The 57,214-nt window shown below is 71.1% G+C and carries 47 protein-coding genes and 2 tRNA genes (1 of these 49 only partly in view); 28 read left to right on the forward strand and 21 right to left on the reverse strand.

Going from position 1 to position 57,214, the window contains the following annotated elements; translation table 11 throughout:
- Window positions 1-129: 129 nt before the first annotated feature.
- From ACWIGU_RS18790 to ACWIGU_RS18830, 9 genes are all read left to right on the forward strand, one after another.
- Window positions 130-1,458 (forward strand): ubiquitin-like domain-containing protein, encoded by a 1,329-nt coding sequence (locus ACWIGU_RS18790; RefSeq protein ID WP_454402188.1) that lies wholly within the window; start codon window positions 130-132, stop codon window positions 1,456-1,458.
- 84 nt (window positions 1,459-1,542) lie between these two features.
- Window positions 1,543-2,406, forward strand: coding sequence for a 16S rRNA (adenine(1518)-N(6)/adenine(1519)-N(6))-dimethyltransferase RsmA (gene rsmA, locus ACWIGU_RS18795; protein ID WP_356275731.1), 864 nt, complete (start codon window positions 1,543-1,545; stop codon window positions 2,404-2,406).
- Complete coding sequence (locus ACWIGU_RS18800; RefSeq protein ID WP_454402190.1) at window positions 2,403-3,302, forward strand: 4-(cytidine 5'-diphospho)-2-C-methyl-D-erythritol kinase; 900 nt, start codon at window positions 2,403-2,405, stop codon at window positions 3,300-3,302. Before rsmA ends, ACWIGU_RS18800 begins: the two co-directional genes overlap by 4 nt.
- Before the next feature lie 21 nt (window positions 3,303-3,323).
- Window positions 3,324-3,632, forward strand: coding sequence for a hypothetical protein (locus tag ACWIGU_RS18805; protein ID WP_454402192.1), 309 nt, complete (start codon window positions 3,324-3,326; stop codon window positions 3,630-3,632).
- A 49-nt stretch (window positions 3,633-3,681) separates the two neighbouring features.
- Entirely contained in the window at window positions 3,682-5,502 is a 1,821-nt protein-coding gene (locus ACWIGU_RS18810) for an ABC-F family ATP-binding cassette domain-containing protein (protein ID WP_454402194.1), read from the forward strand.
- Window positions 5,503-5,683: 181 nt separating this feature from the next.
- Window positions 5,684-7,444, forward strand: coding sequence for an outer membrane protein assembly factor BamB family protein (locus ACWIGU_RS18815; protein ID WP_454402196.1), 1,761 nt, complete (start codon window positions 5,684-5,686; stop codon window positions 7,442-7,444).
- A gap of 73 nt (window positions 7,445-7,517) precedes the next feature.
- Complete coding sequence (locus ACWIGU_RS18820; RefSeq protein WP_454402198.1) at window positions 7,518-9,404, forward strand: outer membrane protein assembly factor BamB family protein; 1,887 nt, start codon at window positions 7,518-7,520, stop codon at window positions 9,402-9,404.
- 249 nt (window positions 9,405-9,653) lie between these two features.
- The gene (locus ACWIGU_RS18825; RefSeq protein WP_454402200.1) at window positions 9,654-10,355 is read left to right on the forward strand and encodes a helix-turn-helix transcriptional regulator; all 702 of its coding nucleotides are present in this window, start codon (window positions 9,654-9,656) and stop codon (window positions 10,353-10,355) included.
- Window positions 10,356-10,405: 50 nt separating this feature from the next.
- A tRNA-Gly gene (locus tag ACWIGU_RS18830) sits at window positions 10,406-10,478 on the forward strand.
- Between the two features lie 142 nt (window positions 10,479-10,620).
- Here ACWIGU_RS18830 and ACWIGU_RS18835 read toward each other — a convergent pair.
- Both ACWIGU_RS18835 and ACWIGU_RS18840 read right to left on the reverse strand, forming a co-directional pair.
- Entirely contained in the window at window positions 10,621-10,902 is a 282-nt protein-coding gene (locus ACWIGU_RS18835) for a hypothetical protein (RefSeq protein WP_454402201.1), read from the reverse strand.
- Window positions 10,903-10,920: 18 nt separating this feature from the next.
- Entirely contained in the window at window positions 10,921-12,603 is a 1,683-nt protein-coding gene (locus ACWIGU_RS18840) for a sodium:solute symporter family protein (RefSeq protein WP_454402203.1), read from the reverse strand.
- A 211-nt stretch (window positions 12,604-12,814) separates the two neighbouring features.
- Here ACWIGU_RS18840 and galT point away from each other — a divergent pair, with 211 nt between their 5' ends.
- Genes galT through galK form a run of 3 tightly spaced genes read left to right on the forward strand, consistent with a single transcriptional unit; the run spans window position 12,815 to window position 16,014 of the window.
- Window positions 12,815-13,876, forward strand: coding sequence for a galactose-1-phosphate uridylyltransferase (gene galT, locus ACWIGU_RS18845; RefSeq protein WP_454402205.1), 1,062 nt, complete (start codon window positions 12,815-12,817; stop codon window positions 13,874-13,876).
- Window positions 13,873-14,838 (forward strand): UDP-glucose 4-epimerase GalE, encoded by a 966-nt coding sequence (gene galE / locus ACWIGU_RS18850; RefSeq protein ID WP_454402207.1) that lies wholly within the window; start codon window positions 13,873-13,875, stop codon window positions 14,836-14,838. Before galT ends, galE begins: the two co-directional genes overlap by 4 nt.
- Before the next feature lie 3 nt (window positions 14,839-14,841).
- Entirely contained in the window at window positions 14,842-16,014 is a 1,173-nt protein-coding gene (gene galK, locus ACWIGU_RS18855) for a galactokinase (RefSeq protein ID WP_454402209.1), read from the forward strand.
- Here the strand turns inward: galK and ACWIGU_RS18860 are convergent.
- Window positions 15,995-16,438 (reverse strand): GNAT family N-acetyltransferase, encoded by a 444-nt coding sequence (locus tag ACWIGU_RS18860; protein WP_454402211.1) that lies wholly within the window; start codon window positions 16,436-16,438, stop codon window positions 15,995-15,997. The genes galK and ACWIGU_RS18860 overlap by 20 nt on opposite strands.
- Before the next feature lie 278 nt (window positions 16,439-16,716).
- Between ACWIGU_RS18860 and ACWIGU_RS18865 the strand changes: the two genes are divergently transcribed.
- The gene (locus tag ACWIGU_RS18865; protein WP_100596153.1) at window positions 16,717-17,466 is read left to right on the forward strand and encodes a LuxR C-terminal-related transcriptional regulator; all 750 of its coding nucleotides are present in this window, start codon (window positions 16,717-16,719) and stop codon (window positions 17,464-17,466) included.
- A gap of 23 nt (window positions 17,467-17,489) precedes the next feature.
- Here ACWIGU_RS18865 and ACWIGU_RS18870 read toward each other — a convergent pair whose 3' ends face one another.
- Window positions 17,490-17,987, reverse strand: coding sequence for a MarR family winged helix-turn-helix transcriptional regulator (locus ACWIGU_RS18870; protein ID WP_100596154.1), 498 nt, complete (start codon window positions 17,985-17,987; stop codon window positions 17,490-17,492).
- Window positions 17,988-18,076: 89 nt separating this feature from the next.
- Between ACWIGU_RS18870 and ACWIGU_RS18875 the strand changes: the two genes are divergently transcribed.
- Both ACWIGU_RS18875 and ACWIGU_RS18880 read left to right on the forward strand, forming a co-directional pair.
- Window positions 18,077-18,868, forward strand: a complete 792-nt coding sequence (locus ACWIGU_RS18875; protein ID WP_454402213.1) for a trans-aconitate 2-methyltransferase — start codon at window positions 18,077-18,079, stop codon at window positions 18,866-18,868.
- On the forward strand, window positions 18,868-19,242 hold the full coding sequence (locus ACWIGU_RS18880; RefSeq protein WP_454402215.1) for a VOC family protein: 375 nt from the start codon (window positions 18,868-18,870) through the stop codon (window positions 19,240-19,242). The genes ACWIGU_RS18875 and ACWIGU_RS18880 overlap by 1 nt, the downstream gene beginning before the upstream one ends.
- Here ACWIGU_RS18880 and ACWIGU_RS18885 read toward each other — a convergent pair.
- Window positions 19,239-19,922, reverse strand: coding sequence for a TetR family transcriptional regulator (locus ACWIGU_RS18885; protein ID WP_453773684.1), 684 nt, complete (start codon window positions 19,920-19,922; stop codon window positions 19,239-19,241). The two genes, ACWIGU_RS18880 and ACWIGU_RS18885, sit on opposite strands and share 4 nt — an antisense overlap.
- Window positions 19,919-20,914 (reverse strand): acyl-CoA desaturase, encoded by a 996-nt coding sequence (locus ACWIGU_RS18890; RefSeq protein WP_454402217.1) that lies wholly within the window; start codon window positions 20,912-20,914, stop codon window positions 19,919-19,921. Before ACWIGU_RS18890 ends, ACWIGU_RS18885 begins: the two co-directional genes overlap by 4 nt.
- Window positions 20,915-21,186: 272 nt before the next feature.
- On the opposite strand from ACWIGU_RS18890, the gene ppc reads away from it, so the two are divergent.
- Complete coding sequence (gene ppc, locus ACWIGU_RS18895) at window positions 21,187-23,925, forward strand: phosphoenolpyruvate carboxylase (RefSeq protein WP_454402219.1); 2,739 nt, start codon at window positions 21,187-21,189, stop codon at window positions 23,923-23,925.
- 75 nt (window positions 23,926-24,000) lie between these two features.
- Here the strand turns inward: ppc and ACWIGU_RS18900 are convergent, their stop codons facing one another.
- The 8 genes from ACWIGU_RS18900 to ACWIGU_RS18935 all read right to left on the reverse strand — a co-directional run bounded on the left by ACWIGU_RS18900 (window position 24,001) and on the right by ACWIGU_RS18935 (window position 30,517).
- Window positions 24,001-24,708 (reverse strand): hypothetical protein, encoded by a 708-nt coding sequence (locus tag ACWIGU_RS18900; protein ID WP_454402221.1) that lies wholly within the window; start codon window positions 24,706-24,708, stop codon window positions 24,001-24,003.
- A 174-nt stretch (window positions 24,709-24,882) separates the two neighbouring features.
- Window positions 24,883-25,338, reverse strand: a complete 456-nt coding sequence (locus ACWIGU_RS18905; protein WP_454402223.1) for a hypothetical protein — start codon at window positions 25,336-25,338, stop codon at window positions 24,883-24,885.
- A 94-nt stretch (window positions 25,339-25,432) separates the two neighbouring features.
- Window positions 25,433-26,029, reverse strand: a complete 597-nt coding sequence (pth, locus tag ACWIGU_RS18910; protein WP_454402225.1) for an aminoacyl-tRNA hydrolase — start codon at window positions 26,027-26,029, stop codon at window positions 25,433-25,435.
- A gap of 99 nt (window positions 26,030-26,128) precedes the next feature.
- Window positions 26,129-26,716: a 50S ribosomal protein L25/general stress protein Ctc gene (locus ACWIGU_RS18915; protein ID WP_454402227.1), complete on the reverse strand. Its 588-nt coding sequence runs from the start codon at window positions 26,714-26,716 to the stop codon at window positions 26,129-26,131.
- A gap of 191 nt (window positions 26,717-26,907) precedes the next feature.
- A complete protein-coding gene (locus ACWIGU_RS18920; RefSeq protein WP_100596162.1) occupies window positions 26,908-27,885 on the reverse strand; it encodes a ribose-phosphate diphosphokinase in 978 nt (325 codons plus the stop codon).
- Window positions 27,886-28,004: 119 nt separating this feature from the next.
- Complete coding sequence (glmU, locus tag ACWIGU_RS18925; RefSeq protein ID WP_454402229.1) at window positions 28,005-29,453, reverse strand: bifunctional UDP-N-acetylglucosamine diphosphorylase/glucosamine-1-phosphate N-acetyltransferase GlmU; 1,449 nt, start codon at window positions 29,451-29,453, stop codon at window positions 28,005-28,007.
- Between the two features lie 116 nt (window positions 29,454-29,569).
- A tRNA-Gln gene (locus ACWIGU_RS18930) sits at window positions 29,570-29,642 on the reverse strand.
- Window positions 29,643-29,650: 8 nt separating this feature from the next.
- Complete coding sequence (locus ACWIGU_RS18935) at window positions 29,651-30,517, reverse strand: hypothetical protein (protein WP_454402231.1); 867 nt, start codon at window positions 30,515-30,517, stop codon at window positions 29,651-29,653.
- Window positions 30,518-30,683: 166 nt separating this feature from the next.
- Here ACWIGU_RS18935 and ACWIGU_RS18940 point away from each other — a divergent pair, with 166 nt between their 5' ends.
- On the forward strand, window positions 30,684-31,988 hold the full coding sequence (locus ACWIGU_RS18940; protein WP_454402232.1) for a sensor histidine kinase: 1,305 nt from the start codon (window positions 30,684-30,686) through the stop codon (window positions 31,986-31,988).
- A 350-nt stretch (window positions 31,989-32,338) separates the two neighbouring features.
- On the opposite strand, the gene ACWIGU_RS18945 is transcribed toward ACWIGU_RS18940, so the two are convergent.
- Together ACWIGU_RS18945 and ACWIGU_RS18950 are read right to left on the reverse strand one after the other, a co-directional pair.
- Window positions 32,339-32,824 carry an SUKH-3 domain-containing protein gene (locus ACWIGU_RS18945; RefSeq protein WP_454402234.1) on the reverse strand — a complete coding sequence of 162 codons (486 nt, stop codon included), beginning with the start codon at window positions 32,822-32,824 and terminating at the stop codon, window positions 32,339-32,341.
- 64 nt (window positions 32,825-32,888) lie between these two features.
- Window positions 32,889-33,452 carry a YwqJ-related putative deaminase gene (locus tag ACWIGU_RS18950; RefSeq protein ID WP_356275810.1) on the reverse strand — a complete coding sequence of 188 codons (564 nt, stop codon included), beginning with the start codon at window positions 33,450-33,452 and terminating at the stop codon, window positions 32,889-32,891.
- A 221-nt stretch (window positions 33,453-33,673) separates the two neighbouring features.
- Between ACWIGU_RS18950 and ACWIGU_RS18955 the strand changes: the two genes are divergently transcribed.
- The 3 genes from ACWIGU_RS18955 to ACWIGU_RS18965 all read left to right on the forward strand — a co-directional run bounded on the left by ACWIGU_RS18955 (window position 33,674) and on the right by ACWIGU_RS18965 (window position 38,780).
- Window positions 33,674-34,699, forward strand: a complete 1,026-nt coding sequence (locus ACWIGU_RS18955; RefSeq protein ID WP_454402236.1) for an SMI1/KNR4 family protein — start codon at window positions 33,674-33,676, stop codon at window positions 34,697-34,699.
- A gap of 7 nt (window positions 34,700-34,706) precedes the next feature.
- A complete protein-coding gene (locus ACWIGU_RS18960; protein WP_454402238.1) occupies window positions 34,707-37,589 on the forward strand; it encodes an SUKH-4 family immunity protein in 2,883 nt (960 codons plus the stop codon).
- A 291-nt stretch (window positions 37,590-37,880) separates the two neighbouring features.
- The gene (locus ACWIGU_RS18965; protein ID WP_454402240.1) at window positions 37,881-38,780 is read left to right on the forward strand and encodes a cellulose-binding protein; all 900 of its coding nucleotides are present in this window, start codon (window positions 37,881-37,883) and stop codon (window positions 38,778-38,780) included.
- A 150-nt stretch (window positions 38,781-38,930) separates the two neighbouring features.
- Here the strand turns inward: ACWIGU_RS18965 and ACWIGU_RS18970 are convergent, their stop codons facing one another.
- From ACWIGU_RS18970 to ACWIGU_RS18980, 3 genes are all read right to left on the reverse strand, one after another.
- Window positions 38,931-40,556: a sodium/solute symporter gene (locus tag ACWIGU_RS18970; RefSeq protein ID WP_454402242.1), complete on the reverse strand. Its 1,626-nt coding sequence runs from the start codon at window positions 40,554-40,556 to the stop codon at window positions 38,931-38,933.
- Entirely contained in the window at window positions 40,553-41,107 is a 555-nt protein-coding gene (locus ACWIGU_RS18975; RefSeq protein ID WP_454402244.1) for a DUF485 domain-containing protein, read from the reverse strand. Before ACWIGU_RS18975 ends, ACWIGU_RS18970 begins: the two co-directional genes overlap by 4 nt.
- Window positions 41,108-41,222: 115 nt before the next feature.
- Window positions 41,223-42,824 (reverse strand): MDR family MFS transporter, encoded by a 1,602-nt coding sequence (locus tag ACWIGU_RS18980; RefSeq protein WP_454402413.1) that lies wholly within the window; start codon window positions 42,822-42,824, stop codon window positions 41,223-41,225.
- Window positions 42,825-43,194: 370 nt separating this feature from the next.
- On the opposite strand from ACWIGU_RS18980, the gene ACWIGU_RS18985 reads away from it, so the two are divergent.
- From ACWIGU_RS18985 to ACWIGU_RS19000, 4 genes are all read left to right on the forward strand, one after another.
- Complete coding sequence (locus ACWIGU_RS18985) at window positions 43,195-43,983, forward strand: ABC transporter ATP-binding protein (RefSeq protein ID WP_356275825.1); 789 nt, start codon at window positions 43,195-43,197, stop codon at window positions 43,981-43,983.
- On the forward strand, window positions 43,980-46,559 hold the full coding sequence (locus ACWIGU_RS18990) for an ABC transporter permease (protein WP_454402246.1): 2,580 nt from the start codon (window positions 43,980-43,982) through the stop codon (window positions 46,557-46,559). The genes ACWIGU_RS18985 and ACWIGU_RS18990 overlap by 4 nt, the downstream gene beginning before the upstream one ends.
- 224 nt (window positions 46,560-46,783) lie before the next feature.
- Window positions 46,784-50,314 carry a transcription-repair coupling factor gene (gene mfd / locus ACWIGU_RS18995; RefSeq protein ID WP_454402248.1) on the forward strand — a complete coding sequence of 1,177 codons (3,531 nt, stop codon included), beginning with the start codon at window positions 46,784-46,786 and terminating at the stop codon, window positions 50,312-50,314.
- A 133-nt stretch (window positions 50,315-50,447) separates the two neighbouring features.
- Complete coding sequence (locus tag ACWIGU_RS19000; protein WP_454402250.1) at window positions 50,448-51,161, forward strand: HNH endonuclease family protein; 714 nt, start codon at window positions 50,448-50,450, stop codon at window positions 51,159-51,161.
- Window positions 51,162-51,175: 14 nt separating this feature from the next.
- Here the strand turns inward: ACWIGU_RS19000 and ACWIGU_RS19005 are convergent, their stop codons facing one another.
- Both ACWIGU_RS19005 and ACWIGU_RS19010 read right to left on the reverse strand, forming a co-directional pair.
- Window positions 51,176-51,940, reverse strand: a complete 765-nt coding sequence (locus tag ACWIGU_RS19005; RefSeq protein WP_454402252.1) for a hypothetical protein — start codon at window positions 51,938-51,940, stop codon at window positions 51,176-51,178.
- 57 nt (window positions 51,941-51,997) lie between these two features.
- Window positions 51,998-52,486, reverse strand: a complete 489-nt coding sequence (locus tag ACWIGU_RS19010) for a hypothetical protein (protein WP_454402254.1) — start codon at window positions 52,484-52,486, stop codon at window positions 51,998-52,000.
- A 197-nt stretch (window positions 52,487-52,683) separates the two neighbouring features.
- On the opposite strand from ACWIGU_RS19010, the gene ACWIGU_RS19015 reads away from it, so the two are divergent.
- The 4 genes from ACWIGU_RS19015 to ACWIGU_RS19030 form a co-directional block, all read left to right on the forward strand.
- A complete protein-coding gene (locus tag ACWIGU_RS19015; RefSeq protein ID WP_454402256.1) occupies window positions 52,684-54,777 on the forward strand; it encodes an N-6 DNA methylase in 2,094 nt (697 codons plus the stop codon).
- A 112-nt stretch (window positions 54,778-54,889) separates the two neighbouring features.
- Window positions 54,890-55,480, forward strand: a complete 591-nt coding sequence (locus ACWIGU_RS19020; protein WP_454402258.1) for a hypothetical protein — start codon at window positions 54,890-54,892, stop codon at window positions 55,478-55,480.
- Window positions 55,481-55,530: 50 nt separating this feature from the next.
- Window positions 55,531-57,015 (forward strand): serine/threonine-protein kinase, encoded by a 1,485-nt coding sequence (locus ACWIGU_RS19025; RefSeq protein WP_329581888.1) that lies wholly within the window; start codon window positions 55,531-55,533, stop codon window positions 57,013-57,015.
- A 147-nt stretch (window positions 57,016-57,162) separates the two neighbouring features.
- On the forward strand, window positions 57,163-57,214 hold the 5' end (the start) of the coding sequence (locus tag ACWIGU_RS19030; protein ID WP_454402259.1) for a SurA N-terminal domain-containing protein. The gene runs 635 nt beyond the window's last position; only the first 52 of its 687 coding nucleotides appear in the window; its start codon is at window positions 57,163-57,165; its stop codon lies beyond the right edge, outside the window.

The following is a 57,214-nucleotide window of genomic DNA, read 5'->3' on the forward strand; positions in this document are numbered from 1 at the left end:
CCGCTCCCGGGACGGCGCCCGGCGGGTGAGGCCGACGACGAGTCGCGACACAGCGTAGTGGTGATGCTTTGGAGAGTGACGATGCTCCGCTAGGTTCTCCTCGCCCGATCCGGACCCAGGAGCGTCGTCGTGAGCAATTCGCCGTACGGGACGTATGAGCCGCAGGAAACGCTCGACGCGCTCGAGACATACGGGCCACCGCCCGGCCCGCAGCCCTACGGGGACACGTACCGCCCCGGCTACGAGTCGATGGAGACCCAGCCGGCCTGGCAGGTGCCCGAAGAGCTGCTGCCGCGCCAGTCCGCCCCGGCCGCGGGGCGCGCCGAGGCCCGCAGGGCGGCCCGGCGCAGGAAACGGCCCGAGCGGCCCGAGACCCTCAGACGCCTGCTGCCGCAGGCCCTCGTCGTCGCGTTCCTGGCCGGCGGCACCACCGCGTTCGTCGCCGCCGACAAGGCGGTCCAGCTCAGCGTCGAAGGCAGGCCGCGCACCCTGCACACCTTCGCGGACGACGTCGGCGAGCTGCTCGCCGACGAGGGGGTCGACGTCGGCCCGCACGACGTCGTCGCGCCCGCCCCCGGCACCGCCCTGGCCAGCGGGGACGAGGTCACCGTGCACTACGGCAGGCCCGTCCGCCTCACCATTGACGGTCAGCGCCGCCAGGTGTGGACCACCGCGGGCACCGTCGACGGCGCGCTGGACCAGCTGGGCGTGCGCGCCGAGGGCGCCTACGTCTCCACGTCCCGCTCCCGCCGCATCGCCCGCGACGGCCTCGCGTTCGACGTCCGCACGGAACGCAGCGTCACGGTCATGGCCGACGGGCGCGAGCGCACCATCCGTACCAACGCCGCCACCGTCCGGGACGCCGTGGACGAGGCGGGCGTCTCGATACACGGCCAGGACACCACGTCCGTGCCGCAGGACAGCTTCCCGCGCGACGGGCAGACGATCACCGTCATGCGGATCAAGGGCAGCAAGGAGGTGCGCGAGGAAGTCATCGAGTACGCCGTGGAGCGCACCAAGGACCCGACGCTGTTCCGCGGCACCGAGGTCGTCGAACGGGCGGGCCGCCAGGGCGCCCGCCGCGTCACCTACGCCCTGCGCACCGTCAACGGCGTCGAGCAGAAGCCGCGCCGCATGAGCGCCGAGGTCGTGCGCGCGCCGCGCAGCCAGGTCGTGAAGGTCGGCACCAAGCCGCTGCCGCCCTCCGTCGCAGGCGCCGACGGCCTGAACTGGAGAGGGCTCGCCCGGTGCGAGTCCGGCGGGCGCCCCGCCGCGACCGACTCCACCGGCACCTACGGCGGCCTCTACCAGTTCGACGTACGGACCTGGCACAGCCTGGGCGGCGGCGGCCGGCCCCAGGACGCGTCCGCCTCCGAGCAGACGTACCGGGCGAAGAAGCTCTACGTGCAGCGCGGCGCGAGCCCCTGGCCGCACTGCGGGGGCCACCTGCACAGGTAGGGCCTGTCCTCACCTTCCCCGCCTGCCCCGTGGGGCCCCGCGGTCCGGTCGGGACCCGGCCGCGGCGCCCCGTACCCTGAGACCGTGAGCACCACTGACCCCCAGGGCCCCCTGCTTGGCCCCGCCGACATCCGCGAACTGGCGGCAGCCCTGGGCGTGCGGCCCACGAAACAGCGCGGCCAGAACTTCGTCATCGACGCCAACACGGTCCGCCGCATCGTCCGCACCGCGCAGGTCACCCCCGAGGACAACGTCGTCGAGGTCGGCCCCGGCCTCGGCTCGCTGACCCTGGCGCTCCTGGAGGCGGCGGCCCACGTCACCGCCGTCGAGATCGACGACGTGCTCGCCGCCGCGCTGCCCGCGACGATCGAGGCCCGCCTCCCGCAGAAGAAGGACGCCTTCGCGCTCGTCCACTCCGACGCGATGCAGGTACGCGAACTGCCGGGCCCCGCGCCCACGGCGCTCGTCGCGAACCTGCCCTACAACGTCGCCGTGCCGGTCCTGCTCCACATGCTCGACACCTTCCCCACCATCGAGCGCACGCTCGTCATGGTGCAGGCCGAGGTCGCCGACCGCCTCGCGGCCGCCCCCGGCTCGAAGGTCTACGGCGTCCCGTCGGTCAAGGCCAACTGGTACGCGGACGTGAAGCGCGCCGGCTCCATCGGGCGGAACGTCTTCTGGCCCGCGCCGAACGTCGACAGCGGCCTCGTAGCCCTGGTCAGGCGGGCCGAACCCGTGGCGACCACCGCCTCCAAGCGCGAGGTCTTCGCCGTGGTCGACGCGGCCTTCGCCCAGCGCCGCAAGACCCTGCGCGCCGCCCTGTCCGGCTGGGCCGGATCGGCCGCCGCCGCCGAGGCCGCCCTGGTCGCGGCCGGAGTCTCCCCGCAGGCGCGCGGCGAGGCCATCACGGTCGAGGAGTTCGCGAGGATCGCGGAGAACAAGCAGTGAGCGTGACGGTACGGGTCCCCGCCAAGGTCAACGTCCAGCTCGCGGTGGGCGCCGCCCGCCCCGACGGGTTCCACGACCTCGCCAACGTCTTCCTCGCCGTCGGCCTGCACGACGACGTCACGGCGACCGCGGCCGGCGAACTGACCCTCACCTGCGACGGCCCCGGCGCGGACCAGGTCCCGCTCGACCGCACGAACCTCGCGGCCCGCGCCGCGATCGCGCTCGGCGAGCGGTACGGGATCGAGCCCCGCGTCCACCTCCACATCGACAAGGACATCCCCGTCGCCGGGGGCATGGCGGGCGGCTCCGCGGACGCGGCCGGCGCGCTCGTGGCCTGCGACGCGCTGTGGGGCACCGGCGCCACCCGCGACGAACTCCTCGAGATCTGCGCCGAGTTGGGCAGCGATGTGCCGTTCAGCCTGGTCGGCGGGGCGGCGCTCGGCACCGGGCGCGGCGAGAAGCTTCAACTCCTCGACGTGGGCGGGGAGTTCTGGTGGGTGTTCGCCGCCGCCGACGGGGGGCTCTCGACGCCCGCCGTGTACGGGGAGTTCGACCGCCTCGCCGAAGGCCGCGCCGTCCCCGGGCCTGAGGCCTCGCCCGCGCTGCTCGACGCCCTGCGCTCCGGCGACGCGACGGCGCTGGCCGCGACCCTCACGAACGACCTCCAGCCCGCCGCGCTCTCCCTCTTCCCCGCGCTGAAGGACACCCTCGGCGCGGGCACGGCGGCGGGCGCCCTCGCGGGCCTGGTCTCCGGCTCGGGCCCGACCACGGCGTTCCTGTGCGCGGACGAGACGTCGGCGCGGACGGTGGCCGCCGCGCTCACGGCGTCCGGCACCTGCCGCTCCGTACGGGTCACGACGTCACCGGCACCGGGCGCGACGGTCGTCCAGGGCTGACGCGGCGGGAGGTACTCACCGGTGACTGAGTACACCCGCGCTGTCGGCCACCGCGGGCGCCACGGCACCGTGGTCGCCATGACCACCGACACCCCGAGCGCCCGGCGCCGGCGCCGCGGACGCCGTATCGGCCGCGCTGTCGTCCCGCTCGGCGCGATCGCCCTCGTCGGGCTGCACTCCGCGCTCGCCACCCGCGGCCACCTCCTGCCGCCCCCGGCCGGTCCCGGCCAGGGCCGGATCGCAAGGCCGCGGGAGGTCGCCCTGCTCGGCCGGGCCGCCGCGGCCCGGTACGGCCGGGGCGGGCGAAGGCCTGTGCGGCGTAGGCCCTGAGCGGGGCGACTACGCTGGAAGACTGATCCATCCCCTTGTCAGGAGCGAAATGGCAGTCAACCTGGTCAATGTCGAGGCAGTCAGCAAGGTGTACGGCACCCGTGCCCTGCTCGACGGCGTATCGCTCGGCGTGTCCGAGGGGGACAGGATCGGTGTCGTCGGGCGCAACGGCGACGGCAAGACCACCCTCATCCGGATGCTCGCCAAGCTGGAGGACGCCGACACCGGCCGCGTCACCCACAGCGGCGGCCTGCGCCTCGGCGTCCTCACGCAGCACGACTCCCTCGACCCCGAGGCGACGGTCCGGCACGAGGTCATCGGTGACCTCGCCGACCACGAGTGGGCGGGCAACGCCAAGATCCGCGACGTGCTCACCGGCCTCTTCGGCGGACTCGACCTGCCCGGCTTCCCGCAGGGCCTCGACACGGTCATCGCCCCGCTGTCCGGCGGCGAGCGCCGCCGCATCGCGCTCGCGAAGCTCCTCATCGGCGAGCCCGACCTGATCGTCCTCGACGAGCCCACCAACCACCTCGACGTCGAGGGCATCTCCTGGCTGGCGAGGCACCTCCAGGCCCGCCGCTCCGCCCTCGTCTGCGTGACCCACGACCGCTGGTTCCTCGACCAGGTCTGCACCCGCATGTGGGACGTGCAGAAGGGCGACGTCTTCGAGTACGAGGGCGGCTACAGCGACTACGTCTTCGCGCGCGCCGAGCGCGAGCGGATCGCGGCGACCGAGGAGACCAAGCGGCAGAACCTGATGCGCAAGGAGCTGGCCTGGCTGCGCCGCGGCGCCCCGGCCCGCACCTCCAAGCCCCGCTACCGCATCGAGGCGGCGAACGAGCTCATCGCCGACGTGCCGGAGCCGCGCGACAAGAGCGAGCTGATGAAGTTCGCCAGCTCCCGGCTCGGCAAGACCGTCTTCGACCTCGAGGACGTCACCGTGCAGGCCGGGCCCAAGGTGCTCCTCAAGCACCTGACCTGGCAGCTCGGCCCCGGCGACCGCATCGGCCTCGTCGGGGTGAACGGCGCGGGCAAGACCTCCCTGCTGCGGGCCCTGGCGCAGGCCGCCCGCACCGGCGGCGAGGAGCAGCCCGCGGCGGGCCGCGTCGCCGTCGGCAAGACCGTGAAGCTCGCCTACCTCTCCCAGGAGGTCGCCGAGCTCAACCCCGAACTGCGCGTCATCCAGGCCGTGCAGCAGGTCCGCGACCGCGTCGACCTCGGCAAGGGCCGCGAGATGACCGCGGGCCAGCTCTGCGAGACGTTCGGCTTCAACAAGGAGAAGCAGTGGACGCCCGTCGGCGACCTCTCCGGTGGTGAGCGCCGCCGCCTCCAGATCCTGCGCCTCCTCATGGACGAGCCGAACGTCCTCTTCCTCGACGAGCCGACGAACGACCTCGACATCGAGACCCTCACGCAGCTGGAGGACCTGCTCGACGGCTGGCCCGGCTCCATGGTCGTGATCTCCCACGACCGGTTCTTCATCGAGCGCACCACGGACCGGGTGTTCGCGCTGCTCGGCGACGCCACGCTGCGGATGCTGCCGCGCGGTATCGACGAGTACCTGGAGCGCCGCCGCCGCATGGAGGAGGCCGTCGCCGCCTCGATGACGGCCGCCGCCCCGGCCGCCGCCACGGGCACGCCGGAGAAGGCGGTGTCCGCCGCGGACGCCCGCGCCGCGAAGAAGGAACTCCAGAAGATCGAGCGGCAGCTGGACAAGATGTCCGAGAAGGAGACCAAGCTGCACGCGCAGATCGCCGATAACGCGACGGACTTCGCGAAGGTGGCCAAGCTGGACGGCGAGCTGCGCGAACTGGCCGGGGAGCGCGAGGAGTTGGAGATGCGCTGGCTCGAACTCGCGGAGGACGCGTGAAGCTCCAGTAACAGACCCATCACGGGCCGGTGCTCCCTTGGGAACAGGGGAGCGACCGGCCCGATGTGCTACTGCACAGGGTGATAGAAAGGTCGCTCTGGGAATTGCCTGAGAACGACCAGAGAACGTCCTGAAATCGGCCAGGCGAGCAGACACATCAGTGAAGACGGGGGGAGCGCTGATGACTCAGCCGCCCAACCAGCCGCCGCAAGGCGGCTTCGGAGCACCACAGGATCCGCCGCAGCCGCCGGCCCAGCCGCCGCAGACGCCGCCGGCTCCGCAGCCCGGATACGGCTACCCGCAACAGCCGGGCCCGTACGGCCAGCCCCCGCAGGGCGGCCCCTACGGTCAGCCCCAGCAGCCGGGTCCCTACGGCCAGCCGCAGCAGCAGCCGGGACCGTACGGCCAGCAGCCCCAGTACGGCTATCCGCAGCAGCAGCCCCCGTACGGCTACCCGCAGCAGCAGCCCCCGTTCCCCGGTGGCCCCGCGGGCCCGGGTGGCGGAGGCAAGAACCCCTTCAAGGGCCGGACCGGGATCATCGTGGCCGCCGCCGTGGCCGTCGTCGTGATCGCCGGCGGTGTGGTGTGGGCGGTCGTGGGCGGCGGTGACGACAAGAAGAAGGACCCCGTCGCCGACAAGAGCCAGGACCCCAAGCCCACCGGCTCCGCGCCGGTCGACCCGGGTGACGGCTCCGGTGACGGACGCGACGGCAAGGAGGACCTCAACGCGGGCCGCCAGGCCGGTGAGTCGAAGGTCCTCTGGTACAAGACGGCCCCCAAGGCCCCGGGTGACGGCGCGGACGCGCCCGGCATGTGGGTCACCGGCACGCTTGCTGCGAAGGCGGTCTACAACGAGCTCGTCGCGTACAACATCTCGGACGGCAAGCCGAGTTGGCCGACCATCAAGCTCCCGCAGAAGATCTGCGGCGCCAGCGTGCAGAAGTCGGACGGCGACAAGGTCGCCATCGCGTACATGAGCGGTGTCACCGACCGGGCCAAGTGCAACCAGGTCCAGCAGATCGACCTGAAGACCGGCAAGAAGGACTGGGAGAAGAAGATCTCCGAGGGGGATCTCTTCGACGGCACCGGCTCCGGGGTCGAACTGACCTACGCGGGCAGCACGTTGGTGGTCGGCCGTCAGATGTCCGGACTCGGCCTGAGCGTCAGCGACGGCAAGCAGCTCTTCGAGAAGAAGAAGTACGGCGCGGCCTGCTTCCCCGGCGCGTTCGCCGGCGGCGAGCGCCTCCTGGCCGTCTCCTCCTGCGGTGCCTCCACGGACAAGGAGCACGACGAGATCCAGGAGCTGGACCCGGCGACGGGCAAGGCGAAGTGGACCAAGCCGTTCCCCAAGGGCTGGAAGGTGGCCCGCGCCTACTCCGTCTCGCCGGTCGTCCTCTACCTCACCAACGAGGACAAGAAGCAGTGGAACATCACCACGCTGAAGAACGGCAGCAGCGCGGTGCGTTCCGAGGTCTCGGTCGACGAGGACTTCGCGCCCGAGTGCGGCTGGGCCATCCTCGACCGTGACCTCCAGGGCTGCACGGGCGTCGCCGCCGACACCAACACGCTGTACCTGCCGACCAAGGCGACGAGCGGCACGGCCAACGAGGTCGTCGCGATCAGCCTGGAGAACGGCAAGGAGCGCTGGCGCGCGAAGTCGCCGGTGGCGCAGAACATGCTGCCGCTGAAGACCGACGGTGGCGCGGTGATCGCCTACGTCAACGCCTCGTACGACGCCGGTGGCAGGGTCGTGTCGATCGCGACTTCGGGCTCGCACACGCCGAAGACCCTGCTGCAGAACCCGGCGGGAACCGCGCAGATCGAGAACGGCTTCTACTCCAAGGCGGTCGACTACGTCGACGGGCGCTTCTACATCTCCACGACGCGACTGTCCGGCACGGCCAAGGGCGAGGAGAAATTGATGCTGGCGTACGGCAAGTGACCGCCGCAGCCCCAGTGACCGCCCACCGCACCGCCGCCCGCTCCTTCTCCCCGTCACCCGAGGTACAGACGTCATGACGCAGCCGCCCCAGCCGCCCAACGAGCCGCCGCAGGGCCCGCCCCAGGGCCCCCCGCCGGTGGGCTTCGGCAAGCCGCAGGACCCCCCGCCCGGAGGCTTCGGCGCACCGCAGGATCCCCCGCCGGGAGGGTTCGGCGCGCCCACGCCGCCGCCCCCGCCCGCGCAGCAGCCCGGCTACGGCTACCCGCAGGCGCCCCAGACCCCGCCCCCGGCGCAGCCGCCCGCCCAGCCGCCGACGCCGCCGCAGGGTCAGCCCGGGGGCTACGGCCACCCGCAGCCCCCTGCCCCCAACTACGGCTACCCGCAGGCCCCTCAGGGCCAGCCGCCGACGCCCCCGCAGGGCTACGGCTACCCGGGCCAGCAGCCGCCGCAGTACGGCGCGTACCCGCCGCCGGGCACCGTGCCCATGCAGGCGGCGGGCGGCGGCGCCGGCAAGAAGATCAGCTCCCAGATGATGATCATCATCGGTGCTGTCGTCGCGGTCGCCCTGATCATCGGCGGCGGCGTCTGGTACTCGGCGTCGTCCGGTGACGACAAGACCGACGCGAGCACCGCGGGCACGACCGGTGGCACCGGCGGCAAGGGCGGCGACGAGAACAAGGGCGGCTCCGGCGGCACCACCACCGGCGGTGCGAGCAAGGAGAAGGTCCCGGGGAACACCAGCTCCCAGGTCCTCTTCCAGCTGCCCCAGCACGAGGTGCCCAAGGACGAGGTGTTCAGCACCAAGGGCTCCTGGCTCACGGACACGACGTACGCCAAGGCGGGTCTGGGCGAGATCAACGGCTACGCCGCGGACACCGGCAAGAAGTCCTGGACGCTCCCGCTGCCCGGCCAGACGTGCGGCGGCGCTCCCGAGGTCACCCAGGACGGCCTGAGCGCGGTCATCAGCGAGGAGGCCCCGCGCAAGCCCAAGGAGTACGACTACCAGCCCTGCACCAAGATCACGGTCTTCAACGTCGACACGGGCAAGAAGCTGTGGACGAAGTCCGTCGGCACCGGCGGGCGTGACATCCCGTTCAAGGAACTGTCGATCACCGGCTCCACGCTGGCGGCCGGCGGCGGCTACGACGGCGGCGCGGCCTTCGACATCAAGTCGGGCAAGGTCCTGTGGCAGCCGCAGGCCGGCTCCTGCGAGGACGTCGGCTACCGCGGCGGCGAGCAGCTGGTCGCGGTGCGCAAGTGCGGTGACTACGGCGACGAGAAGCACCAGGTGCAGCTCCTCGACCCGGCGACGGGCAAGCCGAAGTGGACCTACAAGATCCCGGCCGACGTGAACGTCATCTCCGTCGTCTCCACCAAGCCGGTCACCTTCGTGATCGCCACCGGCGAGGAGGTCGAGATGTCGGACCTGTTCTCCCTCGACGACACCGGCAAGCTGCGCGCCAAGGTCTCGCTGGAGAAGGACCGGTACGACTTCGACTGCGACGTCAGCGAGATCCACGGCTGCCGTGGCATCACGGTCGGCAACGACCGCGTCTACATGCCGACCCGCGAGCACGACGGCGGCGGCACGTCCGGCCAGACCAACGAGATCGTGTCGTTCTCCCTGGCGAACGGCCGGCTCACCGGTGACCGCGTCGACGGCGGCGAGTACACGCTCTTCCCGGTCCGCATGGACGGCGGGAACGTCCTGGCGTACAAGGACGGCCCCTACGACAAGGGCGCCGAGATCGTCACGATCGACCCGAAGACGCTGAAGCAGAAGACGCTCCTGGTCACTCCGGCGACGGAGACCGTGACCAGCGTCATCAGCAGCATGACCCCCACCCAGTCCGAACTGCTCTACACCAACGGCAAGCTGGCCATGGGCAAGGAACTCATCTCCAAGCCGTATTCGGCGGACGAGAAGGAGTACGAGGCCGTGGTCTTCGCGGCGAAGTAACTCCCGAGCCGCTCACCGCGGACTCGCGACGGCCCCGCACCCTCACAGGGTGCGGGGCCGTCGGCATACGCGCCGCCCGCCGGGAGATTCCGGCATTCCGGGTCACTTCTCATCAGTAGGGGAAGCGCAACGCCGAACGAGCGTGTAGCTTCCGGGAGATGGAGGAGGTCGGGGAGTCGGGGGGCTTTCCGCACCGAGGGGGTTCTGGGGGGTCCCACGGGATCCCGGGGGATGTGGGGGGATGGCTCTATGGGTGTGCGGCTCATGGTGGTCGACGATCACCGACTGCTCGCCGAGGCGCTCGCCTCGGCCCTCAAGCTGCGCGGGCACCGGGTGCTCGCGGCGGCCGCGCCCGCCGCGGGAGCGGCCGAGCTGGTGATCCAGCGGGCGCCCGAGGTCTGTCTCATCGGTACGGCGACGCCCGCGGAGCCGGGCATCTTCGACCCGATCGTGCGCATCAAGCGGGAGCGCCCGCAGGTGGCGGTGGTCGTCCTCGGGCCCGTGCCGTCACCGCGCGGGATCGCGGCGGCGTTCGCGGCCGGAGCCTCCGGCTACGTACGGCACGACGAGCGGATCGAGGGGGTCGAGCGCGCCCTGATGAAGGCGCGGGCGGGCGAGGCGGCCGTGGCGCCGCAGCTTCTGCAGGGGGCCTTCAGCGAGCTGCTCAACCCGGCCGCGCAGCCCGACGACGAGGGGCAGCGGCTCCTGCAGATGCTGACGCCGCGCGAGGTCGAGGTCCTGGTCCGGGTCGCGGACGGCGAGGACACCCGGCTCATCGCGGCCGGCATGGGCATCGCCCCGAGCACGGCCCGCACGCATGTGCAGCGGGTCCTGATGAAGCTGGGCGTCGGCTCGCGACTGGAGGCGGCGGCGCTGGCCGCGCGCACGGGGCTCCTCGACCGGGCGGGGCCGGTCCCGGCGGCGCCGGAGCTGCCGGATCCGCAGTCCTGAGCTAGAGTCGGTCTCGTGCTCGTCACCGCGACTCGCGGTGTGAGGGCAGTGCGTCGGTGGTCCAAGGAAAGGCGCCCCGCTTCCTGCGGGGAGATGCAGGTGCAAGGCCTGCTCGGCGCTCCACTTCAAGTCCCGTCCCGCTTCGGCGGGTCGGGACTTGTTGCGTTTACGGGGTGGGGTGGCCGGCCTTGAGGGTCTGGTGCGAACGGGAAGGGCCGGAGGCCATCACCCGTAGGCGATGGCCTCCGGCCCGGGGCGAGGTGGCCTACTCCTCGCCGTCCTGCGGTACCGGCGGAGCCGTCGGCCGCAGCTTCAGCCACACCAGGAAGAACAGCCCGAGGGCGAGCATGCCGAGGCCCGTCCACAGGTTGATGTTGATGTTCTCGGCCTTTTTCAGATCGGCGTCGGACGCCGTGATGCCGGCGATCGTGACGATGACCCCGTACACCGCGAACAGTCCGCCGATGATGCGCCGGATGTCGAAGAGCCGCGCCGCCGTCGCCGACTTGCGCTCCAACTCGGAGACTTCGTTCTGGAGTTCAGACATGAGGGTTCGCGCCTCCGATCAGAGGGAGAAGGGGACGTAGCACAGCGCGGCGAGGACGATCGCGCCCCAGCCGAGCAGCGCGGGCTTGCGGTACCAGGCGTCGTCGCCCTCGGCGGGCGGCTCCTCCAGGCCGGGCGCCGTCGTCCCGTACACGAGGCCCGCGAGCTCGGCCTCCGGCTTGGGCGCGGTGAACAGGGTGACGACGACCATGACGACCGCGCCGGCGACGAAGCCGACGATCGCGGAGACGAAGTTGGCGCCCTGGTCGGTCGGGATGTCGATGACGCCCTGCTTGTAGATCCAGAAGTAGTTGACCATCGCGGCGGTCGTGCCCGCGAGCAGGCCCCACACGCCGGACTTCATCGAGGCGCGCTTCCAGAACATGCCGATGATGAAGACGACGAACATCGGGACGTTGAAGAACGAGAACAGCGTCTGCAGGTAGCCCATGATGTTCGAGAACGACGAGGCGATGAACGCCGTGCCGATCGAGGCCAGGACGCCGATCGCCGTGATGAGGCGGCCGAACTTCAGGTAGTAGCCGTCGGGCTTGCCGGTCTTCACGTACTTGGCCCAGATGTCGTACGTGAACACGGTGTTGAAGGACGACACGTTCGCCGCCATGCCCGCCATGAACGCGGCGAGCAGACCGGTCACCGCGATGCCGAGCACGCCGTTGGGCAGCAGCTCCTGCATCAGGTAGGGGATCGCGTCGTTGTACGTCAGGTCCGAACCGGTCATGCCGATCTTCGGCACGAGCACCGCGGCGACCATGCCCGGGATCATCACCAGGAAGACGATGAAGATCTTGGGGAACGCGGCGATGAGCGGGGTGCGCTGGGCGGCCGAGAGGTTCTTCGCGGACAGGGCGCGCTGCACCTCGGCGAAGTTCGTCGTCCAGTAGCCGAAGGAGAGCACGAAGCCCAGGCCGAGGATGATCGTCAGCCAGTTCGCGCCGAGCGGGTTGGCCTCACCGATGCCCGTACCGCCCCAGGCCGAGAGGAAGTTGTCGCCGTGCGCGCTCTTCAGGGAGTCGGTCATGCCGCCCCAGCCGCCGACCCGCTTGAGGCCGATGATGCACAGGGGGATGAGCGCCGCGAGGATCACGAAGAACTGGAGGACCTCGTTGTAGATCGCCGAGGAGAGTCCGCCGATGGTGATGTACGCGAGCACGAACAGGCCGGCGACGACGATGGCCAGCCACTGCGGCCAGCCGAGCAGCGCTTCCACGACGATCGACAGGGCGTACAGGTTCACGCCCGCGATCAGGATCGCCGCGAAGGCGAAGAGTATGGAACTCAGCAGGTGCGCGCTCTTGTCGAACCTCTGGAGCAGGTACTCGGGGACCGAGCGCACCTTGGAGCGGTAGTAGAAGGGCATCATCACGAGGCCCAGGAAGACCATCGCCGGGATGGCGCCGATCCAGTACCAGTGGACGACCGAGACGCCGTACTGCGCGCCGGTCGCCGCCATGCCGAGGATCTCGGTGGCGCCCAGGTTGGCCGCGACGAACGCCAGACCGGTGACCCAGGCGGGCAGGGAGCGGCCCGAGAGGAAGAAGTCGAGGCTGGTCTTGACCGAGCGCCGGGCGGCGAAGCCGATGCCGAGGACCACGACGAAGTAGATCGCCAGGATCGCGTAGTCGAGGCCGTTGGTGGGCAGCCGGAGCCCCGCGGCCAGGGTTTGTGTGGGGGACAGCATGGAGAACTCGCTTCGTTGCGCGAACTGATCAGACCGGAACCTACGCTCCTATGTTCAATAAATGAACACTTCTGCTGAGGTTCTTTGTTTGATTGTGATGCGAGTGACATGCCACGCACCGAACGATGCGCCCGTGGCCTTGACCATCCCGTTGAACCATGCTTTGTTATGTTTGATTATGTTGAGTTGATGCGAATGAGGAGCATCGGACGTGAAGAAGACGTCGACCCGGCTCGCCGACGGTCGCGAGCTCATCTACTACGACTCGCGTGACGACGTCGTGCGGGACGCGGTGGACCGGCGTCCGCTGGACCCCGTCGCCTCCTCCTCGCAGATCCGCCGCGACCCCCTCCTCGGGGACAGCGTCGCCATCGCCTCGCACCGCCAGGCCCGCACCTACCACCCGCCGGCCGACGAGTGCCCCCTGTGCCCGTCCGAGGGCGACCGGCTCAGCGAGATCCCCGACTCCTCGTACGACGTGGCGGTCTTCGAGAACCGCTTCCCCTCGCTCGCCGGGGACGCCGGGCGCTGCGAGGTCGTCTGCTTCACCTCCGACCACACGTCGTCCTTCGCCGACCTCACCGAGGAACAGGCCGGACTCGTCCTCGAGGCCTGGACCGACCGCACCGCGGAGCTGTCCCACCTGGACTCCGTGGAACAGGTGTTCTGCTTCGAGAACCGCGGCGCCGAGATCGGCGTCACCCTCGGCCACCCGCACGGCCAGATCTACGGCTACCCCTTCACCACCCCGCGCACCGCCCTCATGCTGCGCTCGGTCGCCGAGCACAAGGAGCAGACCGGCGGCCGCAACCTCTTCGACGACGTGCTCGCCGAGGAGCGCACCGGCGAACGCGTCGTCCTCGAGGGCGACCACTGGGTGGCGTTCGTCCCGTACGCGGCCCACTGGCCGTACGAGGTGCACCTCTACCCCAAGCGCCGCGTGCCCGACCTGCTCGCCCTCGACGACGGCGCGCGCACAGAGTTCCCCCAGATTTATCTGGAACTCTTGAGGCGCTTCGACCGGCTCTTCGGAACGGCGGAGTCCCCGACGCCGTACATCGCCGCCTGGCACCAGGCGCCGTTCGGCACCCTGGACGACTTCCCCGGCGTCCAGCGGGACGACTTCGCGCTTCACCTCGAGCTTTTCACCATCCGCCGCACTTTTGGCAAGCTGAAGTTTCTCGCGGGTTCCGAATCCGGCATGAGCGTGTTCATCAACGACGTGCCGCCGGAGACCGCGGCCGAGCGACTGCGAGAGGTAGCGAGTACATGAGCGGGAAGTACCTGGTCACCGGTGGTGCCGGATATGTGGGCAGCGTGGTCGCGCAGCACCTGGTCGAGGCGGGGCACGACGTCACCGTCCTCGACAACCTCTCGACCGGATTCCGCGAGGGCGTGCCCGCCGGGACGACGTTCGTCGAGGGCGACATCCGCGACGCCGCCAAGTGGCTCGACCCGTCCTTCGACGCCGTCCTCCACTTCGCCGCGTTCTCCCAGGTCGGCGAGTCCGTCGTGAAGCCCGAGAAGTACTGGGACAACAACGTCGGCGGCACCATGGCGCTCCTCGCCGCGATGCGCTCGGCGGATGTCCGCAAGCTCGTCTTCTCCTCCACCGCGGCGACGTACGGGGAGCCCGTCAGCACCCCCATCACCGAGTCCGACCCCACCGCCCCCACCTCCCCCTACGGCGCCTCCAAGCTCGCCGTCGACCACATGATCACCGGAGAGGCGGCCGCGCACGGCCTGGCCGCCGTGTCGCTGCGCTACTTCAACGTCGCGGGCGCCTACGGCAGCTGCGGCGAGCGCCACGACCCCGAGTCGCACCTCATCCCGCTCGTCCTCCAGGTCGCCCAGGGCCGGCGCGACGCGATCTCCGTCTACGGCGACGACTACCCGACGCCCGACGGCACCTGCGTGCGCGACTACATCCACGTCGCCGACCTCGCCGAGGCCCACCTGCTCGCCCTCGACGCCGCCCGCCCCGCCGAGCACCTCATCTGCAACCTCGGCAACGGCAACGGCTTCTCCGTGCGCGAGGTCATCGAGACCGTCCGCCAGGTGACCGGCCACCCGATTCCCGAGGTCACCGCCCCGCGCCGCGGCGGCGACCCGGCCGTCCTCGTCGCCTCCGCCGCCACCGCGCGCGAGCGCCTCGGCTGGAACCCGTCCCGCGCGGACCTCGCGGGAATCGTCGCCGACGCCTGGGCCTTCGCCCAGGCACGCCAGGAGGGGTAAGTCATGTCCGTCGCCTCGCAGTTCAGCGATCTGTACGGATACGAGCCCGAGGGGGTCTGGGCCGCGCCCGGACGCGTGAACCTCATCGGCGAGTACACCGACTTCAACGAGGGCTTCGTGATGCCGCTCGCGCTGCCGCACACCGCGGTGGCCGCCGTCGCGCGCCGCACCGACGGCGTCCTGCGGCTGCACTCCGCGGACATCGAGGCGCCGATCGCCGAACTGCGGGCCGACGAACTGACCCCGCTCTCCGAGTTCGGGCAGGGCGGCTGGGCCGCGTACCTGGCGGGCGTCGTATGGGCGCTGCGCGAGGCCGGGCACGCCGTCACCGGCGCCGACATCCACCTCGCGTCGACCGTGCCGACCGGCGCGGGCCTGTCCTCGTCGGCCGCACTCGAGGTCGTCACCGCGCTCGCGCTCAACGACCTCTTCGAACTGGGGCTCGCCGGGCCCGAGTTGGCGCGGATCGCGCAGCGTGCGGAGAACGACTTCGTGCGCGTGCCCTGCGGGATCATGGACCAGATGGCGTCGGCGTGCGCCACCGAGGGCCACGTCCTGCACCTGGACTGCCGCGACCTGTCCACCCGCCAGGTCCCCTTCGACCTGGCCGCCCACGGCCTCCAGCTCCTCGTCGTCGACACCCGCGTCAAGCACGAGCTGGGCGACGGCGCGTACGCGGAGCGCCGCGCGGGCTGCGAAGAGGGCGCCCGCGCGCTCGGCGTCTCGCACCTGCGCGACGTGTCGTACGCCGAACTGCCGGAAGCACTCGCCAAGTTGGCGGACCTCACCGACGAGCGGGTCGTGCGCTACGTCCGCCACATCGTCTGCGACGACCACCGCGTCGAGCGGGTCATCGAGCTTCTCGACGCCGGTGACGTACGGGCGATCGGCCCGGTCCTCACCGAGGGCCACGTCTCGCTCCGCGACGACCTGCGCATCTCCTGCGCCGAGCTGGACCTGGTCGTGGACACCGCGAACGCGTCGGGCGCGCTCGGCGCCCGGATGACCGGCGGCGGCTTCGGCGGCTCCGCGATCGTCCTGGTGGAGGAGGCGGACGCGGACGCGGTGACGAAGTCGATCACGGAGGCGTTCGCTTCGGCGGGCTGCACGGCCCCGCGCGTCTTCCCCGCGGTCCCGTCGGCGGGAGCCCGCAAACTCACCCCAGCCGCTTCGTAAGAGTGAACTCCTTGATCCCCGGCGGGTAGTCGGGGATCACACACACCAGCTCGTAGCCGTGCTGGCGGTAGAAGCCCGGTGCCTGGAAGTCCCATGTTTCCACTCGGGCGCCGTGGCAGGCGCGGTCCTCGTGGGCGATGCGTTCCGCCTCCGTGAGGAGGCGGGAGCCGAGGCCCTTCGCGCGGTGGCGGTCGTCGACCCAGAGCAGGTTCACGTGGAGCCAGGTCGCCCAGGTGTGCCCGTCCAGGCCGCCGGCGACCTCGCCGTTCTCGTCCAACGCCCAGACCTGGAGCGGAACTTCACGGTCCCCGGGCGTCCCCCGCAGCGACCTGAGCTCCGCCGACGCCGCGGTATTCGCCTCCCGCAGCCGGAAGTGAAGAAGATCGAGTCGCTGTTTGTCGACTTCTGTCTCAATACGAAACATACGCCTCACGATAAACGTGCAGGCCAACCAGTTCTGCAAATTGCCTTCCGCTCCTGGCCCGCGGCCCTACTCTGATGGGCAGCACCGGTGGGGGCCGGTGCTGATCAGGGGGCGAGACAGCCGGGTACGCGCCCGGAGCGGGGGTAGCGGTACGAGCACGGCGGCGGCCGTGCGGCCGTGACGACCTGCCTCTTCGGGCGCCGTACCCGTGCCGGACAGCCTCCCGGCGCCGGGGAATCCCCTGCTCCGAGAGGAGCTTGGGGGAGGGGGTTATACACGTGGTTCGCATCCGAGTCCTGGTCGTCGACGACCACCGCATCTTCGCCGAGTCGCTCGCCGCGGCTCTCGCCGCCGAGCCCGACGTGGACGTGTCCGCGGCGGGCAGCGGCCCGGCCGCACTGCGCTGCATGGACCGCGCGGCGGCGGAGGGGCGCCGGTTCGACGTCCTCCTCGTCGACGCCGACCTGGGAGCGGCCCTGCACGGCCCGCGCCCGGCGACGGCAGTGCCCGACACGGCGCCCGGCCAGGACGGCCTGGTCGACGGGATCTCCCTGGTGGCGGGCGTCCGTTCGGGCCAGCCCACCGTACGGACCGTGGTCCTCGCCGAGAAGGACGACCCCCGCCGCGCGGCCCTCGCGCTCCAGGCGGGAGCCTCCGGCTGGGTCGCCAAGGACTGCTCGCTCTCGCGGCTGCTCACGGTCATCCGGGGCGTCCTGCGCGACGAGACGCATCTGCCGCCCGCCCTGCTCACGAGCGTTCTGCGCGAGCTGACCGCGGCCCGCAAGCACCGCACCGACTCCGAGCGCCTGGTGGAGTCCCTGACGCCGCGTGAGCGCGAGGTGCTGCGCTGCATGGTCGCGGGCCTCGGCCGCAAGGCGGTCGCCGAGCGCCTCTTCCTCTCCCCGCACACGGTCCGTACGCACATGCAGAACGTGCTGGGCAAGCTCGGGGTCCACTCCACGCTCGCGGCGGTGGCGCTGGCGCGCAGGGCCGGGGTCGGACCCGCGGACCTGGAAGCGGCGTCGTAGGGGAACGCGTACGACTAGGGGCCCTAGCCGGGGATGTTGTCGAACGGCGCGGTCAACTGCCGCAGCAGGCCCGCCAGTTCGCCGCGCTGGGTGCGGGACAGCTCCGCGAGGATCGCCCGCTCCTGTGCGAGGAGGCCGGCGAGCGCCTGGTCGGCGCGGTCCTGCCCCTCGGTGGTCAGCCGCACCAGGACGCCGCGTCGGTCGCTCGGGTCGGGGAGGCGCTCGACGAGACCCTTCTTGGCGAGCCGGTCGATACGGTTCGTCATCGTGCCGGAGGTGACGAGGGTCTGGGTGAGGAGCTGTCCGGGGGAGAGCTGATAGGGGGCGCCGGCCCGCCGCAGGGACGTCAATACGTCGAACTCCCACGGCTCCAGCTGGTGCTCGGCGAACGCCAGGCGCCGGGCCCGGTCAAGATGACGTGCCAGCCTGCTGACCCGACTGAGCACCTCTAGGGGCTCCACGTCGAGGTCAGGGCGCTCTCGGCGCCACGCTGCGACCAGCCGGTCGACCTCGTCCTCCATGACGATCAGTCTAGTGGGTCCCTCGACATGAAGTCTCTTGAATTCAACTATCTTGACATCGAGATAAATCCCAGAGGATCCTGGCCGCCATGAGCGCACCCACCTGGGACCCCCAGCAGTATCTCCGTCACGCGGACCACCGCACCCGCCCCTTCGCCGATCTCCTCGCCCGCGTCCAGGGCGACCCGGCGAGGATCGCCGACCTCGGCTGCGGCGCGGGCAACGTCACCGCCCTCCTCGCCCGGCGCTGGCCGAAGGCCAGGATCACCGGCTACGACAACTCCCCGCAGATGCTTGAGAAGGCCGCGGCCCACGCTACCGATCTCCTCGACTTCGCCCCCGCCGACGCGGCCACCTGGACCCCCGCCGAGCCCTTCGACCTGATCGTCTCCAACGCCCTGCTCCAATGGGTCCCCGGCCACACCGACCGCTTCCCCGACTGGCTGGCCGGCCTCACCCCCGGCGGCACGTTCGCCTTCCAGGTCCCCGGCAACTTCGACGCCCCCAGCCACGTACTGATGCGCGAACTCGCCGGGTCGGCGCGGTGGCGGGACCGGCTCGGTGACACGCTGCGCCACGCGGACGCCGTCCACACCCCGGCGCGGTACCTGAACGAGCTCACCGCGCTCGGCTGCGAGGCGGACGTCTGGGAGACGACGTATCTGCATCTCCTGACGGGCGAGGACCCGGTCCTCGACTGGGTCAAGGGCACGGGCCTGCGCCCCGTCCTGACCGCCCTCGCGGACGACCCGGGAGCCACCGAGGCCTTCCTGACCGAGTACCGCGCTCTGCTCCGCACCGCCTACCCCACGACACCCCACGGCACGGTCTTCCCCTTCCGCCGCCTCTTCGCGGTGGCCCGCAAGCCGGCCGACGCCTGATGCTCCGGGCCCTGGACCACGTACAGCTCGCCGCCCCCGCGGGATCCGAGGACGCGCTGCGCCGGTTCTACGGGGACGCGCTCGGCATGACGCGGATGCCGAAACCCCCGGCGCTCGCGGCGCGCGGGGGCTGCTGGTTCGAAGCGGGCCAGGTGCGGCTGCACCTGGGGATCGAGAAGGACTTCCGGCCGGCCCGCAAGGCTCACCCGGGGCTGCGCGTCACGGGAATCGAGGCGTACGCGGCGCGGCTCGAAGCGCACGGTGTGCAGGTCACCTGGGACGGAGACCTGCCGGGCCACCGACGGTTCTACGCCGACGACCCGGTGGGCAACCGGCTCGAATTCCTCGAACCGGTCACCCCCGGCCCGTCCTAGCTCTTGCGCCGCCCGATCAGATGCGGGTTCGCCTCCATGCCGTCCAGGCCGTGCCACGCCAGATTCACCAGGTGCGCCGCGACCTCGGCCTTCTCCGGCTTACGGGCGTCCAGCCACCACTGTCCCGTGAGGGCGACCATGCCGACCAGCGCCTGCGCGTACAGCGGCGCCAGCTTCGGGTCGAAGCCGCGGTTCTTGAACTCGCGGCCCAGGATGTCCTCGACCTGCGTCGCGATGTCGGAGATCAGCGAGGCGAACGAGCCCGTGGACTGCGGGATCGGGGAGTCCCGGACCAGGATGCGGAAGCCGTCCGTGTACTCCTCGATGTAGTCGAGGAGCGCGAAGGCGGCCTGCTCGCACAGTTCGCGCGGGTGCCCGGCCGTCAGGGAGCCGGTCACCATGTCGAGGAGCTGGCGCATCTCACGGTCCACGACGACCGCGTAGAGGCCCTCCTTGCCGCCGAAGTGCTCGTACACCACCGGCTTGGAGACCCCGGCCTTCGCCGCGATCTCCTCCACCGACGTGCCCTCGAAGCCCTTCGCGGCGAAGAGGGTGCGACCGATCTCGAGCAGCTGCTGGCGGCGTTCCGCACCGGTCATCCGGGTGCGGCGCGCGCGCCGGGGCTTGTCGTTGCCGGCTGGGCTCGCAGAGTTCGGATCGGTCGCCACGGGCTCCATCATGCCGCGTCAGTGGCCTGCGGCTTGCGGCGGGAGTCGATCCGCTCCTTCGACGGCCAGCGCACGTCACGCGCCCAGCCCAGCAGCTCGAACCAGCGGATCAGCCGCGCGGACGAGTCCACCTGGCCGCGCATCACACCGTGCCGCGCCGACGTCGGGTCCGCGTGGTGCAGGTTGTGCCACGACTCGCCGCACGACAGGACGGCCAGCCACCACACGTTGCCGGACTTGTCGCGCGACTTGAAGGGCCGCTTGCCGACGGCGTGACAGATCGAGTTGATCGACCACGTGACGTGGTGCAGCAGCGCCACCCGCACCAGCGAGCCCCAGAAGAAGCCCGTGAACGCGCCCCACCACGACATCGTCGCCAGGCCGCCGATCAGCGCCGGCAGAGCCAGCGAGAGCATCGTCCAGAAAATGAACTGACGCGAGATCGCCCTTATGGCCGGATCATTCACCAGATCGGGTGCGTACTTCTCCTGCGAAGTCTGCTCCTCATCGAACATCCAGCCGATGTGCGCCCACCACAGGCCCTTCATCAGCGCGGGCAGCGTCTCGCCGAACCGCCACGGCGAATGCGGGTCACCCTCCGCGTCGGAGAACTTGTGGTGCTTGCGGTGATCCGCCACCCAGCGCACGAGAGGACCTTCGACCGCCATCGAGCCGGCCACCGCCAGCGCGATCCGCAGCGGCCGCTTCGCCTTGAAGGAACCGTGCGTGAAATACCGGTGGAAGCCGATCGTGATGCCGTGGCAGCCCAGGTAGTAGAAGAACACCATCAGGCCGAGGTCGAGCCAGCTCACACCCCAGCCCCAGGCCAGCGGCACCGCCGCGACCAGCGCCAGGAACGGAACGATGATGAAGAGCAGCAGCGCGAGCTGCTCCAGCGAACGCTTCTGCTCACCGCCGAGCGTGGCGGAGGGCAGCGCAGCGCCGGTCGAATCGCCCGACGACGCCTCCGGGGCGTCATCGATCAGATCGGGGCTTGGAGTCATGGGGCGTCCCCTGTGGGGTCGAGGGTTGCGAGAGGGCCGAGAGCCGGGGAGTCGTGCTGGAACTTTTACTACGCGTCCGTAACCTACGGCGTCGTAAGTATGGCAGCGCGCAGGCGAGCGGCAAGAGGCCCGCAAACGGCCCTCACGGACGGACACCTATCCTTGGAAACGGTCGGACAGCGCGGTCCGCTCTGTATCTCCACCCGGGATTCATACCCGGTTCCCGGGGTTTCCCTCCCAGACGTGCTTCACCACTGCAAGGAGCCGCACCTGTGAGCAGTGCCGACGACCAGAGCCGCGAGGCCACATCCAGCGCCGAGCTGCGCGCCGACATCCGCCGACTCGGCGACCTCCTCGGCGAGACGCTCGTACGCCAGGAGGGCCCCGAGCTCCTCGAACTGGTCGAGAAGGTCCGCCGCCTCACCCGGGAGGACGGCGAGGCCGCCGCCCGCCTGCTCGGCGACACGGAACTGGAGACCGCGGCCAAGCTGGTCCGCGCCTTCTCGACGTACTTCCATCTGGCGAACGTGACCGAGCAGGTGCACCGCGGCCGCGAGCTGCGCGCCCGCCGCGCCGCCGAGGGCGGCCTCCTCGCCCGCACCGCCGACCGGCTCAAGGACGCCGACGCGGAGCACCTGCGCGAAACGGTCCAGCACCTGAACGTACGGCCGGTGTTCACCGCCCACCCGACCGAGGCCGCCCGGCGCTCCGTCCTCAACAAGCTGCGCCGCGTCGCCGAGCTCCTCGAGACCCCCGTCATCGAGGCCGACCGCCGCCGCTACGACACCCGCCTCGCCGAGAACATCGACCTGGTGTGGCAGACCGACGAGCTGCGCGTCGTACGCCCCGAGCCCACCGACGAGGCGCGCAACGCCATCTACTACCTCGACGAGCTGCACGCAGGCGCCGTCGGCGACGTCCTCGAGGACCTCACCGCCGAGCTGCAGCGCGTCGGCGTCACCCTGCCCGACGCCACCCGCCCCCTCACCTTCGGCACCTGGATCGGCGGCGACCGCGACGGCAACCCGAACGTCACACCCGCCGTCACCTGGGACGTCCTGATCCTCCAGCACGAGCACGGCATCAACGACGCCCTGGAGCTCATCGACGAGCTGCGCGGCTTCCTGTCGAACTCGATCCGCTACACCGGCGCCACCGAGGAACTGATCACCTCCCTCCAGAACGACCTGGAGCGCCTCCCGGAGATCAGCCCCCGCTACAAGCGCCTCAACGCCGAGGAGCCCTACCGGCTCAAGGCCACCTGCATCCGGCAGAAGCTGGAGAACACCAAGGAGCGCCTCGCCAGGGGCACCGCGCACGTGGACGGCCGCGACTACCTCGGCACCGGCGAACTCCTCCAGGACCTCACGCTCATCCAGACGTCCCTGCGCGAGCACCGCGGCGCCCTCTTCGCCGACGGCCGGATGAACCGCACCATCCGCACGCTCGCCGCGTTCGGCCTCCAGCTCGCCACCATGGACGTACGCGAGCACGCCGACGCCCACCACCACGCCCTCGGCCAGCTCTTCGACCGGCTCGGCGAGGAGTCCTGGCGCTACGCCGACATGCCCCGCGAGTACCGCCAGAAGCTCCTCGCCAAGGAACTCAGGTCCCGCAGGCCGCTCGCCCCCTCGCCCGCACCCCTCGACGCCGCGGGCGAGAAGACCCTCGGCGTCTTCCACACCGTCAAGCGCGCCCTCGACGCCTTCGGACCCGAGGTCATCGAGTCGTACATCATCTCGATGTGCCAGGGCGCCGACGACGTGTTCGCCGCCGCCGTCCTCGCCCGCGAGGCCGGACTCATCGACCTGCACGGCGGCTGGGCCAAGATCGGCATCGTGCCGCTCCTGGAAACCACCGACGAGCTGCGCGCCGCCGACGTCATCCTCGACGAGATGCTCGCCGACCCGTCCTACCGGCGCCTCGTCGCCCTGCGCGGCGACGTCCAGGAAGTCATGCTCGGCTACTCGGACTCCTCCAAGTTCGGCGGCATCACCACCTCCCAGTGGGAGATCCACCGCGCCCAGCGCCGGCTGCGCGACGTCGCCCACCGCTACGGCGTGCGCCTGCGCCTCTTCCACGGCCGCGGCGGCACCGTCGGCCGCGGCGGCGGCCCCTCGCACGACGCGATCCTCGCCCAGCCGTGGGGAACCCTCGAGGGCGAGATCAAGGTGACCGAGCAGGGCGAGGTCATCTCCGACAAGTACCTCGTGCCGTCCCTGGCCCGCGAGAACCTCGAACTGACCGTCGCCGCCACCCTCCAGGCGTCCGCGCTGCACACCGCGCCCCGCCAGTCCGACGAGGCCCTCGCCCGCTGGGACGCGGCCATGGACGTCGTCTCCGACGCCGCGCACGCCGCGTACCGCAAGCTGGTCGAGGACCCGGACCTGCCGACGTACTTCCTCGCCTCCACGCCCGTCGACCAGCTCGCCGACCTGCACCTGGGCTCGCGACCCTCCCGCCGCCCCGGCTCGGGCGTCTCGCTCGACGGCCTGCGCGCCATCCCGTGGGTGTTCGGCTGGACCCAGTCGCGGCAGATCGTGCCCGGCTGGTTCGGCGTCGGCTCCGGCCTCAAGGCGCTGCGCGAGGCCGGCCTCGGCACCGTCCTCGACGAGATGAGCGAGCACTGGCACTTCTTCCGCAACTTCCTGTCGAACGTCGAGATGACCCTCGCGAAGACGGACCTGCGGATCGCCCGGCACTACGTCGACACGCTCGTCCCCGACGAGCTGAAGCACGTGTACGCGGACATCGAGGCCGAGCACGCGCTGACCGTGCAGGAGGTCCTGCGCATCACCGGAGGAAAGAAGCTCCTGGACACCCAGCCGGTGCTCCAGCAGACCTTCGCGATCCGCGACGCCTACCTGGACCCGATCTCGTACCTCCAGGTCGCCCTGCTCAAGCGCCAGCGCGACGCGGTGGCCGCGGGCCAGGAAGCGGACCCGCTGCTGGCCCGCGCCCTGCTCCTGACCGTCAACGGAGTCGCGGCCGGCCTGCGCAACACCGGCTGACCCGAGGGCCGCAGACGTCGAGAAGGGTGCCTCCCGAACCGGGAGGCACCCTTCTCACATGTCACGCGAGACAGCTCAGCCCTGACGGCCCGCGGCTGCCCTGCGACGCCACACGACCAGCGCACCGCCGGCCGCGACGAGCAGCGCGGCGACCGTCGACAGCAGGCCCACCGGAGCGCCGTTACCGGTCTCCGCCAGGTCACCGGCCTGCGGCGACGGCTGGGACGACGGCGACGACGTACCCGCGACCTCGCCCGGAGCCGACGACGACGAGGACGACGAGGACGAGGACGACGGGGCGGGCGACGAGGCGGACGGCTCGGCCGTGCCCGGCGCGGACGCCGACGGCGTACTGCCGCCGGTCACCGCGTCGTCCGAGCAGTCGGTCCAGAAGACCTTGTGCTTGGCCTTGCCGTGCTCGCCGTCGAAGTTCCAGAACAGCTTGTAGTGCCCGTCCGGCAGCGACAGGTCGTCCGAGCGGCCGTGCCCGTCCGCACCGAGCGTCAGCGAGCCGGTCTTCACCGTCTCGCCCTTGACGCCGGCGGTCGGCGCCCACGCCTCGATGTGCCAGTCGACCTCCTGGACGCTGTCGAAGCCGAAGGCGTCCAGGTAGAAGGTGCACACGTGCGGTTCGTTCTTGCGGAGTTCCTCACCGGTCCTGGCATCGTGAATCTTCACGGTGCCGTTGTCGCCGGGAGCATCGGTGGCCGAAGCGGAGGGAGCGAGCAGCAAAGTGGCGGTGGCGGCCACGGCTATCGCGCCCGCGGAAGTGAGGGTGCGCATGGGCAGTCCATCTTCGAGAGATGCGGAAACAGGAGCCTGCGGGGGGAAAGCGGTTCAGAGTCCTGCCGCCGTGACACCCCGTCAAGCAACAGTTGTACTCGTACGCACCATCAGTACGCCGTTGCCTCAAAAGTGCCGCATAACAATCCGGGCGTACGCAGGGCCGGACGACGCTCAGAAGGACAGCGCGGCGAACGCCGCCGTCAGAACCACCCCGCCGGCCACCGCCGCGATCCACGCGATACGCGTGTGCCGCAGACCCCCCGCGATCACCACCGCGGCCAGCAGCAGCGCGCCGCCCAGCGGAACCCACGCGTGGAACAACCCCGCAGCCCCCGCGCGCACCACCTCGTCCGAACCGGGCTTCACCACCACCGGGATACGCGCGCCCTTCTTCTCCGCGATCGACCGGTCGATGACGACACGGGCGCGAGGCAGCGAACCCGGCGACAAAGGCGCGTAAGGCCCGGTGCACGCGTCGTCGGTGCACCGCGTCACCGTCATCGTGCCCCGCTCACGACCCTTGGTCAGCATCACGTGCTGCGCCGACGCCCAGGACGCCCAAACGCCCGCGATCAGGATCAGCAGGACCACGACCGCCATCGCGGCCCGCCGGGTGTACGAAAGCATGGCGGCGATCCTTGGCCATGGCCCCGCGAAGAGTCAAGAAAAGCCGGCAGACCCCGGGCGAGATGCCCGTGACCTGTCGAGATGCCCGGCCGACTCAGGAGTTGTACGCGCCCTGCGCCCGCTCCAGACCCTCCGTGACCAGACACTCCACCGAGTCCGCCGCCCGGTCCACCAAGTAGTCCAGCTCCTTGCGCTCCGTCGACGAAAAGTCCTTCAGAACGAAATCCGCGACCTGCATACGCCCCGGCGGACGCCCGATCCCGAACCGCACCCGGTGATAGTCCGCACCCATCGACTTCGTGATCGACTTCAGACCGTTGTGCCCGTTGTCGCCACCGCCCAGCTTCAGCCGCATCGTCCCGTAGTCGATGTCCAGCTCGTCATGGATCGCCACGATGTTGCCGACCGGCACCTTGTAGAAATCCCGCAGACCCGTCACCGGACCACCCGACACATTCATGAACGACATCGGCTTCGCCACGATCACCCGGCGATTCAGCGGACCCGGCGCACCGATCCGCCCCTCAAGCACCTGCGCCTGAGCCTTACCGGCCCGCTTGAACTTGCCGCCGATCCGCTCCGCGAGCAGATCAGCCACCATGAAACCCACGTTGTGCCGGTTCATCGCATACTCCGGCCCGGGGTTCCCGAGACCCACGATGAGCCAGGGGGCAGTGGCATCGGTCGTCATCGGGACCGCGTCTCCTCACGTACAACAGACGGACACGAACATGAAAAAACGGGGTGGCGGGCCGCGTGGCCCGCCACCCCGTCAAGCAGAGCGTACGGCTCAGGCCTCGGCACCCTCGGCCTCGACGGCCTCCGCAGCCGGCTCCTCGGCCTGCGCGGCCAGGATCTGGATGACGACGGCCTCGGGGTCCGTGACCAGGGTCGTGCCCGCCGGCAGCGTGACGTCCTTCGCGTGGATGGCGTCGCCGCCCTCCAGGCCCGCGATCGACACGGTGACAGAGGTCGGGATGTGCGTCGCCTCGGTCTCGACGGACAGCGTGTTCAGCACGTTCTCGACGAGGAAGCTGCCCGGAGCCAGGTCACCCTCGGTCTCGACCGCAACCTCGACCGTGACCTTCTCGCCGCGCTTGACAGTCAGCAGGTCGACGTGGACCAGGTAACCCTTGATGGCGTCACGCTGGACAGCCTTCGGGATCGCCAGCTCGGTCTTGCCGTCGACGTCCAGGGACAGCAGAACGTTCGGCGTACGCAGGGCGAGCAGCAGCTCGTGACCCGGCAGCGTCACGTGAACCGGCTCAGCGCCGTGACCGTAGATGACACCCGGAACCTTGTTCTCACGGCGGACGGCGCGCGCAGCACCCTTGCCGAAGTCGGTACGGATCTCAGCGGCAAGCTTGATCTCAGCCATGTGCACTCCTCGTAGAAAAAAAGGGGGAAGGTAGTCACCCGGCCACGAACGGGCCTGCTACGAAGAGCGCGTCGATAACGGACCGCCGCACACAACAGTGCGGCCTCCCTCGCCGAGCAACTCCGTGAGTCTACCCGGCGGGAAGGCCGCCCCAAAATCGATCTAGAAGAGCCCCAGAGCCCTCAGAACGACTACGCCTGCTCCTCGAACAGGCTCGTCACCGAACCGTCCTCGAAGACCTCACGCACCGCACGCGCGATCGTCGGCGCGATCGACAACACCGTGATCTTGTCCAGCTCCAGCTCACCCGGCGTCGGCAGCGTGTCCGTGAACACGAACTCACTCACCTTCGAGTTCTTCAGACGATCCGCCGCCGGACCCGAAAGCACACCGTGCGTCGCCGTCACAATGACGTCCTCCGCACCATGCGCGAACAGCGCGTCCGCCGCGGCACAGATCGTGCCACCCGTGTCGATCATGTCGTCCACCAGGACACACACACGGCCCTTCACATCACCGACGACCTCATGCACGGTGACCTGATTCGCCACGTCCTTGTCACGACGCTTGTGCACGATCGCCAGCGGCGCACCCAGACGGTCACACCAACGGTCCGCCACACGCACCCGGCCCGCGTCCGGCGACACCACCGTGAGCTTGGCACGGTCGACCTTCGCCCCCACGTAGTCCGCCAGGATCGGCAGCGCGAACAGGTGGTCCACCGGGCCGTCGAAGAAGCCCTGAATCTGGTCCGTGTGCAGATCCACCGTCAGAATGCGGTCCGCACCCGCCGTCTTCATCAGATCCGCCACCAGACGCGCCGAAATCGGTTCACGTCCACGGTGCTTCTTGTCCTGACGGGCGTAACCGTAGAACGGCACAATCACCGTGATGGAGCGGGCCGACGCACGCTTCAGCGCGTCGATCATGATGAGCTGCTCCATGATCCACTTATTGATCGGAGCCGTGTGGCTCTGAATCAGGAAGCAGTCGGCACCGCGAGCGGACTCCTGATAACGCACGTAGATCTCGCCATTGGCGAAATCGAATGCCTTGGTCGGAACGATCCCGACACCGAGAGCATGCGCGACCTCCTCGGCAAGCTCGGGGTGGGCGCGGCCGGAGAAGAGCATCAGTTTCTTCTCGCCGGTCGTCTTGATCCCGCTCACAGCACTTGTCTCCTCAGACGCGTTCTTCCGCCGCTGCGCCCGCTCGTCCCATTAGCAGCGAGGCAGCCGAATCGTGTGCACCTATCACGGTACGCCGTGTCGGACGCACCTGTTTCCGGTCAGCCTTCGCCGCCGGCCTCCCGGGACGCCTCCTCAGCCGCCTTCGCAGCCGCACTCCCCGGACGCTTACGAGCCACCCAACCCTCGATATTCCGCTGCTGGCCACGGGCCACAGCCAGCGAACCCGCCGGCACATCCTTCGTGATCACCGACCCCGCAGCCGTGTACGCACCATCCCCGACCGTGACAGGAGCCACAAACATGTTGTCCGAACCCGTCTTGCAATGCGACCCGACCGTCGTGTGGTGCTTGCTCTCACCGTCGTAGTTCACAAACACACTCGCCGCACCGATGTTCGTGAAATCACCGATCGTCGCGTCCCCCACATACGACAGATGCGGCACCTTCGTACCCTCACCGATCGTCGAGTTCTTCGTCTCCACATACGTACCGATCTTGGACCTCACACCCAGCCGCGTACCCGGCCGCAGATACGCGAACGGACCCACCGACGCCCCCTCACCCACCTCGGCACCGTCCGCCACCGTGTTGTCGACCCGCGCCCCCGCACCCACCCGCGTATCCCTCAACCGCGTATTCGGACCCACCTCGGCACCCTCACCCAGCCACGACGCACCCAACAACTGCGTACCCGGATGCACGACCGCGTCCCGCTCGAACCCCACCGTCACATCGACCCACGTCGACGCCGGATCCACGATCGTCACACCCGCGAGCATCGCCCGCTCAAGGAGACGCTCATTCAACGTCCGACGCGCCTCGGCCAACTGCACACGGTTGTTGATACCCGCGATCTCACGGTGATCCGCCGCCACCGAAGCACCCACACGATGCCCGGCCTCCCGCAGAATCCCCAGCACATCCGTCAGGTACTCCTCACCCTGACTGTTGTCCGTACGCACCTTGCCCAGCGCATCCGCCAGCAACGCACCGTCGAACGCGAACACACCCGAGTTGATCTCACGAATCGCATGCTGCGACTCACTCGCGTCCTTGTGCTCCACGATCGCCGTCACCTCACCCGACGCCCCGTCCCGCACGATCCGGCCATAACCGGTCGCATCCGGAACCTCAGCCGTCAGCACCGTCACCGCATTGCCGTCACCGCTATGCGTCGCCGACAGATGCCTCAGCGTCTCGCCGGTCAGCAACGGCGTATCGCCACACACGACGATCACCGTCCCCTCGACCCGGCCACCGAGCTCCTCGAGCCCCATACGCACGGCATGCCCCGTGCCGTTCTGCTGCTCCTGCACGGCGGTACGGGCATCCGGATCGATCCCGGCGAGATGCTCACGCACCCGGTCCCGCTCGTGACCCACGACGACGACCAGGTTCTCGGGGCTCAACTCCCGCGCGGCGGCGAGCACATGCCCGACGAGCGAGCGCCCACTGATCTCGTGCAGGACTTTGGGTGTGGCCGACTTCATACGGGTGCCCTCACCCGCTGCAAGAACGACGACGGCGGCCGGGCAATTGGCGCTCACGGGTGGCCCTTCGGCTTCGGATGCTGTGTGGGGTGGACATCCGCAGGATACCGGGGCGTTGTGGGGCGGAAATGAGGGCGGGGCCCGACCGTGTGGTCGGGCCCCGCCCCTCGCAGCTCCGCCGCTAGGACTCGAACCTAGACCGAACACCTCCAAAGGGTGCCGTGCTGCCAATTACACTACGGCGGATTGCTGCGTCAGACCTTACCGGAGCCCGGCTGGATGCCAAGAACGATTCCGTTCCACCAGCCTTCGATCCGGCGGTAGAGATCCGCGCTCTGCAGGACGCGGACAAGCAGGCAGCCGTAGTAGCCCTCGGCCACGCGTTTCCGGTTGGTCTTGGGGTTGTGCTTCTTGAGTGCGGTCTTCCCGAACTGTGAAGGGTCGGCGCCAACGAGCGTGGCCCAGAAGTTCTCGGCGTCCGCTACGTCGGCGGTCTCGTGGATGTGCACATGGAATCGCAGGCGTTCGGGGGCGACGCCCAGGAGACGAAGCCATGCGAGGTACACCTCGATCATGTCTGGATCGCTGTTGATGAAGTCGACCCGCTCCTGGCGGCGGTGCGGCTTCGTCTTCGAGCCCTCGGCCCAGTAGAGGCTGACCCCCGTCAGGAAGAGTTCGCGGTCGGACATCGTGCCGATCTCGTCAGATGCTGACTGCTTCGTCTGCTGCCGCTCCTCGTCGCGGCGCCGTAGCGTGGCCTCCCAGCCGCGCCGCGCAATCGCCGATGCCTCTTCGGGGGTCCGCCTCCGCTCAGGCTTCGGCAGGTCCCGTACCCACAGCGAGATCGAACCCTTCGAGCACCCGAGCTCGACCTGGATCTGGTCGTACGTCCATCCCTGGAGCCGTAGCTCCCGTGCCCGGTCCCGCAGGTCGTCTTTTGCGTTGGGGCGCTTCGTCCACTCCGGGGCGGGTTCGCCGTCCAGGAGGCGGTTCAGGATGTCGTTGTTGTCGATGAAGAGGCGGTCGCGGATCTGGCGGCGGCTCAGACCCTCCCGTCGCAGGGCCACCGCCCGCTCCCGCAGTCCCTCGAAGTCTGTGTATTTGCCTGTGGTCTGTGTCATAGGCACAGGTTCGTTCGGGACGGGCTCGGGTGGGTCGTATTTGCATATGGGCCAACAGTTCGAGGGATACCGGTCGGTTTCGCTTCTGTTCGAAGGCGGTCTGTGATGAAGGGTGGCGCGGAAACTCACCGGAAATCGGGCAGCTCGCGCCCGTAGGCTGGACGGCATGACCACGACGGGGGAAATGCACCGGGCGGCCGGGGGGCCGTGGTGGTGGGAGCGTTGGCGCAGTGCCGCGCTCGATGGGGTGCTGGCGGTCGCTTCGGCGGTCGAGTGCGGGGTGGAGGGGGTCGGGTTCGCGCGGGACGCCGGGATGCCGGCGGCCGTGGGTGTCGTTTTCGGTGTGCTTGCCGGGGCGACGCTGGTGCTGCGGCGGCGGTGGCCGATCGCGGTGGTGCTGATCGGGGTCGCGGTGACTCCGGCCCGGATGGGTGTGCTGCTGAGCGTGGTGGGTCTGTACACGCTGGCGGCGTCCGAGATGCCGCGGCGGATCATCGGGGCCCTGGCGGGGATGTCGTTCGTCGGGACGCTGATCGTGTCGGTGGTGCGGGCGCAGCAGGACATGGGGCACGGGAATCTCGTGCGGGTGGGGGACTGGTTCGTTCCGTTCGTCGCCATCACGACGTCTTTGGGTGTGACCGCTCCGCCGTTGTTGCTGGGGCTTTATGTGGGTGCGCGGCGGCGGCTCATGGAGAGTCTTCGGGAGCGGAACGATTCTTTGGAGCGGGAGCTTCAGTTGCTTGCTGAGCGTGCTGAGGAGCGGGCTGAGTGGGCGCGGGGTGAGGAGCGGACGCGTATCGCTCGGGAGATGCATGACGTGGTGGCGCACCGGGTGAGTCTGATGGTGGTGCATGCGGCGGCGTTGCAGGCGGTGGCGCGTAAGGATCCGGAGAAGGCCGTGAAGAACGCGGCGCTGGTGGGGGACATGGGCCGGCAGGCGTTGACCGAGTTGCGGGAGATGCTCGGGGTGATGCGGTCGGGTGGTGGCGGGCGTGGGTCTGGTGCGGGGGTGCCGTTGGCGGCGGTGGGGGTGGCGGCTGCGGTTGCGGCGTCGCGTGCCGTTGATGACGAGGACGGGCCGTGTCTGGGTGATCTGGATGAGCTGGTGGGTCAGTCGCGGGCTGCGGGCATGGTGGTGGAGCTGCTGGTCGAGGGTGATGCGCGGTCGTATGTCGCGGCGGTGGAGCAGACGGCGTACCGGGTGGTGCAGGAGGCGCTGACGAACGTGCACAAGCATGCGGCGGGTGCGAAGACGTATGTGCGGCTTGCTCATCGGGTGTCGGAGATCGCGATGCAGGTGGAGAACGAGCCGCCGCCGGATGTGGATTCGGGGGCGGGGGTGCGGCTGCCGAGTGGGGGGAACGGGCTTGTCGGTATGAAGGAGCGCGTGACGGGGTTGGGTGGTGTGTTCGTGTGCGGGCCGACTGATGCGGGTGGGTATCGGGTGTCGGCTGTGTTGCCTGCGGCTTAGGGGGTGCAGGGGGGTTGGGGGCTGCCTGCGGCTTAGGGGTGCGGGTGGGTGGCTGTGCCGCTGCTTGTGGCGGCTTGAGGCTGTGAGGTTTTGTCTCGCGGCCGGTGGTCCGCGCCGGGTGTCGGTCGTGGCGGGGCCGTGCCGGGATGTACGTGCTCGCTGTTCTATGGGGGCTTCGTCGCCGGGCCCATGCCGCCCGCGTGTGGTGCTGGTGGCTGCGCGCGCACATCCCGGCACGTCCCCTCGCGTCTCGTGGGCGCGTGGCGGCCGGTGGGGTCTCGGGGCCATGGGGCTGTGCTGTGGCTGTCTGTCGGCGCCGGTGGGCTGTGGCCGGGTGCGCGCGTGTGGGGTTATGCCGCGGTGAGGCGGGTGGGCTGGGTGCCGTTGATGAGGGTTTCCAGGGCGTGGTCGATGCCGGGGCCGAGGTACCAGTCGCCGCTGTGGTCGAGGGCGTAGACGCGGCCTTCGGTGTCGATGGCGAGGAGGGCTTCGGAGCCGGATTCGGCGCCGAGGGGGCAGACCTCGGTGTCGAGGGCGCGGCCGAGGTCGGCGAGGGTGCGGGCCATGTGGAGGCCGTGGAGCGGGTCGAGGTGGGGCTGGGCGGGGGCTATCTGGCGGCCGGGGCCCTGTGGGGTGAGGTGGAGTCCGCCGAATTCGGCCCAGGCCTCGACGGCGGCGGGGAAGACGGTGTGGCGGTGGCCTGCGGGGGATACGTGGGTGCGCAGGGCGTCGGCCCAGAATTCGGCCTGTTTGATGTCCCAGCGGCCGGGCTGCCAGCCGGCGGCGCGCAGTGTGGCGTCGACGGGTGCGGTGAAGCGGGTGCGGTCGGCGGTCATGTGGGGTGGCCTCGTCCTGTTCTGCTGCTGCCTGCGGTGGTGCGGGGGTGTTCTGGTGTGCGGGTCAGCCGGTGGTGTCCGTGGCCGGGTCGACGACGTGGACGCCGAAGTGGGCGGTGAGCGCGGCGCAGGCGCGGCAGGGGCGGGCGAAGCCGCCGTGCAGGGGGTCGCCGTCCTCGCGGATGCGGCGGGTGGTGAGTTTGGCGTGTTTGAGGGTTTTGCGGGCTTCGCCGTTGGTCATGGGTTTGCGGCGGGCGCGTTTGGAGCGTTCCTCGTCGGCGGCCGTGAGGTGGCGGGAGATGAGGATCGTTTCGGCGCAGCGTCCGGTGAAGCGGTCGCGCTGGGCGCTGGTGAGGGTGTCGAGGAAGTCCTGGACGAGCGGGTGCAGGGCGGGGGCGTGTTCGCCGCGGGCGGCGGTGCTGGTCAGTGTGGTGCCGCGGACGGAGAGGGCGGCGGCGACGGTGGGCAGGATGCCGTCGCGGCGCTGGCGCAGGGCCGGGGCGGGCGCGTCCTCGGCGCTGCTCCAGCCGACGCGTGGGTCGCCGTCGGCGGTGGGCGGGTGCCCGGTGTCGGGCTCCTGGGCCGGTACGACGGCGGTGTCGGATGACGGTGCGGTGCTGCTCTGCATGTGGTGCTTCCCCTCCTGCAATCCCCCGGGTTGCGTGCACAGACTGCCAAATGGGGCCGGTGGTGCGGAAGCTGGGGCGCGGCGACACGCGGGAGCGTGGGCTCATCGTCACGGTGGGGTGACTGCTGGTCATGGAACCGGAGGGCCGGTGACCGGTGTCGTACAACCGCATAGGCTGTCGCTATCCGCGATCCATAACAGTGCCGCAGGGGGCAACCGCCATGACGACAGGTCGGCTCGGGCAGCAAGCCGCGCCGCCGAACGCGGCCTACGCCGGGCAGGTCGTGCACTTCCCGGACCCGGTCCGTGCTGCGCGCCATCCCAGGGGCGTACGGATCGACGGGAACGGCTATCCGGATTTTTCGGCCTACGCGCGTGCGGCGGCGGAGATCGCCGAGCCCCCGGAGGGGTTCGGGGTCGATGAGCTGCGGTTGACGGACTATGTGTCGGCGAACGCGGCGTTGGCCGCGGCCGGGCATGACTTGTGGGACACGATCGTGCCGGTGGCGACGCCGCACGGCTGGACGTGGCATCACGTGCCGGGCAGTCGTCGCATGGAGTTGGTGCCGGTCGAGGTGAAGGCGCTGCTGCGGCATCACGGTGGTCTCGCGACGGCTGCGGTGGATCACGGCAAGCGGGGGACGCGTCCGTTGCAGGAGACGCGGCCGGCGCATTTCGGGTTGCCGAAGTCGTCGGTGGCGGTGACGGAGCATCAGGTCCTGGGTGCCGAGGAGGATCTGGGGTACCGGTTGCCGGGTGCGTACCGAGCGTTTTTGAAGGCGGCGGGCGGGTGTGCTCCGGTGGGGGCGGCGCTGGACGCCGAGTTGGGGCTTCTGGTGGACCAGCCGTTCTTCACGGTGCGGGACGAGGCCGCGGTCAACGATCTGGTGTACGTGAACAAGTGCCTGCGTGATCACCTGACCAAGGACTATCTGGGTGTCGGGTTCGTGCAGGGCGGGATTCTCGCCGTGAAGGTCAAGGGTGACCGGGCGGGTTCGGTGTGGTTCTGCGCGTATGACGACGCGCGGGACAGCGGGGACACGGCCGGGTGGTCGGTCGCCGAGCGGGTGGAGCGTCTGCTGCTGCCGTGCGGTGATGACTTCGACGCGTTCCTGGCCCGGCTCGCGGGTAATCCGCCGGAGCTGGAGACGGTGGCGAACCTGATGGTGGACGGCGGTTTCGCGAGCGCGGTGGACGCCTCTGGCGCTGCCGTGCCGGCTGCTTCGGCTGTCCCGGACGAGGGGTGAGTGTCCGATGGTGACGTTCGCGCAGGCGCAGGAGCGCGCCGAGGAGTGGATCAACGGGGATGTGCCCGGCTATCAGCACCGTGAGGTGCGGGTGCGGGAGTTCGAGCTGGGGTTCGTGGTGTGGGCGGAGGACCGCGAGGGCGGTCCGGTGTCCGACGGCGGGCGTCAGCGGCTGGTCATCGCGCGTGACAGCGGGGACGCTTCGCTGTGGCCGGGGCTGCCGGTGGGTGAGGTGATCCGGCGGTACGAGGAGGAGTACGGGCTGCCGGAGGCTTCGCCGGAGCCGGTGGACGCGCCGCCGGAGCGGGTGGATCTGAATCAGACGTCGTTCCTGTTGAGCCCTCCGGAGTGGCTCCAGGAGGCGGCGGACAAGCTGGGTATTCCGGATCGGCGGGGGGATGCGTCTTCGGCCGGCGGGTCTGGCTCGTCTTCCGGGGCTGGTGCTGGTGCGGGCGTTGGTGCTGTCTCCGGTTCGGGTTCTGGGCCGGCTGCCCCGGCGCCGGTGGCCGCCGACGCGGGCAGTGGCGCGACGCCGTGGCCCGCTTCGCCCGCGGCGCCTTCCGGGGCGACTCCGTGGGCCGGTACGGACACGAACGCGGGCGAGGAGGAGGACCGTTCGGTCGCGCCTCCGGCGACGGTGTTCGCGCCGCCGCTGGTGGACGAGGGTGACGTGCCTGCGCCGGCCGCCGCTCCTGAGGCCAGGACGGCGCTGATGTCGGGCGGCAGCCAGCTCCCGCGCACGGCGGTGGCCCCGGCGCTCGACGGGCCGGCTCCCGTCGCTCCGGGCACCCCGGCGCCGGGTGCTCCTGACGCGTACGGATACCCGCAGGGTTCGGGTGCGCAGCAGACTCCGCCGCCCACGTACGGCTACCCGCAGGGTTCGGGTGCGCAGCAGACTCCGCCGCCCGGTGCCGCGCCGGACTACGGCTATCCGCAGGGTCCGGGCGCGCCGCCCGCGCCCAACGTGGCGCAGGCGCAGGGGAGTTCGCAGGGCGGGCAGACTCCGCCGCCCACGTACGGATACCCGCAGGGTTCCGGTGCGCAGCAGACTCCGCCGCCCGGTGCCCCGCCGAACTACGGCTATCCGCAGCAGACTCCGCCACCGGGTGCTCCTGACGCGTACGGCTATCCGCAGGGTCCCGGTGCGCGGCAGACTCCGCCGCCGGCGGCCGGGCAGGACGCGGCCGGGCGGCCGCTCGCGCCCGGGGCCGGCGACATCGCCGACGCCGCGACCAGCAAGGCGCAGGGTCCGCCCCGCGGTGCGCGCGGTGGTGGCGCGACGACTCCGCCGCCGCCCGGTGCCCCGGGCACTCCCGGCGCGCGGCCCTCGGGGCCCGGCGCTCCGGGTACCCCGGCGGGCGGCTACGTTCCGACGCAGCTCGTTTCGCAGCTCGGTCCCGACGGGCCCGAGGCCCCGCCCGCTCCGGGTGGTACGCCGCCCGGCGGTGTGCACCACGCCGCGACGATGCTGGCCGACCCGAGCATGGGCGGTCCCGGCGCACCCAAGCCGCCCGGCGCGCCCGGCACTCCGGGGGCTCCCAAGCCGCCCGGTGCCCCCGGAACTCCCGGTGCGCCGCAGCCTCCCGGCCCGCCCGGCGCCCCTGGGGGTACGCCGCCCGGTGGTGTGCACCATGCCGCGACCATGCTGGCCCAGCCGGGTCCGGGCGGTCCCGGCACGCCGCCCCCGCCGACGGCGCCCGGCGTGCCCGGTGCGCCTGGTGCGCCCGGTGCTCCCGGTGGCGGTGTTCATCACGCCGCGACGATGCTGGCCGGTCCTGGTCAGGTCGGGCCCGGCATGCCTCCTCCCGCGCCGCCGCAGGCGCCGGGCGGGATGCCGATGCCGCCGCCCATGCCCGGGCAGCAGGTTCCGGGTGGTCCGCCCCCGGCCTCGTACGGGTATCCGCAGCCCACCGGTCAGCCGACCGTCGGGCCCGGCTACCAGGCCGTGCTGCGCTACCGCGCGCCCGACGGCTCCGAGCAGCAGCTGATCCGCCGCTCGGCGCCCGGTACGCCGCATCCGGAGTGGCAGATCTTCCATGAGCTGCGCGGCATGAACGTCCCGCCGGACCAGGTTCTGGAGCTGCACACGGAGCTGGAGTCCTGCGAGCTGCCGGGCGCGTACTGCGCCCGCATGATCCGTGAGCAGTGGCCGCAGGCGAGGATCACGTCCATCGCCCCGTACGGCAGGGACCACGCGTCGCGCCAGCAGGGCATGCAGCAACTGATCGCGCACCAGGGCGAGTTGCACCAGGTGGCGGACGGTCCGGCGCGGCTCGCGCCGGTGCGTGCGCCGCTGCCGCCCGCGCAGCCGATGCCGCCGGTTCCGCCGGAGGCGGTCGGCCAGGAGCTGGCCGCTGCGTTCGGTCCGGGGGTGTTCCGGTTCGACCAGCGGGCCGTTTCCCGTCAGGGCGTGCCGGACCTCGTGGCGCACACCCTTGTCGTGGCGGGGCTGCCCGCCGACTTCGGGCCGTTCTTCTGGGCGCAGGCTCAGCCGGGCCGTCCGGTGCCGACGCTCGCCGAGCTGGCGCAGGAGCGGGGGGTGCAGCCCGCGGCGGACGCCGGTTCGTACCTCGTGATGGGCAGTGACTTCGGGCGGGCGATCTGCGTCCAGTACGGCACGGCGAACATCGTGGCCGTGCCGGTGGAGGCGGGTCCCGGCGGTGCGCCGGTGCCGCCGCAGTTCGTGAACACGGGTCTGCCCGAGTTCGCGCGCAGCCTCGCGGTGCTCGGCCGGATGTGGCCGCTGCGGTTCGGGCTCAACCAGGAGCAGGCGGGCCGCTGGACCGTCGACTTCCAGGCGCAGCTGGCCGCCGTCGACCCGGCGGCGCTCGCGTCGCCGGAGGGCTGGTGGTCGGTGCTGCTCGAGCAGATGTGGGACGGCCTGCTGTAGCCCGTAGGTAGAAGCGAAGTCGGGGAGAGGCGCGCGGCCGTATCGGTCGCGCGCCTCTCCTCTTTCTTCGTGGGTCCCTCTGTCTCTGTGCGTCCTCTGTGTGTTCTCTGTGCGTCTTTCGCGGACGGGCCGGGGTGTGAGCTGCCTCGCTCCCCGGGCTCCCGATTCCGACTTTCGGCACCATTTGGCGCATCCTTGTCGAGTGGGTTGGGTGGAGTGTCTTGTTTTGAGCGCTTCGGCTCGATCGAGTGCTGGGTAGGAGAGCCGAAGCGGCTAAGAGGGGAATCAAGGATGAGCAGCGGTACGTCGGTGTCGCCCCATGGCTTCGTCACGGGACGGGGCCGCGGCTACCGTCCCGGGCCGGTGGACGCGCTGGCCGCCGAGCTGTCCGGAGCCCGCGACGACGCCCGCGAGCGCGCCGCCCTCCTGGCCGACCGGGTCGAGGAGCTGGAGGCCGAGGCACAGCGGCTGCGCCTGGCCGTGACCCAGCTCGCCCCCCAGACGTACGAGTCCCTCGGCGACCGCGCCCGCGAGATCCTCGCCCTCGCCGAGGAGGAGGCGGACGGGGTACGGGCGGCTGCCGCCGATTCCGTCCGGCGGATCACGGCGGACGCCGAGGCCGGTGCGCGGGAGACGCGCGAGGCGGCCCGCGCCGCGGCCGACGCCGTACTGGCCGAGGCCGAGCGGTGGGCCGACGAGCGGCTGAGCGCCGACCGGGCCACGGCCGACGGGGTCCGCGCCGCCGCACTTGACGAGGCGAAGGCGTGGCGCGAGGAAGCGCTCGCGGCGCTGGACGAGGTGCGGGAGCGGACCCGGGCGACCCTCGCCGGTCAGGAGAAGGACCACGCCGAGCGGCGGGACGAGGCCGAACGGGAGCTCGCCGGGCAGGAGGCCGCGGCGGACGCGCGCGACGCGGAGCGCCTGGCGCGGGCCGAGGGCCGTCTTTCCGGGGCGCGGCGGGCGTTCGCCGAGACGGAGGAGTCGGCCAGGCACGGCCAGGAGGACGCCGAGGCCCGCGCCGCGGAGCTCCTCGCGGAGGCGGCCCTGCACGAGGAGGGCGTGGGCCGCGAGACGGAGCGGGTGCTGCGCCAGCACGGCGAGAAGTGGGACGAGGTCCGCGCCCACATGGACCACGTCCGCACCACCCTGGCCTCCCTCACGGGCCGGAACCCGGCCGGCGAGGGGCCGTAGGCGCTGCGGTCATGAGCCACGCCCGCCGCGACGGGACGCCCTGAGCGGGCCGGCTCCTCGCCGACGGGACGCCGTGAGCGGGACGTCGTAAACCGGCCACCCCGCTCATGAGACGCCGCAGGAGGCGGGCGGCGCGGCCCGTGTCGCGTCCTACGCGTCCTCCCTCCGCGGCGCCTGACGCGTGACGCCCGCCAGGATCCACGCCTCCACCGCCTCGTACTGGCGGCGCTGGTCATCGGCTGTGCGGCGGCCGGAGACCACCGTGCCGAGCCAGCCGAAGAGGAAGCCGAGCGGGATCGAGGCGATGCCGGTCGTGGTGAAGGGGAACCAGTTGAAGTCCTGGCCCGGGAACGCCGAGGTAGGCGAGCCCGACACCAGGTTGGTGCCCGTCATCAGGACGAGGCAGGACGCCGTGCCGCCGAGCAGCGTCCACAGCAGGCCCGTACGCGTGTAGCGGCGCCAGAACAGGCTGTAGACGAGCGCGGGCGCGAGCGCCGAGGCGCCCAGGCAGAACGACAGCGTGACCAGCGGCTGGAGGTTGTGGTGCTGGACGAGCGTGGCCAGGAGGATCGCGGGCACACCGACGGACAGCGCCGAGACCCGGGCCAGCGTCATCTCCCTGCGGGGGGTGAGCGGCGCCTTGCGGTGCGCGAAGACGTCGTGCGCGAGGGAGTTGGCGCAGGCCAGGATCATTCCGGCGACCGAGGCGAGCAGTGTGAGGAAGAGCGCCGTGGTGACCGTGGTGAACACCAGCGTCTCCACCGTGGAGGGGTCCGCGCCGAACGCGGCCCGCGCCCCGAGCAGATACGCGGTGTTGCCCTGCGGGTCGGCCGCCGCGACGGCGGCCCGGCCGAGGAACGCCGTCGCGCCGAACCCGATGACCGCGATGATCAGTACGAAGAGGCCGACCGCCGACACCGCCCAGGACATCGAGCGGCGCACCTCACGGGCGCTGCGTGCCGTGTACATGCGCATCGTGACGTGGGGCAGGCACGCGCCGCCGAGGACGACGGTCAGTTCCGAACTGATCATGTCCAGGCGGGGGTTGGCGGTGCCGGCGAACTGGAGGCCGGAGTGCAGGAAGGCGTCTCCCACGCCGCTGGCCTGCGCGGCCTGTGAGGCGAGGGCGCCCGGGTTCCAGTCGAAGCGGTACAGGATGAGGAGGGCGACGGCGAGGCCGGAGCCGAGCAGCATCACGGTCTTCATGATCTGGATGAGGGCGGTGCCCTTCATGCCGCCGATCGCCGCGTAGCTGATCATCAGGGCGCCGAGCGCGATGACGCAGCCCGTCTTGAACCCCTCGCTGGTGAAGCCGAGGACGAATGCCAGCAGGTCGCCCGAGCCCGCAAGCTGGACGAGCATCAGCGGGAGCAGTGCCGCGAGGGTGGTGGCGCACGCGGTGATGCGTACGGCGCGTCCGGGCAGGCGGCGGGCGATCACGTCGCCCATGGTGAACCGGCCCGCGTTGCGCAGCGGTTCGGCCAGCAGGAACATCAGGAGCATCAGGGACAGGGACGTGCTCAGGGCGAGGACGATCCCGTCGTAGCCGGTGAGCGCGATGATGCCGCCGGTGCCGAGGACGGTCCCCGCGGAGATGTAGTCGCCCGCGATGGCGAGGCCGTTGCGCATCGGGGTGAGGGAGCCGAAGCCGGTGTAGAACTCGTCGAGGTTGTCGCGGTCGGGGCCGGTCATCACGCACAGGAGCAGCGTGATGGTGGCGACCGCGGTGAAGGCGACCAGTGACATGCCCTGGGCCGAGCTGCTGAAGTCCGTCATCGGAAGGTCCCCCCGGGCGTTGTGGGAGCCGGACGCTGGTCCAGCTCCGCTTGTCTGCGCAGCCTGTGGGCGAGCGGGTCGACGCGGCGGCGGGCGGTGTACGCGTACAGCCACAGCGCGAGCGCGGTCACCGGGAGCTGGCACAGGCCGAGGAGGAGGCCGGTGGAGAAGCCGCCGGGGAGCGTGCCCGTCATGAGGGAGGGCGCGAACGCCGACAGGACGAGGAAGAGGGTGAAGTAGCCGAGGGCGGTGAGCGTGGCGACGCGGCGCTGCCAGCGGTAGGCGCTGCGCAGGAGCCGCAGGTCACTGTGGTGGCCGAGCGCGGGGTGGCGGGGGAGCCGGTGCGTGGGCGCGGGCGGTGGGGGAGGGGGCGCCCAGGGGTAGGTGAGGGCGGGGTCGGGCTGCTGTCGGGGGTGCGGCGGCGGTTGGGGGTACGACTGCTGGTGCTCGCCCGGGTACTGGTTCCCGTACTGGCTCCGGCCCGTGGGGAAGGGGCCCTGCCATGGCTCGTTCTGGTGGTCGGAATATGAGCGGTGCGGTGTGTCGGACATCCCGGTTCTCCTTGCGCGGCTTGGGTCCGCCGGGGATTGCGGACGCAGGGAGCGAGGGGGGAGCCGGAACGTTACTCGTAGGTAGGCGCTTTCCGCGACGGTTCGCGCGAACTGTTCAGTCGGTTCGTTGTGACAGGGGTGAGGGATGCTGAGGCCCATCTTGTGAGCCGGCTGAGTTGCCGACGGCCCCTGGTGGCGCCTCACCGGTCCCCTCGGCTGCCCGCTCGCCGCCCCGTTCGCCGTCCTGGTCGATCACCGGGAAACGGCGCGGCGCGAGGCACAGCAGGACGACCAGAGCGAGCGCGGCGGCGCAGGCCGCACCCACGTAGACCGAGTCGACGGCCGCCGCGACGGCGCGCCGCAGCCGGTCCGGGTCGGCCACCGAGGCGGGGTCCTCAAGGGCCTTGGCCACGGAGTCGAGGGAGCCGGCGCCGCCGAGGCGCCCGGCGAGCACGGTGTTGGCGACGGCGCCGAACAGCGCGGCGCCGATCGTCTGGCCTATCTGCCGGCAGAACAGGACGGACGCGGTCGTCGTGCCGCGCTCGGCCCACCCGACGGTCGACTGGACCCCGACGATCAGGGGCAGTTGGAAGAGGCCGAGCGCCGCGCCGAGGAGCAGCATGACCAGCGAGGGCTGCCAGGCGGCCCCGGGGTAGGGGAGCAGCGGGAACGCGAGCAGGACGAGGAGCGCGGCCGCCATGCCGACGACGGCCGTGTTGCGGAAGCCGATCCTGCCGTACACGTGCTGGCTGAGGGCCGCGGAGACGGGCCAGCTCAGCGTCATCACGGAGAGCACGAACCCGGCGGCCATGGGCGCGAGTCCGAGGACGGCCTGCGCGTAGGTGGGCACGAACACGGTGGGCGCGACCATCAGGAGGCCGAGTGCGCCGAGCGCGAGATTGACGGCCGCGATGGTGGGCCGGCGCCAGACCCAGCCGGGGATGATCGGTTCGGCGGCGCGCCGCTCGACGGCGACGACGGCGCCGACCAGCGCAACTCCCGTACCGAACAGGGCGATCGACGGCGCGGAGAGCCAGTCCCAGGCGACGCCGCCCTGGACGAGCGCGGTCAGGAGCACCCCGCCGCACGCGAACACGGCGAGCGCCCCGGCCCAGTCGATGCGGGCGCGCGGCCCCTTCTCCCGTACGGGTTCGTGGAGATGGCGTGCGACGAGCCAGAGGGCGAGCGCGCCGATCGGGAGGTTGATGAGGAAGATCCAGCGCCAGCCCGCGTACGAGGCGAGGAGCCCGCCGAGCGCGGGGCCCGCGACGGCCGAGGTCGCCCAGACCGTCGACAGCCGGGCCTGGATGCGGGGGCGTTCCCTGAGCGGGTAGAGGTCGGCGGCCAGGGTCTGGACCGTTCCCTGGATGGCGCCGCCGCCCAGGCCCTGGACGACGCGGAAGGCGATGAGCGCGCCCATGTTCCAGGAGCCCGCGCACAGGACCGAGCCGATGAGGAAGAGGATGCTCCCGCCGATGAGGACGGGTTTGCGGCCGAAGGTGTCCGACAGCTTCCCGTAGACCGGCAGCGTGACCGTGACGGCGAGCAGATAGCCCGAGAAGAGCCAGGAGAAGACGGAGAAGCCGCCGAGGTCGCCGACGATCTGCGGGACCGCCGTCGAGACGATGGTGGAGTCGAGTGCCGCCAGTGCCATGGAGAGCATCAGCGCGGCGACGACCGCGCCCCGGCGCCGGTCCTTCCCTGTACCCGCCTGCATGCCCGCCTGCGATGTCGCGCTGCCCACCGGATTCCTTCCCCCTGCATCTATCCCGCCCCCGACACCATCTCACTTGACCCTGCCGCGGCGGGAGGGTGGAGCGTGACTGCGCAGGAAGGTGGAGCGAACCCCTAGAGGCGCTCCACCGTTGGGTGGACTCCCCCTAGGGGGACCTCCGTACTACGGACAGGGGACGGTTCGTCCCCCCGGAGGACGAGGGGAGCGGGGGGTTCTTCCTACCGTCAAGGGGTGGGGTTTTCCCCCGGGAAAGACGGTGACCTACACCAGGGCGCCGGGGCACCCCTCGCCACCAGACTGAAGCGCGTCGCACACACCTGACATTCCGCATGACCGACTTAGGAGACTTACCGTGACAACGGCTGTGACCATTCCCAGGACCGGGGGCACTGGAGGGCAGACGGCCGTCGCCGCACGGGCGCGCCAGGTCGTCAAGGCCTACGGCTCGGGTGAGACCCGCGTCGTCGCGCTCGACCACGTCGATGTGGACATCGCCCGCGGCCAGTTCACCGCGATCATGGGCCCCTCGGGGTCCGGCAAGTCCACGCTGATGCACTGCCTCGCCGGCCTCGACAACGTCACGTCCGGGCAGATCTACCTGGACGAGACCGAGATCACCGGCCTCAAGGACAAGAAGCTCACGCGGCTGCGCCGGGACCGGATCGGATTCATCTTCCAGGCGTTCAACCTGCTGCCGACGCTGAACGCGCTCGAGAACATCACGCTCCCCATGGACATCGCGGGCCGCAGGGCGGACAAGGAGTGGCTGGACCGCGTCGTGCGGACCGTGGGCCTGGCCGAGCGCCTCAAGCACCGGCCCACCGAGCTCTCCGGCGGCCAGCAGCAGCGCGTCGCCGTGGCCCGCGCGCTCGCCGCCCGGCCGGAGATCATCTTCGGTGACGAGCCGACCGGAAACCTGGACTCCCGTGCCGGCGCCGAAGTGCTCGGCTTCCTGCGGCAGTCCGTCGACGAGCTCGGCCAGACCATCGTGATGGTCACCCACGACCCGGTCGCCGCCTCGTACGCGGACCGGGTGCTCTACCTCGCGGACGGCCGCATCGTCGACGAGATGCTCCGCCCCACCGCGGACGCCGTCCTCGACCGCATGAAGGACTTCGACGCGCGGGGGCGCACGTCATGAGTGCGAACACCGTGATGAAGACCTCCCTGCGCAACTTCTTCGCGCACAAGGGGCGCATGGCCCTGTCGGCCGTGGCGGTCCTGCTGTCGGTGGCGTTCGTGTGCGGCACGCTCGTCTTCACCGACACGATGAACACGACGTTCGACAAGCTGTTCGCGGCGACGTCGTCCGACGTGACGGTCAGCCCGAAGGCCGCCAAGAGCGAGGGCAGCGACACCGGGCGCCCCGAGTCGATGCCGGCCTCCACCCTCACGCAGGTCAAGCGGGCCGAGGGCGTCAAGTCGGCCGAGGGCGCGGTCAGTTCGATGAACGTGACCGTCGTGAACGCGGACAACAAGAACATGGGCTCCGAGAACGGCGCCCCCACCATCGCGGGCAACTGGACGCACAACGACCTGCGTTCCATGGACATCACCTCCGGCCACGCCCCGCGCGGGCCCACCGAGGTCATGGTCGACTCCGACACCGCGGACAAGCACCACCTGAAGATGGGCGACGAGCTGCGCACCATCACCGCCACCGGTGACTTCAGGGCGAAGATCGTCGGCATCGCCTCCTTCAAGGTGACCAACCCGGGCGCGGCCGTCGTCTACTTCGACACCGCCACCGCCCAGCGCGAACTCATCGGCCAGAGCGGCCGGTTCACCCAGATCAACGTCGTCGCCGCCACCGGCGTCAGCGACACGGTGCTCAAGAAGAACGTCGCGGCGTCCCTCGACGGCCCGTACAAGTTCCAGACGCAGAAGGAAGCCGCGGACGCCAACCGCAAGGACGTCGGCTCCTTCATGGACGTCATCAAGTACGCCATGCTCGGCTTCGCCGGGATCGCCTTCCTCGTCGGCATCTTCCTGATCATCAACACCTTCTCGATGCTGGTCGCCCAGCGGACCCGCGAGATCGGCCTGATGCGCGCCATCGGGTCGAGCCGCAAGCAGGTCAACCGCTCGGTTCTCGTCGAGGCGCTGCTGCTCGGCGTCTTCGGGTCGGTCATCGGCGTCGGCGCGGGCGTCGGACTCGCCGTCGGCCTGATGAAGATGATGTCCGCGGCGGGCATGGACCTGTCCACCGACGACCTGACCGTCCAGTGGACGACCCCCGTCGTCGGGCTGCTCCTCGGCATCGTCGTCACCGTCTTCGCCGCGTACGTTCCGGCCCGCCGCGCGGGCAAGGTCTCCCCGATGGCGGCCCTCAGGGACGCCGGCACCCCCGCCGACGTCAAGGCGGGCGTGGTCCGCGCCCTGATCGGTCTCGTCCTCACGGGCGGCGGCGGCTTCGCGCTCTACACGGCCACGCAGGCCGCCAAGGCGAGCGAGGGCTCCCTGTGGCTCGGCGTCGGCGTCGTCGCCACCCTCATCGGGTTCGTCGTCATCGGACCGCTCCTGGCGGGCGGTGTGGTGCGCGTCATCAGCGCCGTACTCCTGCGGATGTTCGGCTCCGTCGGCCGCATGGCCGAGCGCAACGCGCTGCGCAACCCGCGCCGCACCGGCGCCACCGGCGCGGCCCTGATGATCGGCCTCGCGCTCGTCGCCTGCCTGTCCGTCGTCGGCTCCTCGATGGTCGCCTCGGCCACCAGCGAGCTCGACAAGTCCGTCGGCGCCGACTTCATCGTCGAGGGACAGAACGGGCTGAAGCCGCAGGCCGCCGAGGCCCTGAAGAAGGCGGGTGAGTCGGGGTACGTCTCCCACGTCACGGAGGTCAAGTACGTCAAGACGAAGCTGACCACGCCGGGCGGCACCGAGGAGGACGAGGAGCTCGTCGCCGCCACGCCCACGTACGCCCAGGACCTGCGGCGCGAGACGACCGCCGGTGAGCTGTCGGCGGCGTACGGGAAGAACGCGATGTCGGTCGGCTCGGAGTTCGCCGAGAAGAACCGCCTCGAGGTCGGCGACACCCTGCACGTCGCCTTCGAGCACGGCCGCAGCGCCGACCTGAGGATCGCGGCGATCACCTCGGACGACACGACGTTCGACAAGGGCGCGATGTACATCAACCTCGCGACCGCGAAGCAGTACATCCCCGCCGACCGGCTGCCGCTCAACGGGATGATGTTCGCCAAGGCGGACTCCGGCAAGGCCGACCAGGCGTACAAGGCGCTGAAGGCGTCGGTCGCGTCCGACCCGACGGTCCACGTCAAGGACCAGACCGACTACAAGAAGACCCTGAAGGACCAGATCGGCCAGCTCCTCAACATGATCTACGGGCTCCTGGCCCTCGCGATCATCGTGGCGGTCCTGGGCGTCGTGAACACGCTGGCCCTCTCCGTGGTGGAGCGCACCCGGGAGATCGGCCTGATGCGGGCCATCGGCCTCTCGCGCCGGCAGCTGCGCCGCATGATCCGCCTGGAGTCGGTGGTCATCGCCCTCTTCGGCGCGCTCATCGGCCTCGGCCTGGGCATGGGCTGGGGCGCGACCGCCCAGAAGCTCCTCGCCCTGGAGGGTTTGAACGTCCTGGAGATCCCCTGGCCGACGATCATCGGCGTCTTCATCGGCTCGGCCTTCGTGGGCCTGTTCGCCGCCCTGGTACCGGCGTTCCGGGCGGGCCGGATGAACGTACTGAACGCGATCGCGACGGAGTAGCCGCGCGGGGCGATGCGAACGGGGGAATGTGGGGAAAGGGGACGGCGGCCCCGGTGTGTCCTTCCCGGACACTCCGGGGCCGCCGTGCGTCCTGGGGACCATGCATGTGATCCGCGAATGATCCGCACGCGGGTGTCGGTGGCGCGTCGTAGTCTGGAAGGCCCCCGGCCCGTTCGACGTGTCGGGCGGTTCGCGTTGCCCACTCCCCGGGATGGAAGCCCTTCATGAGCCTGCACGGTCTGCTGGACGCCGTAAGCCGAGACCCGGCGCTCGCCGAAGCGGTGAAGGCCGCCACCGACGGGCACCGCCCCCACGTCGACCTCGTCGGCCCGCCCGCCGCGCGGCCCTTCGCGGTGGCCGCGCTCGCGCGGCGGACCGGGCGGACCGTGCTGGCCGTGACCGCCACCGGGCGGGAGGCCGAGGACCTGGCCGCGGCCGTGCGCTCGCTGCTGCCGCCGGACGGCGTCGTCGAGTACCCCTCGTGGGAGACGCTCCCGCACGAGCGGCTCTCGCCGCGCTCCGACACCGTGGGCCGCCGGCTCGCCGTCCTGCGCCGCCTCGCGCACCCCCGCACCGACGACCCCGAGACCGGACCGGTCTCCGTCGTCGTCGCCCCCGTCAGGTCCGTGCTCCAGCCGCAGGTCAAGGGGCTCGGCGACCTGGAGCCCGTGGCGCTGAGGACCGGTCAGAGCGCCGATCTGAACGAGATCGTCGAGGCGCTCGCCGCGGCCGCCTACGCCCGGGTCGAACTGGTCGAGAAGCGCGGCGAGTTCGCCGTGCGCGGCGGCATCCTCGACGTCTTCCCGCCGACCGAGGAACACCCCCTGCGCGTCGAGTTCTGGGGCGACGACGTCGAGGAGATCCGCTACTTCAAGGTCGCCGACCAGCGCTCCCTCGAAGTCGCCGAGCACGGCCTGTGGGCGCCGCCCTGCCGCGAGCTGCTGCTCACCGACCAGGTGCGCGAGCGGGCCGCCGCCCTCGCAGAGGAACACCCCGAGCTGGGCGAACTCCTCGGCAAGATCGCCGAGGGCATCGCCGTCGAGGGCATGGAGTCCCTCGCGCCGGTTCTCGTCGACGACATGGAGCTGCTGCTCGACGTGCTGCCCGAGGGCTCCATGGCCGTGGTGTGCGACCCGGAGCGGGTGCGCACGCGGGCGGCCGACCTGGTGGCCACGTCGCAGGAGTTCCTCCAGGCGTCGTGGGCGGCCACGGCCGGCGGCGGCGAGGCCCCCATCGACGTGGACGCGGCGTCCCTGCGGTCCATCGCCGACGTCCGCGACCGGGCCCGCGAGCTGGACATGATGTGGTGGTCCGTCTCCCCGTTCGCCGCCGACGAGGCGCTCGGCTCGGACACCCTGAAGCTCGGCATGCACGCCCCCGAGACGTACCGCGGCGACACCGCGCGGGCGCTCGCCGACACCAAGGGCTGGCTGTCCGACGGCTGGCGCACCGTCTACGTCACCGAGGGGCACGGACCCGCGGCCCGCACCGTCGAGGTGCTCGGCGGCGAAGGCGTCCCGGCCCGCCTCGACCAGGACCTCACCGAGCTCACCCCGGCCGTCGTGCAGGTCTCCTGCGGCTCCATCGACTACGGCTTCGTGGACCCGGCCCTGAAGCTGGCGGTCCTCACCGAGACGGACCTGACCGGCCAGAAGGCGGCGGGCAAGGACGGCCAGCGCATGCCGGCCCGCCGCCGCAAGACGATCGACCCGCTCACCCTCGAGTCCGGCGACTACATCGTCCACGAGCAGCACGGCGTGGGCCGCTACATCGAGATGGTCCAGCGCACGGTCCAGGGCGCGACCCGCGAGTACCTCGTCGTCGAATACGCCCCCGCCAAGCGCGGCCAGCCCGGCGACCGCCTCTACATCCCCACCGACCAGCTGGAGCAGATCACCAAGTACGTCGGCGGCGAGGCCCCGACGCTCCATCGCCTGGGCGGCGCGGACTGGACGAAGACGAAGGCCCGCGCGAAGAAGGCGGTCAAGGAGATCGCCGCGGACCTGATCAAGCTGTACTCGGCGCGCATGGCGGCGCCCGGCCACTCCTTCGGCCCGGACACGCCCTGGCAGCGCGAGCTGGAGGACGCCTTCCCGTACGTGGAGACCCCCGACCAGCTCACGACCATCGCCGAGGTCAAGGAGGACATGGAGAAGACGGTCCCGATGGACCGCCTGATCTGCGGCGACGTCGGCTACGGCAAAACAGAGATCGCTGTTCGCGCGGCCTTCAAGGCCGTCCAGGACGGCAAGCAGGTCGCGGTCCTCGTGCCCACGACCCTCCTCGTCCAGCAGCATTTCGGGACGTTCTCCGAGCGCTACTCGCAGTTCCCCGTCAACGTACGGGCGCTGTCGCGCTTCCAGACGGAGACCGAGTCGAAGGCCACCCTGGAGGGCCTGCGCGACGGGGCGGTCGACATCGTCATCGGCACGCACCGCCTGTTCTCCTCCGAGACGAAGTTCAAGGACCTCGGCCTCGTCATCGTCGACGAGGAACAGCGCTTCGGCGTCGAGCACAAGGAGCAGCTGAAGAAGCTCCGCGCGAACGTCGACGTCCTCACGATGTCCGCGACCCCCATCCCCCGTACGCTCGAAATGGCCGTCACCGGCATCCGCGAGATGTCGACGATCACCACGCCGCCCGAGGAGCGCCACCCGGTGCTCACCTTCGTGGGCCCGTACGAGGAGAAGCAGATCGGCGCGGCCGTGCGCCGTGAACTGCTGCGCGAGGGCCAGGTCTTCTACATCCACAACCGCGTCGAGTCCATCGACCGCGCGGCGGCCCGCCTGCGCGACATCATCCCCGAGGCGCGCATCGCGACGGCCCACGGCCAGATGTCCGAACAGGCCCTGGAACAGGTGGTCGTGGACTTCTGGGAGAAGAAGTTCGACGTCCTCGTCTCGACGACGATCGTCGAGTCGGGCATCGACATCTCGAACGCGAACACCCTCATCGTCGAGCGCGGCGACAACTTCGGCCTCAGCCAGCTCCACCAGCTGCGCGGCCGCGTCGGCCGGGGCCGCGAGCGCGGTTACGCGTACTTCCTGTACCCGCCGGAGAAGCCGCTCACCGAGACCGCGCACGAGCGTCTCGCCACCATCGCCCAGCACACGGAGATGGGCGCGGGCATGTACGTGGCGATGAAGGACCTGGAGATCCGCGGAGCGGGCAACCTGCTCGGCGGCGAGCAGTCGGGACACATCGCGGGCGTCGGCTTCGACCTCTACATCCGCATGGTCGGCGAGGCGGTGGCCGACTACCGGGCCGCCGTCGAGGGCGGCGTCGAGGAGGAGCCGCCCCTGGACGTCAAGATCGAGCTCCCGGTCGACGCGCACGTCCCGCACGACTACGCGCCGGGTGAGCGGCTCAGGCTGCAGGCCTACCGCGCCATCGCCTCCGTGAACACGGAAGCGGACGTCAAGGCGGTCCGCGAGGAGCTCACCGACCGCTACGGCAAGCTGCCCGAGCCGGTCGAGAACCTGCTGCTCGTCGCCGGCCTGCGCATGTTCGCGCGGGCGTGCGGCGTCGCCGAGATCGTCCTCCAGGGCAACAACATCCGCTTCGCCCCCGTGGAGCTGAGGGAGTCGCAGGAGCTGCGCCTCAAGCGCCTCTACCCGGGCACGGTCATCAAGGCGGCCGCGCACCAGGTGCTCGTCCCGCGCCCGAAGACCGCGAAGGTGGGCGGCAAGCCGCTCGTCGGACGCGAACTCCTGGGCTGGGTCGGGGAGTTCCTGACGTCGATCCTCGGTTCGTAGAGTCTCGCGGGACGGGCCCGGGGCCCGTCCCGGGCGGTGTGGCTGCTTCCGCGCGCCCCGGTGCGCCCCGGTAACGCGGGCACTCACCCGATACGGTGACACCGAAACCGGACTAGCAGGGGGGAGCGTCGTGATGCGAGGCGCTGGGCGGGCCGTCGCCGCCGTACTGGTGACCGTGGCCGCCGCCACCGGCTGCACCGTGGAGAAGCAGGGCGGGTCGGGTTCGGGGCCCGAGTACAAGGCGGGCGGTGCGCTCGACGCCGTGAACTCGCTGACCGTCAAGGGGCGGGCGCCCAAGACCGGTTACGACCGGGGCCGCTTCGGCAGCGCCTGGGCCGACACCGATTCGAACGGTTGCGACACCCGGGACGACATACTCAAGCGGGACCTGACGGGGGTGAGGTTCCGCGACGGGCGCTGCACGGTCGTGTCGGGGACGCTCGCCTCCGACCCGTACACCGGCAAGGAGATCGCGTTCGCGCGCGGCCGCAGCCAGGTCGACATCGACCATCTGGTGGCCCTCTCCGACGCCTGGCAGAAGGGCGCCCAGACGTGGGACCCGAGCAAGCGCATCGCCCTGGCCAACGACCCGCTCAACCTCCTCGCGGTCGACGCGGGCCCCAACCGCAGCAAGGGCGAGGGCGACACGGCGACCTGGCTGCCGCCCCGCAAGGGGTACCGGTGCACGTATGTCGCCGGGCAGGTCGCCGTGAAGAAGAAGTACGGGCTGTGGGTGACGGCCGGTGAGCGGGACGCCATGAAGCGTGTGCTGTCCGGCTGCCCGGACCAGGCTCTGCCCACGGGCGGCAATCCGACGTCGGCGCCGGAGCGCTTCCACGCGCGCTGAGCCTTCAGGCCCGGTCAGCCGCCCATCTTGTCCAGGTCGACGACGTCCTTGTCGGCCGGCGGCGCGGCCTCGACCGGCTTGTCGTAGTCCGAGAACGTGAGCGAGGCCGGCTCCTTGGCGGACTTGGTGACGAGCTTGAGCACGTACGGCTTGCCCTCGGTCGCGACGTAGAGCGTGTAGTCGTCCTTGCCGTCGGTCTCGGTGACCGTGAACGCGGGCGTGCCGTCGACCGTCGTCGCCCTGCCCTTGCGGGCGAGGGTGTCATTGCTCCTGAACTCGGCGAGCATCGAGTCGAGGTCGCAGAAGTCCGCCATGTCCTTGGCGTCGGGGCTGTCCGCCTTCGACTTCATCCAGCGGCCCGCGAGCATCTTCACGACGGCGTCGGTGTCCGCCTTGGACTCGCCCTTGCTCTGGGCGCGCAGGAACGCCTCGTCGGACTTGAGGTACACGGTCGGGCCCGTCTTGATCAGGTCGACCTTGCCCTGTCCGTTCATGCCCATCGAGCCGGCGCACTCGCCCCTCTTGTCGAGGGCGACGTCGAGGGTGATCTGCCCGCCGTCCCCGTCGGCCGCGTTGCCCTTGATGGTGAGGGACGAGGCGCCGCGGGTGGCCTTCATGGCCTTGTTGGCGATCTGCGGTCCTGACAGGTCGGCGAAGGGGGCCTTGGGCTTGTCGCCCGGCCCCGCGGCGTTACCGGGGCCGCCGGGCCCGCACGCGGTGAGCGAGACGGCGGCCGTGACGACGGTGAGGCAGAGGGCGGCAAGTGTGCTGCGGCGCATGGGAGTTCCCCGGGGGAGTGGTTGAGAGGGTGGAGGCGGAGCGGTGGTGTACGGCCGTCAGAAGTTGCCGTTGGTGATGATCTCGCCGTCGGCGTCGTAGACCGTGACCAGGCCGTTCTTGCTGTCTTTCCAGTCCGCGAACGCGGAGGCGATCAGCTTGGAGGGGCCGGAGCCCTCGCCCGCCAGGCCGCCGGTGAAGTCGGTGTAGACGTCGGCGCTGTCGAGGATGTCGTTCTGCTGGTCGGCGCCCTGGACCTTGAGGACGTGGGCGACGGCGTCCTTCTCCTTGGGCGTGCCGTTCTTCGCCACGAAGGCCTTGAACTGCTCGGCCTGCGAGGCCTTCGACGCGCCCTTGTCGCCGGCGTCGGACTTGGCGGCGTCATCGGCCTTGCCGGCCTTGTCGCCCGCGTTCTTGTCGGCGGCGGCGGAGGTACCGCCGCCGTTCCCCCCGTTGCCGCTGTCGCCGTCACCCGAGTTCGCCGATACGACGCCGATGACGACGATTCCGACGACCGCACCCAGCGCGACCTTGGTCTTCATGCCCATGGCTGATCCCCCCACAGAAGGCGGCCCCCGATTGCGACGACCGCTCGTTTCGATGGGTCAATAAGAGCAGAGCTTGTGAACCGAGTCAACGCGATTCACGAAGTCGAGTGTGTACACGCTCGTGAATGGGGTGCTTACGCGTTCGCGGGTATGCTCGGCGCCACAGTCATGTGGGGGAGCCGAGGGGAGCACGCCGGGTGCAGGACAACGCCACTGAAGTGACCGCGGCCGGGATCGCCCGGCTCGCGGGGGTCGGCCGCGCCGCCGTCAGCAATTGGCGCCGCCGCCACCCCGACTTCCCCAAGCCCGTCGGCGGCACCGAGACCAGCCCCTCCTTCGCCCTCACCGACGTCGAGAACTGGCTGCGCGAGCAAGGAAAGCTCGCCGAGGTCCCGCTGCGTGAACGCGTCTGGCAGCAGCTCGCCGGACACCCCGCGGGCCCCGGCGTCGCGCTCCTGCACACCGGCTGCGCCCTGCTCCTCGTGCACGACCGGCCCACCGACTGGCTCGAACTCGCCGCGGTCTCCGACGAACACCTCGCCCAGCGCCTCCCGGCCGCCCTCGACGACGTCCTGACCCCGCGCTTCGGCCCCCGCGACGAGCGCGCGGTGCGCCTGCCCGACACGGGGCTCCTGCCCTCGGTCCCGCTGCTGCGCGGCGCCGCCGAACTCGCCGCGGAACTGGGCGCCCGTCAGACGTACGAGTTCCTGCTCGGCCGTCATCTCGACGCCAACCCGCGCCAGTACACGCTCACGCCCGCGGGTCCCGCCCGGCTCATGGCCGCCCTCGCCGGCTCCGCCCGCACCGTCCTCGACCCGGCCTGCGGCACCGGCGCCCTGCTGAACGCCGTACGCGACCTCGCGCCCGAGCCGGACCAGCGCCTCTACGGCCAGGACAGCGCCCCCGACCTCGCCGCCCTCACCGCGCTGCGCCTCGCACTGGGCACCCCCGCCGCCGCCGACGGCGCCGTGCGCACGGCCGCCGGCGACACCCTGCGCGCCGACGCGTTCCCCGACGTCCGCGCCGACGCCGTCCTCGCCCACCCGCCGTTCAACGAACGCAACTGGGGCCACGACGAACTCGCCTACGACGCCCGCTGGGAGTACGGCTTCCCGGCCCGCACCGAGTCCGAACTCGCCTGGATCCAGCACGCGCTCGCCCGCCTGCGTGACGGCGGCACCGCCGTCCTGCTCATGCCGCCCGCCGCCGCGTCCCGCCGCTCGGGCCGCCGCATCCGCGCCGACCTCCTGCGCCGCGGCGCCCTGCGCGCCGTGATCGCCCTGCCCGCGGGCGCCGTTCCGCCCAACAACATCCCGCTCCACCTGTGGGTGCTGCGCCGGCCCGGCGCCGGCGCGCCGCCCGCGCCCGAACTCCTCCTCGTGGAGACGACCGGCGGCGGCCCGGCCGGCTCCGGCGACGGACGCGACAAGCAGCCGTGGGAGCAGGTCCAGCAGGCCGTGCTCGACGCCTGGCGCCCCTTCGACCGCGAGGGCACCCTCGAGGAACTGCCCGGCATCGCCCGCTCCGTGCCGGTGATCGAGCTGCTCGACGACGAGGTCGACCTCGCGCCCGCGCGGCGGCTGCCGCCCCCGGCCGCGGGCGGCGGCGCCGAGGAGCTCGCCGCGGTCCGCACCCGCCTCGGCGACACCCTGCGCCTCACCGCCGACCGCGCCCCCGACACCCCGCCCGCCGCGCAGTCCCCGGCCCGATGGCCCCAGACGACGGTCGGTGAACTCGCCCGCGCGGGCGCCCTGTTGCTCCGGACCACCACGGCGACCGCGGCGGCATCGGGTCCCGCCACCGGCGGCGCCGCGCGCGTGCCCGTCCTCACCGACCACGACGTCCTCGCCGGAACCGAACCCTCCGGCTCACCCCAGGGCGGGGACGAGGAGCCCGTACTCGTCGAGGCGGGCGACGTCGTCGTGCCCCTGGCCGGCGGCGGCGCGGTCGTCCGCGTCGTCGACGAGGCCACCGCGGGCGCCGCACTCGGCCGCGGCCTGACCCTGCTGCGCCCCGACCGGGCAGCCCTCGACCCCTGGTTCCTCGCCGGGTTCCTGCGCGGCACCGCCAACAACCGGCAGGCCAGCAGCTACGCGTCCACCGCCACGCGCCTGGACGTGCGCCGCCTCCAACTGCCGCGCCTGCCGCTCGCCGACCAGCACCGCTACGGCGAACGCTTCCGCGCCCTCGCCGAGTTCGAGGACGCCCTGCGCCAGGCCGCGCGCCTCGGCGAACAGCTCGTGCGGGGGCTGCACGACGGACTGACGGACGGCACGCTCGGCCCCGAGTGACGCGTTTGACATCCGTACGACAACGGTTCCGTACAACCCGGCGCGGGTTGTCGGAGTCGGCCTATACGCTCGACATACCAAGGACCCGTCAGCAGGAGCAGCAGGAGCAGCCATGCACGGCCACGGCTACGCGCCGCCACCGCCTCAGTTTCCCTCGCAGGCCGCGCAGATCGGCCTGCGCGTGCTCTTCGTGGCGTTGACCGTGCTGAGCGTCGGCTTCCTCGCCTGGACCGCACTGCTGAGGCTCGCCCTGACGACGCGCAGCAGGACCGACTGGACCGTGTTCGGCTCGGGCGTCGCGCTGCAGATCGCCATCTTCGCCGTGCTCGCCACCGACCCCGGCAAGGAGGAGTTCACGACCTGGCGGGGCAACGCCGGCATGTCCGTCCAGCTGGTGATGCTCGCGGGGGTGGTCATCTACTACCTGATCGCGGACATCCGCTTCGACCGCAAGCAGCGTGTCGCGTTCAGCGCGTACGTGCCCCAGCAGCCGCCCCGCACCATGCCTCCCGCCTACGGCTACCCGCAGCAGTACACGCCTGCGCCGCCGCACGAGATATCCGTGCACGCCCAGCCCACCCAGACCGCGGGCCCCGCACCGACGCCCGTGCCCCAGGCGCCGCCGCCCCACCGCATCGACCAGGTCCGCGCGGAGCTCGACGAACTCAGCGACTACCTGCGAAAGCAGGAAGGCGGACGGTGACCCAGCCCCTGAACGCGTCCGGTGGACAGCTCGTCGCCGGGCGCTACGAGCTGTCCACCCTCATCGGCCAGGGCGGCATGGGCCAGGTCTGGACGGCGTACGACCAGCGGCTCGACCGGCGCGTCGCCGTGAAGCTGCTGCGCCCCGACCGCGTCGCCGGCCAGGAGGCCGACGAGCTGCGCCGCCGCTTCGTGCGCGAGTGCCGCGTCACGGCCCAGGTCGACCACCCCGGCCTGGTCACCGTCCACGACGCGGGCACCCAGGGCGAGGACCTCTACCTCGTCATGCAGTACGTCGACGGGGCCGACCTCTCCGACCACCTCGCCGAGCACGACCCCTACCCGTGGCAGTGGGCGGTCTCCGTCGCGGCCCAGCTGTGCGCCGTCCTGTGCGCGGTGCACGCCGTGCCGATCGTGCACCGCGACCTCAAGCCGCGGAACGTGATGGTCAAGCAGGACGGCACCGTCACCGTCCTCGACCTCGGCGTCGCCTCCGTGCTCGACACCGACACCACCCGCCTCACCCACACCGGCTCCCCCATCGGCAGCCCCGCCTACATGGCGCCCGAACAGGCCATGGGCGGCGCGGTGGGCCCCTACACGGACCTGTACGCGCTCGGGGTGCTGCTGCACGAACTCCTCAGCGGAGACGTCCCGTTCGCGGGCTCCACCGCACTCGGCGTCCTGCACCGCCACCTCTACGAGCCGCCCCTGCCCGTCCGCCGGCTGCGCCCCGAGGTCCCCGAACCCCTGGAGGCCCTCGTCCTGCGCCTGCTCGCCAAGGACCCGCAGCACCGGCCGGCCTCCGCCCAGGAGACGTACGAGGCCCTGCTCCCACTGCTGCCCGCGCGCGGCGTGCCCAGCGGTGGCCCCCTCGACCCGACCCGCCCCTTCCTGCGCCCGCACGCCCCCTGGCCCGACCGCGCCCGCACCCCCGCCCCGCAGCCCGCCGCGCCCACCCCCCACACCGACAAGCCGGACGTCGCGGGCGCCGTCGACGAGGTCAAGCGCCTCCTCGGCGAGGGCCGCATCACCCAGGCCGTCGACATCCTCGGCGCGATCCTGCCCGCCGCCGCGGCCCAGCACGGCGAGCACTCACCGGTCGTCCGCACGCTGCGCAAGCAGTACGCCGCCACGCTCATGGACGACGGCCAGTACCGCCGCGCCCTGCCCGAGCTGCGCCGCCTCGCCGACGAGCGCGCCACCGAGGCGGGCCAGGCCGACCCGCAGTCCCTCCAGTTCCGCTACGAGGCCGCGCAGTGCCTGGAACAGCTCGGTGAACCGGCCGCCGCACTCGCCGAATACCGGGCGCTGCTCCCGTACTACGAGAACCAGTACGCGACGACGGACATCACGCTGCCCCTCGAAGTCAGGCGCCGCATCGGCCACTTGCTCCTCGCCCTCGGCGACCGGGCCGCCGCGCACGACACCCTCGTACGCCTCCTGCACGACGCGGAGCGCCTGCACGGCCCTGGCCACCCGTTCCCGGCCGAAATCCGCCGCACCTTGCAGTGGCTGGGGCAGGTCCGGGGCTGAGCCGGGGCGGGCCGGGCGCGGGGGAGTGCCTCAACTCCTGGCGAATCGTTGGGTCGAATAGGTGGCCGAGAGCACGGCCACTGCCTAACATCGATCACCGCCGGACTTTGTGCACCGACGCACAAACTCGTCGCAGGGAGGCCCACCTTGCACCGCCGCAAGAGCAGCAACAGCCGCCGCACCGCGCTCGTCCTCTCCA

Source organism: Streptomyces sp. NPDC055400 (genome assembly GCF_053644375.1).

What these genes read in the sequence shown, in the direction of transcription:
- ACWIGU_RS18840 (WP_454402203.1), bottom strand. Translation starts at nt 12,603, where the DNA reads ATGCTGTCCCCCACACAAACCCTGGCCGCGGGGCTCCGGCTGCCCACC.
- ACWIGU_RS18880 (WP_454402215.1), top strand. Translation starts at nt 18,868, where the DNA reads ATGCTCCGGGCCCTGGACCACGTACAGCTCGCCGCCCCCGCGGGATCC.
- ACWIGU_RS18900 (WP_454402221.1), bottom strand. Translation starts at nt 24,708, where the DNA reads ATGCGCACCCTCACTTCCGCGGGCGCGATAGCCGTGGCCGCCACCGCC.
- ACWIGU_RS18975 (WP_454402244.1), bottom strand. Translation starts at nt 41,107, where the DNA reads ATGTCCGACACACCGCACCGCTCATATTCCGACCACCAGAACGAGCCA.
- ACWIGU_RS18950 (WP_356275810.1), bottom strand. Translation starts at nt 33,452, where the DNA reads ATGCAGAGCAGCACCGCACCGTCATCCGACACCGCCGTCGTACCGGCC.
- ACWIGU_RS18905 (WP_454402223.1), bottom strand. Translation starts at nt 25,338, where the DNA reads ATGCTTTCGTACACCCGGCGGGCCGCGATGGCGGTCGTGGTCCTGCTG.
- ACWIGU_RS18860 (WP_454402211.1), bottom strand. Translation starts at nt 16,438, where the DNA reads ATGTTTCGTATTGAGACAGAAGTCGACAAACAGCGACTCGATCTTCTT.
- ACWIGU_RS18870 (WP_100596154.1), bottom strand. Translation starts at nt 17,987, where the DNA reads ATGGAGGACGAGGTCGACCGGCTGGTCGCAGCGTGGCGCCGAGAGCGC.
- ACWIGU_RS19005 (WP_454402252.1), bottom strand. Translation starts at nt 51,940, where the DNA reads ATGCGCCGCAGCACACTTGCCGCCCTCTGCCTCACCGTCGTCACGGCC.
- ACWIGU_RS18980 (WP_454402413.1), bottom strand. Translation starts at nt 42,824, where the DNA reads ATGCAGGCGGGTACAGGGAAGGACCGGCGCCGGGGCGCGGTCGTCGCC.
- galK (WP_454402209.1), top strand. Translation starts at nt 14,842, where the DNA reads ATGTCCGTCGCCTCGCAGTTCAGCGATCTGTACGGATACGAGCCCGAG.
- ACWIGU_RS18990 (WP_454402246.1), top strand. Translation starts at nt 43,980, where the DNA reads ATGAGTGCGAACACCGTGATGAAGACCTCCCTGCGCAACTTCTTCGCG.
- ACWIGU_RS18960 (WP_454402238.1), top strand. Translation starts at nt 34,707, where the DNA reads ATGGTGACGTTCGCGCAGGCGCAGGAGCGCGCCGAGGAGTGGATCAAC.
- ACWIGU_RS18890 (WP_454402217.1), bottom strand. Translation starts at nt 20,914, where the DNA reads ATGACTCCAAGCCCCGATCTGATCGATGACGCCCCGGAGGCGTCGTCG.
- ACWIGU_RS18815 (WP_454402196.1), top strand. Translation starts at nt 5,684, where the DNA reads ATGACTCAGCCGCCCAACCAGCCGCCGCAAGGCGGCTTCGGAGCACCA.
- ACWIGU_RS18810 (WP_454402194.1), top strand. Translation starts at nt 3,682, where the DNA reads ATGGCAGTCAACCTGGTCAATGTCGAGGCAGTCAGCAAGGTGTACGGC.
- ACWIGU_RS18945 (WP_454402234.1), bottom strand. Translation starts at nt 32,824, where the DNA reads ATGACCGCCGACCGCACCCGCTTCACCGCACCCGTCGACGCCACACTG.
- ACWIGU_RS18940 (WP_454402232.1), top strand. Translation starts at nt 30,684, where the DNA reads ATGACCACGACGGGGGAAATGCACCGGGCGGCCGGGGGGCCGTGGTGG.
- mfd (WP_454402248.1), top strand. Translation starts at nt 46,784, where the DNA reads ATGAGCCTGCACGGTCTGCTGGACGCCGTAAGCCGAGACCCGGCGCTC.
- ACWIGU_RS18935 (WP_454402231.1), bottom strand. Translation starts at nt 30,517, where the DNA reads ATGACACAGACCACAGGCAAATACACAGACTTCGAGGGACTGCGGGAG.
- ACWIGU_RS18825 (WP_454402200.1), top strand. Translation starts at nt 9,654, where the DNA reads ATGGGTGTGCGGCTCATGGTGGTCGACGATCACCGACTGCTCGCCGAG.
- ACWIGU_RS18820 (WP_454402198.1), top strand. Translation starts at nt 7,518, where the DNA reads ATGACGCAGCCGCCCCAGCCGCCCAACGAGCCGCCGCAGGGCCCGCCC.
- pth (WP_454402225.1), bottom strand. Translation starts at nt 26,029, where the DNA reads ATGACGACCGATGCCACTGCCCCCTGGCTCATCGTGGGTCTCGGGAAC.
- ACWIGU_RS18835 (WP_454402201.1), bottom strand. Translation starts at nt 10,902, where the DNA reads ATGTCTGAACTCCAGAACGAAGTCTCCGAGTTGGAGCGCAAGTCGGCG.
- ACWIGU_RS18970 (WP_454402242.1), bottom strand. Translation starts at nt 40,556, where the DNA reads ATGACGGACTTCAGCAGCTCGGCCCAGGGCATGTCACTGGTCGCCTTC.
- ACWIGU_RS18955 (WP_454402236.1), top strand. Translation starts at nt 33,674, where the DNA reads ATGACGACAGGTCGGCTCGGGCAGCAAGCCGCGCCGCCGAACGCGGCC.
- ACWIGU_RS19000 (WP_454402250.1), top strand. Translation starts at nt 50,448, where the DNA reads ATGCGAGGCGCTGGGCGGGCCGTCGCCGCCGTACTGGTGACCGTGGCC.
- ACWIGU_RS18885 (WP_453773684.1), bottom strand. Translation starts at nt 19,922, where the DNA reads ATGATGGAGCCCGTGGCGACCGATCCGAACTCTGCGAGCCCAGCCGGC.
- ACWIGU_RS18915 (WP_454402227.1), bottom strand. Translation starts at nt 26,716, where the DNA reads ATGGCTGAGATCAAGCTTGCCGCTGAGATCCGTACCGACTTCGGCAAG.
- galE (WP_454402207.1), top strand. Translation starts at nt 13,873, where the DNA reads ATGAGCGGGAAGTACCTGGTCACCGGTGGTGCCGGATATGTGGGCAGC.
- ACWIGU_RS19020 (WP_454402258.1), top strand. Translation starts at nt 54,890, where the DNA reads ATGCACGGCCACGGCTACGCGCCGCCACCGCCTCAGTTTCCCTCGCAG.
- ACWIGU_RS18875 (WP_454402213.1), top strand. Translation starts at nt 18,077, where the DNA reads ATGAGCGCACCCACCTGGGACCCCCAGCAGTATCTCCGTCACGCGGAC.
- ACWIGU_RS19010 (WP_454402254.1), bottom strand. Translation starts at nt 52,486, where the DNA reads ATGGGCATGAAGACCAAGGTCGCGCTGGGTGCGGTCGTCGGAATCGTC.
- ACWIGU_RS18965 (WP_454402240.1), top strand. Translation starts at nt 37,881, where the DNA reads ATGAGCAGCGGTACGTCGGTGTCGCCCCATGGCTTCGTCACGGGACGG.